At 65.9% G+C, this 57,671-nt stretch carries 43 protein-coding genes (1 of these 43 running past the window's edge); 30 read left to right on the top strand and 13 right to left on the bottom strand.

Annotation, left to right across the window (positions count from 1 at the left end):
- On the top strand, positions 1-2,060 hold the 3' portion of the coding sequence (locus tag AC1DTF_RS16120) for a helix-turn-helix transcriptional regulator (protein ID WP_477474786.1). It extends 721 nt beyond the left edge of the window; 2,060 of the gene's 2,781 nt are visible here — the last part of the coding sequence; its start codon lies beyond the left edge, outside the window; its stop codon occupies positions 2,058-2,060.
- A gap of 17 nt (positions 2,061-2,077) precedes the next feature.
- On the opposite strand, the gene AC1DTF_RS16115 is transcribed toward AC1DTF_RS16120, so the two are convergent.
- The 5 genes from AC1DTF_RS16115 to AC1DTF_RS16095 form a co-directional block, all read right to left on the bottom strand.
- Positions 2,078-4,021, bottom strand: coding sequence for a thiamine pyrophosphate-dependent enzyme (locus AC1DTF_RS16115; protein ID WP_477474785.1), 1,944 nt, complete (start codon positions 4,019-4,021; stop codon positions 2,078-2,080).
- Positions 4,018-5,634: a glutamate synthase-related protein gene (locus AC1DTF_RS16110; RefSeq protein WP_477474784.1), complete on the bottom strand. Its 1,617-nt coding sequence runs from the start codon at positions 5,632-5,634 to the stop codon at positions 4,018-4,020. Before AC1DTF_RS16110 ends, AC1DTF_RS16115 begins: the two co-directional genes overlap by 4 nt.
- Positions 5,635-5,700: 66 nt before the next feature.
- Positions 5,701-6,180, bottom strand: coding sequence for a nitroreductase family deazaflavin-dependent oxidoreductase (locus AC1DTF_RS16105; protein WP_057170914.1), 480 nt, complete (start codon positions 6,178-6,180; stop codon positions 5,701-5,703).
- A gap of 9 nt (positions 6,181-6,189) precedes the next feature.
- Positions 6,190-6,561: a DUF8021 domain-containing protein gene (locus tag AC1DTF_RS16100; RefSeq protein WP_057170915.1), complete on the bottom strand. Its 372-nt coding sequence runs from the start codon at positions 6,559-6,561 to the stop codon at positions 6,190-6,192.
- A gap of 54 nt (positions 6,562-6,615) precedes the next feature.
- Entirely contained in the window at positions 6,616-7,779 is a 1,164-nt protein-coding gene (locus AC1DTF_RS16095; protein ID WP_057170916.1) for a steroid 3-ketoacyl-CoA thiolase, read from the bottom strand.
- A 158-nt stretch (positions 7,780-7,937) separates the two neighbouring features.
- Here AC1DTF_RS16095 and AC1DTF_RS16090 point away from each other — a divergent pair, with 158 nt between their 5' ends.
- The 27 genes from AC1DTF_RS16090 to AC1DTF_RS15960 all read left to right on the top strand — a co-directional run bounded on the left by AC1DTF_RS16090 (position 7,938) and on the right by AC1DTF_RS15960 (position 42,189).
- Positions 7,938-9,191 carry a cytochrome P450 gene (locus AC1DTF_RS16090; RefSeq protein ID WP_057170917.1) on the top strand — a complete coding sequence of 418 codons (1,254 nt, stop codon included), beginning with the start codon at positions 7,938-7,940 and terminating at the stop codon, positions 9,189-9,191.
- 20 nt (positions 9,192-9,211) lie between these two features.
- Complete coding sequence (locus AC1DTF_RS16085; protein ID WP_477474783.1) at positions 9,212-10,210, top strand: acyl-CoA dehydrogenase family protein; 999 nt, start codon at positions 9,212-9,214, stop codon at positions 10,208-10,210.
- Positions 10,211-11,374, top strand: a complete 1,164-nt coding sequence (gene fadE29, locus AC1DTF_RS16080) for an acyl-CoA dehydrogenase FadE29 (protein WP_477474782.1) — start codon at positions 10,211-10,213, stop codon at positions 11,372-11,374. It abuts the gene before it with no gap.
- A 28-nt stretch (positions 11,375-11,402) separates the two neighbouring features.
- On the top strand, positions 11,403-12,401 hold the full coding sequence (locus AC1DTF_RS16075) for a bifunctional MaoC family dehydratase N-terminal/OB-fold nucleic acid binding domain-containing protein (RefSeq protein WP_477474781.1): 999 nt from the start codon (positions 11,403-11,405) through the stop codon (positions 12,399-12,401).
- Positions 12,402-12,403: 2 nt separating this feature from the next.
- Positions 12,404-12,790, top strand: a complete 387-nt coding sequence (locus tag AC1DTF_RS16070; RefSeq protein ID WP_235571758.1) for a MaoC family dehydratase — start codon at positions 12,404-12,406, stop codon at positions 12,788-12,790.
- The gene (locus tag AC1DTF_RS16065) at positions 12,787-13,947 is read left to right on the top strand and encodes a lipid-transfer protein (RefSeq protein WP_477474780.1); all 1,161 of its coding nucleotides are present in this window, start codon (positions 12,787-12,789) and stop codon (positions 13,945-13,947) included. The genes AC1DTF_RS16070 and AC1DTF_RS16065 overlap by 4 nt, the downstream gene beginning before the upstream one ends.
- 43 nt (positions 13,948-13,990) lie before the next feature.
- Positions 13,991-15,091, top strand: a complete 1,101-nt coding sequence (locus tag AC1DTF_RS16060) for a hypothetical protein (protein WP_477474779.1) — start codon at positions 13,991-13,993, stop codon at positions 15,089-15,091.
- A 6-nt stretch (positions 15,092-15,097) separates the two neighbouring features.
- Entirely contained in the window at positions 15,098-15,865 is a 768-nt protein-coding gene (locus AC1DTF_RS16055; protein WP_477474778.1) for a hypothetical protein, read from the top strand.
- Positions 15,866-16,533: 668 nt separating this feature from the next.
- Entirely contained in the window at positions 16,534-17,694 is a 1,161-nt protein-coding gene (locus AC1DTF_RS16050; RefSeq protein WP_477474777.1) for a glycosyltransferase family 4 protein, read from the top strand.
- 460 nt (positions 17,695-18,154) lie between these two features.
- Complete coding sequence (locus tag AC1DTF_RS16045) at positions 18,155-18,964, top strand: LuxR C-terminal-related transcriptional regulator (RefSeq protein ID WP_156409442.1); 810 nt, start codon at positions 18,155-18,157, stop codon at positions 18,962-18,964.
- A gap of 137 nt (positions 18,965-19,101) precedes the next feature.
- Positions 19,102-19,878 carry a LuxR C-terminal-related transcriptional regulator gene (locus AC1DTF_RS16040; RefSeq protein ID WP_082614536.1) on the top strand — a complete coding sequence of 259 codons (777 nt, stop codon included), beginning with the start codon at positions 19,102-19,104 and terminating at the stop codon, positions 19,876-19,878.
- A 204-nt stretch (positions 19,879-20,082) separates the two neighbouring features.
- Positions 20,083-21,870: a glutamine--fructose-6-phosphate transaminase (isomerizing) gene (gene glmS, locus AC1DTF_RS16035; RefSeq protein WP_477474776.1), complete on the top strand. Its 1,788-nt coding sequence runs from the start codon at positions 20,083-20,085 to the stop codon at positions 21,868-21,870.
- 134 nt (positions 21,871-22,004) lie between these two features.
- Complete coding sequence (locus AC1DTF_RS16030; RefSeq protein ID WP_477474775.1) at positions 22,005-23,486, top strand: AMP-binding protein; 1,482 nt, start codon at positions 22,005-22,007, stop codon at positions 23,484-23,486.
- The gene (locus AC1DTF_RS16025; RefSeq protein WP_057170927.1) at positions 23,483-23,704 is read left to right on the top strand and encodes an acyl carrier protein; all 222 of its coding nucleotides are present in this window, start codon (positions 23,483-23,485) and stop codon (positions 23,702-23,704) included. The genes AC1DTF_RS16030 and AC1DTF_RS16025 overlap by 4 nt, the downstream gene beginning before the upstream one ends.
- 11 nt (positions 23,705-23,715) lie before the next feature.
- On the top strand, positions 23,716-25,131 hold the full coding sequence (locus tag AC1DTF_RS16020) for a flavin monoamine oxidase family protein (RefSeq protein WP_477474774.1): 1,416 nt from the start codon (positions 23,716-23,718) through the stop codon (positions 25,129-25,131).
- A 9-nt stretch (positions 25,132-25,140) separates the two neighbouring features.
- Positions 25,141-26,127 (top strand): NAD-dependent epimerase/dehydratase family protein, encoded by a 987-nt coding sequence (locus AC1DTF_RS16015; RefSeq protein ID WP_477474773.1) that lies wholly within the window; start codon positions 25,141-25,143, stop codon positions 26,125-26,127.
- A 52-nt stretch (positions 26,128-26,179) separates the two neighbouring features.
- Entirely contained in the window at positions 26,180-27,610 is a 1,431-nt protein-coding gene (locus AC1DTF_RS16010) for a hypothetical protein (RefSeq protein WP_477474772.1), read from the top strand.
- The gene (locus tag AC1DTF_RS16005) at positions 27,607-29,118 is read left to right on the top strand and encodes an O-antigen ligase family protein (protein ID WP_477474771.1); all 1,512 of its coding nucleotides are present in this window, start codon (positions 27,607-27,609) and stop codon (positions 29,116-29,118) included. Before AC1DTF_RS16010 ends, AC1DTF_RS16005 begins: the two co-directional genes overlap by 4 nt.
- Positions 29,115-30,263: a glycosyltransferase gene (locus tag AC1DTF_RS16000; protein WP_477474770.1), complete on the top strand. Its 1,149-nt coding sequence runs from the start codon at positions 29,115-29,117 to the stop codon at positions 30,261-30,263. Before AC1DTF_RS16005 ends, AC1DTF_RS16000 begins: the two co-directional genes overlap by 4 nt.
- A gap of 6 nt (positions 30,264-30,269) precedes the next feature.
- Entirely contained in the window at positions 30,270-31,547 is a 1,278-nt protein-coding gene (locus AC1DTF_RS15995) for a glycosyltransferase family 4 protein (RefSeq protein ID WP_477474769.1), read from the top strand.
- Between the two features lie 8 nt (positions 31,548-31,555).
- Positions 31,556-33,766 (top strand): bi-domain-containing oxidoreductase, encoded by a 2,211-nt coding sequence (locus AC1DTF_RS15990; protein WP_477474768.1) that lies wholly within the window; start codon positions 31,556-31,558, stop codon positions 33,764-33,766.
- Positions 33,763-34,884, top strand: a complete 1,122-nt coding sequence (locus tag AC1DTF_RS15985) for a glycosyltransferase family 4 protein (RefSeq protein ID WP_477474767.1) — start codon at positions 33,763-33,765, stop codon at positions 34,882-34,884. Before AC1DTF_RS15990 ends, AC1DTF_RS15985 begins: the two co-directional genes overlap by 4 nt.
- 25 nt (positions 34,885-34,909) lie before the next feature.
- Positions 34,910-37,039: a heparinase II/III family protein gene (locus AC1DTF_RS15980; protein WP_477474766.1), complete on the top strand. Its 2,130-nt coding sequence runs from the start codon at positions 34,910-34,912 to the stop codon at positions 37,037-37,039.
- Positions 37,040-37,044: 5 nt separating this feature from the next.
- On the top strand, positions 37,045-38,382 hold the full coding sequence (locus AC1DTF_RS15975; RefSeq protein WP_477474765.1) for a nucleotide sugar dehydrogenase: 1,338 nt from the start codon (positions 37,045-37,047) through the stop codon (positions 38,380-38,382).
- Positions 38,383-38,385: 3 nt separating this feature from the next.
- On the top strand, positions 38,386-39,915 hold the full coding sequence (locus AC1DTF_RS15970) for an oligosaccharide flippase family protein (protein WP_477474764.1): 1,530 nt from the start codon (positions 38,386-38,388) through the stop codon (positions 39,913-39,915).
- Between the two features lie 10 nt (positions 39,916-39,925).
- Entirely contained in the window at positions 39,926-41,089 is a 1,164-nt protein-coding gene (locus AC1DTF_RS15965) for a glycosyltransferase family 4 protein (protein WP_477474763.1), read from the top strand.
- Positions 41,090-41,319: 230 nt separating this feature from the next.
- Positions 41,320-42,189 (top strand): polysaccharide deacetylase family protein, encoded by an 870-nt coding sequence (locus AC1DTF_RS15960; protein ID WP_477474789.1) that lies wholly within the window; start codon positions 41,320-41,322, stop codon positions 42,187-42,189.
- Here AC1DTF_RS15960 and AC1DTF_RS15955 read toward each other — a convergent pair.
- From AC1DTF_RS15955 to AC1DTF_RS15920, 8 genes are all read right to left on the bottom strand, one after another.
- Complete coding sequence (locus AC1DTF_RS15955) at positions 42,186-43,001, bottom strand: polysaccharide lyase family 20 protein (RefSeq protein WP_477474762.1); 816 nt, start codon at positions 42,999-43,001, stop codon at positions 42,186-42,188. The two genes, AC1DTF_RS15960 and AC1DTF_RS15955, sit on opposite strands and share 4 nt — an antisense overlap.
- Complete coding sequence (locus AC1DTF_RS15950) at positions 42,998-43,765, bottom strand: FkbM family methyltransferase (protein ID WP_477474761.1); 768 nt, start codon at positions 43,763-43,765, stop codon at positions 42,998-43,000. Before AC1DTF_RS15950 ends, AC1DTF_RS15955 begins: the two co-directional genes overlap by 4 nt.
- Complete coding sequence (locus AC1DTF_RS15945) at positions 43,752-45,017, bottom strand: GNAT family N-acetyltransferase (RefSeq protein ID WP_477474760.1); 1,266 nt, start codon at positions 45,015-45,017, stop codon at positions 43,752-43,754. The genes AC1DTF_RS15950 and AC1DTF_RS15945 overlap by 14 nt, the downstream gene beginning before the upstream one ends.
- Positions 45,002-45,835 carry a hypothetical protein gene (locus AC1DTF_RS15940; protein ID WP_477474759.1) on the bottom strand — a complete coding sequence of 278 codons (834 nt, stop codon included), beginning with the start codon at positions 45,833-45,835 and terminating at the stop codon, positions 45,002-45,004. The genes AC1DTF_RS15945 and AC1DTF_RS15940 overlap by 16 nt, the downstream gene beginning before the upstream one ends.
- Before the next feature lie 122 nt (positions 45,836-45,957).
- A complete protein-coding gene (locus AC1DTF_RS15935) occupies positions 45,958-47,415 on the bottom strand; it encodes a KamA family radical SAM protein (RefSeq protein ID WP_477474758.1) in 1,458 nt (485 codons plus the stop codon).
- Position 47,416: 1 nt separating this feature from the next.
- Positions 47,417-48,955, bottom strand: coding sequence for a sugar transferase (locus AC1DTF_RS15930; RefSeq protein WP_057170936.1), 1,539 nt, complete (start codon positions 48,953-48,955; stop codon positions 47,417-47,419).
- The gene (locus AC1DTF_RS15925) at positions 48,952-49,899 is read right to left on the bottom strand and encodes a UDP-glucuronic acid decarboxylase family protein (protein ID WP_477474757.1); all 948 of its coding nucleotides are present in this window, start codon (positions 49,897-49,899) and stop codon (positions 48,952-48,954) included. Before AC1DTF_RS15925 ends, AC1DTF_RS15930 begins: the two co-directional genes overlap by 4 nt.
- Before the next feature lie 46 nt (positions 49,900-49,945).
- On the bottom strand, positions 49,946-51,265 hold the full coding sequence (locus tag AC1DTF_RS15920) for a UDP-glucose dehydrogenase family protein (RefSeq protein WP_477474756.1): 1,320 nt from the start codon (positions 51,263-51,265) through the stop codon (positions 49,946-49,948).
- 618 nt (positions 51,266-51,883) lie between these two features.
- On the opposite strand from AC1DTF_RS15920, the gene AC1DTF_RS15915 reads away from it, so the two are divergent.
- The gene (locus AC1DTF_RS15915; RefSeq protein WP_477474755.1) at positions 51,884-56,218 is read left to right on the top strand and encodes a type I polyketide synthase; all 4,335 of its coding nucleotides are present in this window, start codon (positions 51,884-51,886) and stop codon (positions 56,216-56,218) included.
- A partial coding sequence (locus AC1DTF_RS15910) for a condensation domain-containing protein (protein WP_477474754.1) occupies positions 56,211-57,671 on the top strand: 1,461 nt, incomplete at its 3' end. The genes AC1DTF_RS15915 and AC1DTF_RS15910, both read left to right, overlap by 8 nt.

The following is a 57,671-nucleotide window of genomic DNA, read 5'->3' as shown; positions in this document are numbered from 1 at the left end:
TCCGGTACAACCGCATGGTGGATGGTGGTTTCGCCCACGCACTGTTCGCCACTCAACTCTCCGAACTCCCGGCCGATGCCGGTCGGCTGGTGCTGTTCGCGGCGACGGGCGCCGGCTACGAGGATGTCGACATCCTCACCGCCGCTGCGGGCTTCGCTGACGATTTCGCGCGGTGGGAACCGGCCATCGCGGCCGGACTGGTCACGGTAGGTGAGGACCGGCGGGTGCGGTTCAGTCACCCGTTGATCCGCAGCGTCGCCTACTCCGAGGGCGGTCACGAACAACGCCGTGCGGCGCACATTGCGCTCGCGGAGTCGTGGTCCCTGGATTTGTTCTGTCGAGCATGGCATCTGGCCGCCGCAGCGACAGGTGCGGACGAGGCGGTGGCCGCGATGCTGGAACAAGCTGCGAAAGAGTCTCGGCAGCGCGGCGGATATCTGGAGGTGGCTCGGGCACTGCAGCGGGCCGGGGAGTTGAGTGCAGACGGTGAGAACGCGGCCCGCCGGTACACGTTGGCCGCGGCGGCAGCGAACTTCGGTGGTGACCCGGCCTGGGCGCAGGCACTGAGCGCCGGCGCGGTGCAGAAATCGGCCGACCCGGAGATCATCGGGCAGGCGGCGCTGACCCGGGCATCCATTCTCGTCCAGGCTGCTCGCCCGGCGGAAGCGTACGACCTGGTCCGTGGCACTCTGGATGGGGCGGGACCGTCCGACACCCGGCTGCGGCTGAGCCTCATGTACGTCGCGGCCTCTGCCGCCTACTACTCCGGTGACCGCATCGAGCGGTCCCACCTACGCCGCTGGCTCGATGAGACCGCCGAGGACACCCTGTCCGCGTCGGTCTTCGAGATGGCGCTGCCGCTGGAGTCGGCTCCGCTGCAGCGCGCATATATCGCGATGTACGCCGACAGTGCCGCGAGTGAGCACAGCCGGCCTGCGTCGTGGGACCGGCGCTGGTTGCAGCCGATGTCGGCCGGGATCGAACCGTATCGCCGGCTGATCGTCGGTGAGATGGCCTATGTGACCGAGGACAGCGCACTGGCAGTTGTCGAACTCCGGCAGGCGGTCGAACAACTGAAGGTGACGGGCGGCCTGCGTGGTTTCACCTACGCCATGGCGGCCCTGGCATGGTCGCTACTTGACACCGGGCGCTGGTCCGAGCTTCGGGAGTTACTCGGCGACATCGAAACCCTATGCACCGTATATGATCTTGCTCTTCTGCACACCGAGAGCAATCTCGCGCGCGCCCAGCTGCTCGCCGTAACCGGAGACGCTGATGGCGCCGACGCGGCGCTCGATGACGCCACTCGCATCATGGCGGACAAGGGCGGCGCGGCGACCGCCGTGGCAAAGGCCCGGGCGAGCGGATGGAATGCCTTGGCCCAGGATGATTTCGATACGGCGTATCGGTCTTTTCGGCAGATGTTCGACACGGACGGTGAGCCCGTCCATTTCGTCGTATCGCACCGCGGTATCGCCGATCTGGCGTGGGCTGGGGTGCGCAGCGGGCAGACCGATGAGGTGCGGCGCCTGGTTGCGTCCATCGGCAGGCAGCTCGGATCCCGTCCGCCCCTGCGGCTGCGACTGTTGCGTCATCAGGCGCTTGCGCTGACGGCCTCGACGCATCTCGCCGAACGCCACCACCGGCTGGCGGTCGCCGACCCGGCGGGGGAGCAGTGGCCGATGGAACGTGCTCGCGCACATCTGCATTACGGGGAATGGCTGCGCCGGGACCGCCGTCCGGCACAGGCCCGGACGCACCTGGCGGCGGCACTGGCGGTGTTCGAGCGACTCGGTGCGGTTCCCTTCGAACGGTTCGCCCGCGCCGAACTACGTGCCGCCGGGGTCACCGACTCGGTACCGCGGACGGTCGAGGGCCTGGACTCCCTGACGGCCCAGGAACGTCAGATCGTCACCATGGCGGCCTCCGGCCTCACCAACCGTGAGATCGGGCTGCGCTTCAACCTCTCGCCGCGGACCGTTGCCTACCATCTCTACAAGGTGTATCCGAAGCTGGGGATCAGYCGCCGCMATCAGTTGCGCGACATCATCGACGGCTGACTCTCAGGTCGGCACACCTAGTGACTGGTCGGATCGGTGACGATCTCGACCAGCGCCGGCCCCGGGTGACGGAGCGCCTCGGCGATCGCAGGCCCCAGTTCGGCTGCATCGGTCACCCGGCGGCCGTACGCACCACAGTTGCGCGCGTAGACGGCGAAGTCCGGATTGTGCAAAGACGTCTGCCACACGGCGTATTCGGCGCCGCGCTGTTCTGCACTGATCTTCGCCAGCTCGCCGTTGTTGAGCAGGATGTGGGTGATGTTCATGCCGTACTTCACCGCGGTGGTGACCTCGGCGAGGTACTGACCGAACCCACCGTCGCCGGTGATGGCCACGATCGTACGGTCGGGTGCGGCGGCCCAGGCTCCCATGGCGGCGGGATAGCCGAAACCGATGGAGCCGAGATACCCCGACATCAGCACCGACTGTTCTTTCGTCTCGAAGTAGCGGCCGAAGGAGTACGCATGGTTGCCGACATCCACCGCCAGTACGGCGTTGTCCGGAACCTGGCGGGCAAGTTCTTCGAAGACGGTCGCCGCGGCCACTCGCCCGCCCGGCTGTTTGGTGGTGCGTCGGGTCTTCTCGGCTCGCCAGATCGACCACCGGGCAGCCACTTCGGGCCGTTGATCGACCAGGTCTGGATGTTCGTGCACGCCGTCGAGGATGGCCGCGGCGGTGACGCCGACGTCGCCGAGCACCGGAACCGACACCGGACGGAACCGGCCGAGCATCATCGGATCGGTGTCGACCTGAATGGTCGGCTTGTACGGCGAGATCCCACTGTGGTTGGAGAATGACGCACCGAATACCAGGATCAGATCGGCCTTGTTCATCATCCACGATGCCACCGGGGTACCGGAGCGGCCCAGTACTCCGCAGGCCAGCGGATGAGCGTCCGAGATCTGGCCCTTCGCCTTGAATGTGGTCAACACCGGTGCATGCAGGCGTTCGGCGAGCGAGATCACCGCGGGCATATCGAATTTCGCGCCGGCACCGACGATGACCAGCGGTCGGGTCGAGGAGGCGATCAGTTCGAGGGACTGCGCCAGCGCGGCCGCCGGCGGTACCACGCGCAGGTCCGGTATCCGGCCGTCGGGACCCGACGGTGCGCCGTCGGCGTTGGGGAGCACCTGGACCTCGTCGGGGAGTACGAGATGGCCGACTCCGCGTTCCAGGATGGCGTGTTTGAGCGCCATGGTCATCAGCTCGGCGTGGTCGGAACCGGCGCGCACCATGGCCGAGTAGACCGTGACATCGGCGAACGCCGCGAGGAGATCGATATCCTGGAATGCGCCCTTTCCTGCCACCGAGGAATCGACATTCCCCGAGATCGCGAGTACTGGGGCGCGGTCTGATCTGGCGTCGTACAGACCGGTGAGCAAATTGGTCGAGCCGGGCCCGGCGATACCGAAACACGCGGCGGGACGACCGGTGAGTTTGCCGTACGCCGCGGCGGCGAAGGCCGCTGCACCTTCGTGCCGGATACCGAAAAATCTTAGCTTCCCGGCAGATTCGGCACGGTGCATCGCGTCCGCGATACCGAGATTCGAGTGGCCGACCATGCCGAAGACCGTGTCCACACCCCAGTTGGACATCGTCTCGACCAGCACGTCGCTGACCGTCCTGGTGTGTTCGGCCGGCGTCGGCACCTTGACGTACACACCGTCGGTGCGCACCTCGACCGGGTAGGTGGGGACGTCGAAATCGGGACCACCCGCCGCCTCGCCGGTGAACGGGTCGAAGTCGAAACCGTGCCACGGGCAGCGGATCTTGTCGTTCTCCAGCGTGCCCTGCCCCAGCGGGCCGCCCTGATGCGGGCACCTGTTGTCGATGGCACCGTAGCGGCCGTGGAGCTTGGTCAGTGCCACCGTCTTGATCCCGGCCGGGCACACCGAGACCTCACCCTCGTCGAGGTCGTCGATGTCGACAGCTTTGTGCCAGTGGAATTCTGGATCGGTCACAGTGCGATGGCTCCTGCGTAGGGGACTCCGGTGAGGTAGGCGAAGTCGCGTTCGAAGGTGACGAGGTCGTCGAGCTCGAAGTCGGCGAGCCGTCGGTGCCCGCAGGCGCGGGCCAGCACGACCATCAGGTCGGCGGTGGCGCGCAAGAACCGGTCCAGGCGCTGGGCTGCCTGCTGCACGGGTAGGCGGGCGCGCAGGCGTGGATCCTGGGTGGCGATACCGACCGGGCAGGTGTTGGTGTTGCAGGCGCGCATCCCGACGCAGCCGATGGCCTGCAGTGCGACGTTGGACAGGCCGATCGCGTCGGCACCCAGCGCCAGCGCCTTGACCATGTCCGCCGGCGTGCGGATCCCCCCGGTGACGGCGAGGGTGACCCCGTGCGCTTCGCTGCGGTCGAGATGGCGCCGCGCCCGGGCCAGCGCCGGGATGGTCGGCACGGAGATGTTGTCGCGGAAAATTGTTGGTGCGGCACCTGTTCCGCCGCCGCGACCATCGAGGATGAGGTAGTCGACCCCGATCTCCAGCGCTGCGTCGATATCCTGCTCAATGCGCTGCGCGCTCATTTTGTAGCCGATCGGGATTCCGCCGGAGATCTCCCGCACCTGGGCTGCGAACTCGGCGAACTGACCGATCGACGTCCAGTCCGGGAAACGGGCGGGTGAGATGGCGGCGGTACCCGGTTCTAAACCGCGGACCTCGGCGATCTTGCCGACCACCTTGTTCCCGGGAAGGTGTCCGCCGGTTCCCGTCTTGGCGCCCTGTCCGCCCTTGAAATGGAAGGCCTGGACATCGCGTATCCGGTCGAGGCTCCACCCGAACCGGCCGGAGGCCAGTTCGTAGAAATACTTCGAGTTCTCCTGCTGCTCCTCGGGCAGCATGCCGCCCTCGCCGGAACAGATCCCGGTACCGGCCCGCTCGGCGCCCATGGCGAGTGCGGTCTTGGCCTCCTGCGAGAGCGCGCCGAAACTCATATCGCTGACGAACAGTGGAATGTCGAGCACCAGTGGCCGTTTGGCCGCCGGACCGATCACCGTCGTGGTGTCCACGGTTTCGTCGTCGAGCAGCGGCACCCGGGCGAGTTGAGCGGTGACGATCTGTATCGAGTCCCAAGACGGCAGTTGATCGCGGGGAACGCCCATCGCGGCCGCCGCGCCGTGGTGGCCGACCTTGCTCAGTCCGTGCTCCGCGAGGTCGTGGATCGCCGTGACGAACGGTTCCTCGGCGGTATCGGTGGGCTTGATCCACTTGCCCTGATAGCCGTCGTCGCCGTGGGTCTGCGGGTTGGCCCGCGCGAACTCGGACACTGCGTCGCGGTCGACAAAGACGTCGTCATCGGAAACCCACACGGGGAACTTCGTCAGCGCGACGGCTGGATTCACCGGGGAGACGCCGGTGTCGGCGTCGTAGCGCCAGCCGTGCACGCCGCAGACCACGAGGCCGTCCTGCAGCTGCCCGTCCGACATCAGGGCACCGCGGTGGCTGCACCTGCCGTACAACGCTGACACTGCGTCGCCGCGCCGAATCAGGATCAGGTCCACCCCCGCGGCCACCACCGGGTATGGCGAACCCTCCGGTAGCTCCGCGAACGATGTCAGTCTCAGCGCCGTCTGCACGCGCCGACTATCGCGCACCAACCGCGCATGCACATCAGTCAGATGACTGGTGGCATCGATACCGAGCTAAGCGGGGTCGCAGATGAGGATCGGGATCTTACGATCGGTGTAGGACCGGTAGTTCGCGAAGTCGGCGTACATCGCGTCGAGCTTGGGCCAGTACTGGTCGCGCTCGGCGTCGGTGGCCTCGCGCGCCACCAGCTCCAGTCGTTCCTTCTTGGTCTGGAACGTGATGGCGGGGTTGGCCTTCAGATTGAGGTACCACATGGGGTTGGTTGCCCGGCCGCCCTGCGAGGCGACCAGGACGATGCGCTTGCCCTCCTGCAGGAACAGCAGCGGACTGTCGCGCGGCTCCCCGGACTTGCGCCCGATGGTGGTCAGGATGCCGACCTCCGCGCCGCGCAGGAATTTGTTGCCGAACTTGCCGTTGGTCTTCTTGAAGATCCAGGTCTGCGCCCGCGACATCCACTTGATGGCGGTGCCGGTGGACGGCGCATTGAGCCGTTCGACCTGTTTGGGGTTCAGCGGCTTGGGTGTATCGGTCATGAGCAGAACCTATCGGCCGATGAACGGCTTCAGCGACGCACGGATGTGGTGGATCCGGGGATCGTCGACCGGGATCAGGAAGGTCTCGTCGACGTGCGAGCACACCCGTCGGCCGAACAGTCGCGGTGTGGTCAGTACATCGAACTCGGCCCGGATGTGGTCACCGTCGACGGTGAACTTCGGCGGCGTGGTCTGCTCGATCACCTTGAACTGCGGGCCGTTGTTCAGGCTGCGCCGCAGATGATCTCCCGAGCGTCCGGTCTTGAGGCCCATTTCGATGCGGATGCAGTCCGGCGCGAACGGGACCGCATCGGCCCGATGGGTGGACAGGGCGTCGATATAGGCCTGTGCGGCAGCGATGCGTTCGGCCTCGGTCGCCATCAGATCCGCTCGATGATGGTGCCCGTAGGCTCGCTGGGACGGGAGACGGGCATCTCAGATCCGCTCGATGATGGTGCCCGTGGACAGAGCGCCGCCGGCGCACATGGTGATCAGCGCGGTGCTCTTACCGGTGCGCTCCAGTTCGTGCAGAGCGGTGGTGATCAGCCGGGCGCCGGTGGAGCCGACGGGATGTCCGAGCGCGATGGCGCCGCCGTTGACGTTCACCTTGTCCATGTCGGCGCCGTGCACCTGCGCCCAGGACAGCACCACCGATGCGAACGCCTCGTTGATCTCGACCAGGTCGATGTCGCCGATCTTCATACCGGCCTTCTCCAGCACCTTGGCCGTCGACTGCACCGGTCCGTCGAGGTGGTAGTAGGTCTCGGACCCGACATTGGCCTGCGCGACGATCCGCGCTCGCGGGGTCAGGCCCAGCGCCTTGGCCTTGTCTTCGTCCATCCAGAGCACCGCGGCCGCGCCATCGGAGATCTGCGATGAGGTGCCGGCGGTATGGATGGCGCCCTCCATGACCGGCTTCAGCGCCGCCAGACCCTCGGCGGTGGTGTCGCGCAGGCCCTGGTCCCGGGTGACCAGCGCCCATTCGTCGGTGGGTCGCTTGTTCTCGTCGAGGACCGGTGCCGAGATCGGGGAGATCTCGCGGTCGAAGCGCCCCTCCTCCCAGGCCCGCTTGGCCTTGGCCTGCGAAGCCAGACCGAACGCGTCGAGGTCGGCGCGGGTGATACCGCGGCGCTTGGCGATGCGTTCGGCGGCCTCGAACTGGTTCGGCATGTCGATATCCCACGACGAGGCCCGGATGATGCTGCGATCGGGGCCGGCGTTCGCGCCCAGGCCCACCCGGCTCATCGCCTCGATACCGCAGGCGATACCGATGTCGATGGCACCGGTGGCGATCAGGCCGGCGATCAGATGGTTGGCCTGTTGGGCGCTGCCGCACTGGCAGTCGATGGTGGTGGCGCCGACATGCTCGGGCAGGCCCGCGGTCAGCCAGCCGACCCGGGTGATGTTGTTGGACTGCTCGCCGTACTGGGTGACGCAGCCGCCGATGAGCTGCTCGACGTCACCGGCATCAATACCGGCCTTCTCGACGACGGCCTTCTGGACCGCGCCCAGAAGTTCGGTGGCGTGTAGTCCGGACAGCCATCCATTGCGCTTGCCGATCGGGCTGCGGGTGGCTTCGACGATGACAGGATTACCCATGATGTCAGGCTAGAACACGTTTCATTAGTCTGACAAGCGACGATGCCCCCGTGCCTTTTATCTGCGGTGAAGGCATGTTTCAATGGTCCCCAAGTGGCACTAGAAGGAATTGTTCCCGACCCCGACATGTGCCCGGACTTTGCGCAAAGGAGATCTGCATGGCCAGCCCGAACCTGCCCGACGGCTTCGATCCGCTCGACGCGAGCCTGAACCTCGAACGGCTGCCGGTCGAGGAGCTGGCCGAGCTCCGCAAGACCGAACCCATCCACTGGGTGGACGTGCCGGGCGGAACCGGCGGCTTCGGTGACAAGGGCTACTGGATCGTCACCAAGCACGCCGACGTCAAGGAGGTGTCCAAGAACAGCGAGGTCTTCGGCAGCTCGCCGGACGGCGCCATCCCGGTCTGGCCGGAGGGAATGACCCGTGACGCGATCGACCTGCAGAAGGCCGTGCTGCTCAACATGGACGCCCCACAGCACACCCGGCTGCGCAAGATCATCTCCCGCGGCTTCACCCCGCGCGCCGTCGGCCGCATCGAGGAAGAGCTGCGCACCCGCGCCCGCAACATCGCCGAGTCTGCTGCGGCCGAGGGCGTCGGCGACTTCGTCGAGCAGGTCGCCAGCGAGCTGCCGCTGCAGGCCATCGCCGGACTACTCGGTGTGCCGCAGGAGGATCGGGACAAGCTGTTCCGCTGGTCCAACGAGATGACCGCCGGTGAAGATCCCGAGTACGCCGACGTGGATCCGGCGATGTCCTCCTTCGAGCTGATCACCTACGCGATGAAGATGGCCGAGGAGCGCTCCAAGAACCCGACCGAGGACATCGTCACGAAGCTGATCGAGGCCGATATCGACGGCGAGAAGCTCTCCGATGACGAGTTCGGGTTCTTCGTGATCATGCTGGCGGTGGCCGGCAACGAGACCACCCGTAACTCGACGACGCACGGCATGATCGCCTTCGCGCAGCACCCCGAGCAGTGGGAGCTGTACAAGAAGGAGCGACCGGGCACCACCGCCGACGAGATCGTCCGTTGGGCCACCCCGGTTTCGGCGTTCCAGCGCACCGCGCTGGAGGACACCGAACTGAATGGGGTGAAGATCAAGAAGGGTGAGCGCGTAGTGCTGTCGTACCGCTCGGCCAACTTCGACGACGAGGTGTTCGAGAACCCGCACGAGTTCAACATCCTTCGGGACCCGAACCCGCACGTCGGCTTCGGCGGCACCGGTGCGCACTTCTGCATCGGCGCCAACCTGGCCCGGATGACCATCAACCTGATCTTCAATGCGATCGCCGATGCGATGCCCGATCTCAAGCCCGTCGGCGATCCGGAGCGGCTGAAGTCCGGCTGGCTCAACGGCATCAAGCACTGGCAGGTCGACTACACCGGCGCCGGAACAGCCGTCTCCAACTAGAACACCAAGGAGCAGATCGGGTGGACTTCTCGCCGAACCCGGAGCAGCAGGCTGTCGCCGATGTGGTGACATCGGTGCTGGACCGGGAAAATAGTTGGGACGCACTGGTTTCCGGTGGAGTCGCCGCGCTCGCCGTGCCCGAGAGGCTCGGTGGTGACGGTTTGGGGCTGGCCGAGGTGGCGACAGCGCTGACCGAGATCGGCCGCCACGGCACGGTCGGTCAGGCACTGGCCACTCTCGGTCTCGGCCTGGTGCCGCTGCTGGATCTGGCTTCCGAGGCGCAGCAGGACCGCTACCTGGCCGGCGTGGCCGAGGGCGCGGTGCTGTCGGCGGCGCTCAACGAGCCGGGGACATCCCTGCCGGAGAGCCCGTCGGTCACGCTGGCCGAGGGCAAACTCAACGGCACCAAAATCGGTGTGCCCTATGCCGAGACGGCACAGTGGCTGGTGGTCACTGTGGTCGGCGCGGTGGTGGTGATCTCGCCACAGGCACCGGGTGTCACGCTGACCAAGACCCCGAGCTCCAACGGGTCCGACGAATACGTGGTGGTATTCGACGACGCCGAGGTCGATGGCGTGCTGGAGGGCGCGAGCGTCACCCGGGTGAACCAGCTGGCGCTGGCGGCCATCGGCGCCTTCGCCGCCGGGCYGGTCGCCGGTGCGTTGCGGCTCACCGCGGACTACGTGGCCACCCGCGAACAGTTCGGAAGGCCGCTGTCGACCTTCCAGACGGTCGCCGCCCAGCTGTCCGAGATCTACATCGCTTCGCGCACCATCTCTTTGGTGTCCACGTCGGTGGTGTGGCGGCTGACCGAGGGCCTGGATACCGATGATGATCTGGCGCTGCTCGGCTACTGGCTGACATCGCAGGCGCCGCCGGCGATGCGGCTGTGCCACCACCTGCACGGCGGTATGGGCATGGACATCACCTACCCCATGGACCGTTACTTCTCTTCGATAAAGGATCTGACCCGGTTGCTGGGCGGGCAAGCGTACCGACTCGATCTGGTGGGAGCGTAAATGTTCATCGAACTGACCTCGGAGCAGCGGTCACTGCAAGCTGAACTGCGCGAGTACTTCACGACTCTGATCACGCCCGAAGAGGCGGCCGCGATGGAGTCCGACCGGCACAACGAGGCCTACCGCACGGTGATCAAGCGGATGGGCTCGGACGGAAAACTCGGTGTCGGCTGGCCCAAGGAGTACGGCGGCCTCGGCTTCGGTCCGATCGAGCAGCAGATCTTCGTCAACGAGGCCAACCGGGCCGATGTACCACTGCCGATGGTGACGCTGCAGACCGTCGGGCCCACCCTGCAGGTGCACGGCACGGAGGCGCAGAAGAAGAAGTTCCTGCCCGGAATTCTGGCCGGCGAAGTGCATTTCGCGATCGGCTACTCCGAACCGGAGGCCGGCACCGACCTGGCTTCGTTGCGTACCAGCGCAATCCGCCACGGTGACGAGTACATCGTCAACGGGCAGAAGATGTGGACGACCGGCGCCCATGACGCCGATTACATCTGGCTGGCCTGCCGCACGGATCCGGAAGCCGCCAAGCACAAGGGCATCTCGATCCTGATCGTCGACACCAAGGATCCCGGCTATTCCTGGACGCCGATCATCCTGTCGGACGGCGCCCACCACACCAACGCCTCCTACTACAACGAGGTGCGGGTGCCCGCCGACATGCTGGTCGGCGAGGAGCACGGCGGCTGGAAGCTGATCACCACCCAGCTCAACCACGAGCGGGTCGGACTGGGACCGGCCGGCCGCATCGCCGGCATCTACGACGAGGTCTACGAGTGGGCGGCCAAGCCCGGCCCGGACGGCGTCACGCCGCTCGAGCAGGAGGGCGCTCGCCGGCTGCTCGGCCAGATCAAATCGATCTGGCGGGTCAACGAACTACTGAACTGGCAGGTCGCGGCCTCCGGTGAGACCATCGCCGTGGCCGACGCCGCGGCGACGAAAGTCTTTTCCACCGAACGGATTCAGGAAGTCGGCAGGCTCRCCGAAGAGGTCGTCGGCCGATACGGCAACCCCGCCGATCCGGAGACGGCCCGGCTGCTGGACTGGCTGGACAAGATGACCAAGCGCAATCTCGTCATCACCTTCGGCGGTGGTGTCAACGAGGTGATGCGCGAGATGATCGCGGCATCGGGTCTCAAGGTGCCGAGGGTCCCTCGGTGATGAGCGCTTGCGCGAAGAGCAGACGATCATGAGTGATCTGCAGGCGGGCATCGATGCCATCGTCGCTGCGGGAGGCGGTGAGCCCACCATCGCCCGGGATCCGGTGAATCACCCGATGATCCACCACTGGACCGATGCGATCGGTGACACCAACCCGATCTACGTCGACGAGGACGCGGCCAAGGCGGCCGGGCACGACGGCATCGTCGCGCCACCGGCCATGATCCAGGTCTGGACGATGATGGGCCTGGGGCGCACCCGCTCCGATGATGATCCACTGGCCCGGGCCATGAAGCTGTTCGACGACGCCGGCTACGTCGGCGTGGTCGCCACCAACTGCGATCAGACCTACCACCGCTACCTGAAGCCGGGTGAGCTCGTCGCGATGAGCGCCGAGATCACCGATGTGGTGGGTCCCAAGCAGACCGCGCTGGGCGAGGGCTACTTCATCAACCAGAAGATCCGCTGGCACGTCGGTGATGAAGAGGTCGCCGAGATGGACTGGCGGATCATGAAGTTCCTGCCCGCCGCCAACCAAGCCGCACAGGCTGGGGCCAGCGAAGCGACGGGTAATGTCCCGGCCGCCGAAACGGGTGCTTTGCCAGAGGATCTGGACCCCGACAAGTTGATGCGGCCGTCGTCCTCACGCGACACCAAGTTCTTCTGGGACGGCATCAACGCCCACGAGTTGCGTCTCCAGCGCCGTCCGGACGGCACGCTGCAGCATCCGCCGGTGCCCGCGGTCTGGGCCGACAAGGATGCGCCGGTCGACTATCTCGTCGCCTCCGGCAAGGGCACGGTGTTCAGCTATGTCGTGCATCATGCACCGAAGGTGCCCGGACGCACACTGCCGTTCGTGATCGCGCTCGTCGAACTCGAAGAGGGCGTCCGCATGCTCGGTGAGCTGCGCGGTATCGATCCTGCAGACGTGAAGATCGGATTGCCGGTGCACGCAACGTATCTCGATTTCCCGGATAGTGATGTCAGCCCGGCCTGGAGCCTGTACGCATGGGAGGTCACCGCGTGAGCGTGACCGTGGGCACCAAGCTGCCCGAACTCCAGATCTACGGTGACCCGACCTTCATCGTCTCGACCGCCATCGCGACCCGCGATTACCAGGACGTGCACCATGACCGCGACAAGGCGCAGGCCAAGGGTTCCAAGGACATCTTCGTCAACATCCTGACCGACACCGGTCTGGTGGGGCGCTATGTCACCGACTGGGCCGGCCCGGCCGCCGTCGTCACCTCGATCAAACTCCGCCTCGGTGTGCCGTGGTACGCCTACGACACCATCACCTTCACCGGTGAGGTCACCGCGGTCGACGGCGACCACGTGACGCTGAAAGTGGTGGGCGCCAACAGTCTCGGCAATCACGTGATCGCCACGTCCACTCTGACATTGGGGGACAAGTGACGCTCTCCGGCAAAGCCGCCATCGCCGGTATCGGCGCCACCGACTTCTCCAAGAACTCCGGACGCAGTGAACTGCGCCTGGCCGCCGAGGCGGTGCTGGACGCACTCGACGACGCGGGCCTGTCGCCGGCCGACGTCGACGGCCTGGTGACCTTCACCATGGACTCCAACCTGGAGACCGCCGTCGCGCGGTCGACCGGGATCGGGGACCTGAAGTTCTTCAGCCAGATCGGCTATGGCGGTGGCGCGGCGGCCGCGACGGTGCAGCAGGCCGCCCTTGCGGTGGCGTCCGGAGTGGCCGAGGTCGTGGTGGCCTACCGGGCGTTCAATGAGCGCTCGGAGTTCCGGTTCGGTCAGGTGATGAGCGGCCTGACCATCAACGCCGACTCCCGCGGCGTGGAGTACAGCTGGTCCTACCCGCACGGCCTGAGCACCCCGGCCGCCTCGGTCGCGATGATCGCGCAGCGCTACATGCATGAATACGGCGCCACCAGTGCCGATTTCGGCGCCGTGTCGGTCGCCGACCGCAAGCACGCCGCCAACAACCCGAAGGCGCATTTCTACGGCAAACCGATCACCATCGAGGATCACCAGAACTCGCGGTGGATCGCCGAGCCACTGCGGCTGCTGGACTGCTGCCAGGAGACCGACGGCGGGGTGGCCATCGTGGTCACCACTCCGGAGCGGGCCAAGGATCTCAAGCACCGACCGGCGATCATCGAGGCGGCCGCACAGGGCGCGGGCGCCGATCAATTCACCATGTACTCGTACTACCGCGATGAGCTCGGGCTGCCCGAGATGGGTCTGGTCGGCCGCCAGCTGTGGGAGCAGAGCGGCCTGTCGCCGGCCGATATCCAGACCGCGATCCTGTACGACCACTTCACCCCCTACACGCTCATCCAGCTCGAGGAGCTCGGCTTCTGCGGGAAGGGCGAGGCCAAGGACTTCATCGCCGGGGGCGCCATCGAACTCGGTGGGCGGCTGCCGATCAACACCCACGGCGGTCAGCTCGGTGAGGCCTATATCCACGGGATGAACGGCATCGCCGAGGGTGTGCGCCAGTTGCGCGGGACATCGGTCAATCAGGTCGACAATGTCGAGCATGTGCTGGTCACCGCGGGTACGGGCGTGCCGACCTCGGGTCTGATCCTCGGCTAAATAGTGTGCCGACCCCGGTCGGGGGCACGGTAATCTCGAGCCCATGGGGATCCAGCCCGATGTGAGCCCATACGGGGGGCAGACGGTGACCGGCCCGGGGTGGCCGAACGTCGATGAGAACGCGCTGGCCGCCGCGGCGGCGCAGTACGAGGCGCTTGCGGCCAAGATCAGCGGCACGGTGGTGCCGCAGCAACAGGGCCAGCTGATGAAACTCACCGACACCTGGGAGGGTGGCGGTTCGATGGCCGCCGCCGGTGAGGCCACCACCATCATCGGCGGGCACGAGGCCAACGCCGCTCAGGCCGCCGCGATCGCGGCCAAGCTGCGCACCATGGAGGCCGCCGTCATCCAGACCAAGACGATGGCGAACATCGTCGCGCAGGAAACCCAGGCAGAGTGCATGGCGATCCAGTCGATGCCGGTCAGCAACACCCAGGCGCTGGTGCAGAGCCGGATCATGCTGGGGCTCTCGCAGAACTCCGCCACCGTGACGGCCAATGCCGGCACGATGGCCAACAGCATCGGCGCCCCGGCGAGCACCCCCTCCACGGGAACGCCCCCGGTGGGGCCGCAGCAGGTCGCCGGCCAGGACCCGTCACAGGCGATGCAGATGATGGGTCAGCTGGCCGGGCTGGTCGGACAGATCCCGCAGATGCTCGGCCAGGCGATGGGCCAGGTGACCCAGGCCCCGCAGCAACTCGCGCAGACCCTCGGCCAACCGTTGCAACAGCTCACGTCGATGTTCGGTCAGGGCGGCGGCGGAGCGGGTCTGGGCGGGGTGTCGCCCTTCTCCGCGTTCTCGAACCACCCGCTGGCCGGTGGCGGTGGGGCAGGTGCCGGGGCGGGCATGGTGCGCGCGGCCGGCCTGCCCGGTGGCGGCGGTGGGTCCGCGCAGTCCCCGCTGATGGCGAGTCTGGTCGGTAACACCCTGCCGGTGTCGGTGGCCCCCGCGCCCGGAGCCGGTGCGGGAAGTGGCGCGATCGGCGGTATGGCACCGGTGGCCGCCGGCGGTGGCATGGGCGGCGGCATGGGTGGGCCGATGATGGGGCAGCGCGGGAGCAGCGGGGGCACGACAACCGGTCTGGCGCTGCCCGAGGCCCTGGAATACGACCTGGCCGAAGACGATGTCGACGAGGATTGGTGAGCAACTGTGTCGAGTCCACTTCGTAAACCCGAGGGCATCAGCTGGAGTGCGGCCTCGGTGGAGCTGCCGCCGATGCCGGTCATCCCGCCGGGTGCCGACGCGATGAGCATGACAATCTCGGCGGTGCTGCCGACGCTCGAAGCATCGATGACAGCCAACGTGACTTCGCTTGCGGCCAAGGAGAATACGTTCTCCGGCAAGGTCGGAGCGGCGCAGGCCGCCTACAACGTGGGCGACGAATCTGCCGGTCAGTCGGTGGGTCAGACCGGCGACATGCTGGGACAACTCACCGGTCAGCTGGGTCAGCTGGCGCAGATGCCGCAGCAGGCGGCCGGCAGCCTCGGCGGTGGCGGCCAGGGGGGTGGCGGTCAGGGCGGCGGCTTCGGCCAGCTGATGCAGCAGGCGATGCAGGCGGCGCAGGGCGCGGTCCAACAGGGCACCCAGGCCGCGCAGCAGGGGCAGCAGCAGGAACCAGGCGGGTCGGCAGGCGGTCCGCCCCCGGGCGTGCCCGGCGCGCCGACAGGCGAGCAGCGCGAGAACGAGCAGAACGCACGCGAGGACCAGCAGAACCAGCGCGAAGATCAGCAGGACGAGCGCCAGGCCGCCCAGGACACCCGCGATCAGCAGCAGGACCAGAGGCAGTCGCAGCTGGATTCGCGCGAGCACGCGGCGGCCGGCTCCTCGGCCGGCGGTTCCACCGGGGGGCCGGCACCCATCGCGCCGCACGGACCGTCGCGACCGACCGGCGGCGAGGACCTGTCCCGGCAGATGTAGTCGGCGTCACCGAATTCCTTTGCTGTCGAGGCCCGGGCCAGTGCTCGGCGTCTCCGCCTGGAAATCCAATACGCCTCTGCGCAAACATGATTGCCGATCCGTCGGTAGGTGTGCGCTGGTGCCGGTTCGACGCTGGTGAGCGCTGTTCAGCGCGCTTGGCGGTCTCTGGACCTCGCGACGCAGTTCTAGCGAACTCATGTGCATTCGCCATGGATGCGTGCGGCGGGTTGGTGAAAACCTTGCGAAGTTGCCGTCGAGTAAATTAACCTCTTAGCTGTCTTGCTACCCCAGTCCCTGGTAGCGCAGGTCTGAACACAGGTATTCGGGGATCTGAACGGTCCGGGCGGACTGCTGAGACTCCTGGTTCGACGTGCACCGCAGAATTCGCTCACATTCTGGTGAGCTATTGAGCGGGTTGCGGTCGACGGGCGTGAACGGGGCACGCGCACGTGAGAGGTTCTGAATCGTCGGCGCAGCGGTCGATCACTCTCGCCCGCCGGCGAAAATCGCACTCGCACAAAGCCATTCGAGGCCACGCTGGCCTGCCCCCCACGCCGGGAACTAGTTCCTCCGGTGGCGAGAATTGGATCCCCAGACCTATGTACCGGACCCCTCCACCGTCCGATAGTGAGTCTGTATCCGAATCGTGTGCAGTGAGAGGGGGCTCGATGAATTCAGCACTGGCGACCACGGTTCTGCGGATGGCGTTGTGGCACCCGGACCGGACCGAGCAGCACGTCGCCGGATGGACCTCGGCGTTCGACCTCCACCGGCGCCCCGGGCGTGAAGTCCATGTGAACGGAAACTGGCTGGCGCACAACAGATCATCGACCAGTCGGTACGCCGCGGAGATGGTCCGGGCGCTCGCATCGACAGGTCGGTTGCGGTTGGTTCTGCACGTTCCGGCCGATGCGGGTGACGCTGTTTCTGCATGGGCCGAGGAGAACCATGTCCAGATCCGGAGATCCAGGCTCACCGGTACCGCATTCGAGCAGATCCATCTCCCATCGGCCACCGCGGGCCGGATACTGCTGAACTTCGAGGGGACCGCGCCGATCTTCAAGCGCCGGCAGTTGGTGACCATGCACGACGCCGCTCCGTTTAGGCGGCCGTCCGGTTTCAGCAGAAGCTACCGACTGTTCCACTCGCTGGCCTATCGGTGGCTCGGCCGAACGRCCGACGGCCTGGTCACCGAGTCCGTGTACAGCGCGCATGAGCTGGCCGATGTGCTGAGGATCGATGTCGATCGTTTCATCGTGGCCGGGGGCGCCGCTGATTCACTGGACGGTGTGCATCCGATTCGGCCCGAACTGCCGGTGTGGGGGGACCATTACCTGGTGATCGGCACCGCAGCGCCGCACGAGAACATCGTTGCTGCGGCGACAGCGATGGCGAGATCCGGGCGCAGGGTGTTGGTCGTCGGGCTACGCAGTTCAGACTTGACGGCGGACTCCTCGGTGGTCTGTGCCGAACATGTGACGGATGCCGAGCTGGTGTGGCTGTACCGGCACTGTCCGGCATTCGTCCTGCCCGCTACCTACGCCGGCTTCGGACTCTCGGCTGTCGAGGCGCAGGCCATGGGCTGCCCGGTGGTGTGCGCGGATTCAGCTGCGCTGCCAGAGGTTTGCCGGGACACCGCGCTCTACTTCGATCCCGATGATCCCGACATGCTGACGGCGCAACTGGACCGGCTGGACTCGGAGATCGGTCTCGCCGAAGAGATGCGGTGCCGTGGATTGCTGAACGCGGGCCGCTATTCATGGATCGACTCGGCCCGCAAGATCATCGACTGGATGGAGAGAACGCAGCGCCCCGTGACACGTTGCTGACGATAGCCACGGTGTCCGAACGTCGCCAAGACTGCCGCGGAGTCGGACCGCCGTCCATTGTTTGTCCGATCAATTAATCATGTGCTTTTGTGCCGTGTGCTGCAGTTTTGGCGAAGATTCATTAATTCGCTGAAATCGCAACTCGGGTTGCATTCGACACGGCCGTAAATTAGCCTCAGCTTCAGCCGTGCAGCCCTAGACCCTGGTTGCAGTAGGTGTTCTATAGCGCTCAGTCCTTCGGGCGGTCTATGGTCGAGGCGAAGCGGCATTTTGCAGACAGCGCCACAAGTTGTCTAGCAATACTCTTCGCTACGTACTTTGACGTCCACGGGGACGCCGCGCTCGATCACCCGCCGGCCATGAGCGCCTCGGCGGGGGGCGTGCAGTTGCCACATTCATTACGCAGGGGGGCGAAGATGAAGGCATTTGGAGTGTTGGTTCGTGCATCGGGGTGGGTGCTGTGACCGTGGCCGAGGACGGCGGTGAAGCCTTCGCTGTTGCTTCCGCGGTTCAGCCCGATCAGTTCTGGTCCCCGGGTGTGGGTGAGGTGTACCGACGGCAGAGTCCCCTCACCCGCGTCGAACGACACTGGGAAGGTGTCGACGGTGTCGGCCAGCTTTATGGCGCAAGGGTTCTGATCATCGATGACTGCAAGCTGTACCGCGACTACCTCGTCGCCGTCGTCACCTCACAGGGAGCGGTGACGCCCGGGGTCGCATGGGACTGGCCCTCATTGGTTGCGGCGGTCGAAGCGATCACGCCGGCCGTCATTCTGGTCAACATGAGAACTCGTGACAGTGCGATGCTGCTACGACAGGCCATGCAGTTGAGCCCGAGTTCCCGCGTCGTCGTGCTGGGCGTGTCCGGGGACGACGAATCGGAGATCGTCGGGTGCGCAGAGGCCGGTGTGGCGGGCTATCACCTGCGCTCCGAGACCTTGGACGATCTGATCACCGCCATACACAAGGTTGCCGCGGGCGAATTTCTCTGTTCGCCGGCTGTTTCCGCGATCCTGCTGCACCGGATCTCATCGCTGGCCGCGCAACGCCAGCCGGCCGCCAAAGGTCTGGTCCTCACGACCCGTGAGGTTCAGATCCTGCGGATGCTCGAGGCGGGTCTTGCGAATCGGGAGATCGCCGACCAGCTATGTATCGCCGTGCACACCGTGAAGAACCATGTGCACAGCCTCCTGACCAAGCTCGGTGTCACCTCGCGTGCCCAGGCTGCCGCGCTGGCCCGCACCATCCTTCCCGCCGAGAGCCCCACGTAACCAGGACTGCGGGGATCTAGTGATCCAGTCCGAAATTCGCTCCATCGGTCCATGTACCAATCGCCGTGATGCCCCGATAGTGAAGGCATGTCATTCGGTGCAGCTCGCGTCCATCGACCAGCCGGGCCTGTAAGCGCGTGAACCCCGGCGTGATGGATGACGGGTGGTCGGCCGGCAATGGGCGGCCACCGCCCGAACTGCATTCGGTCGGGGCACCGCGCGACGAGTGGGCCACCGCCGATGATGTCGGTCTACTTCGCGACCTGCGGATCTTGATCCTCAACGACTGCGCCATGTTCCGTGACTACCTGGTTGCCGTACTCGCATCTTACGGCGCGGAGTCACCGGGGGTCGCCTGGGATCTGGTGTCGTTGATAGCCGCCTTCGAGACGACACAACCACGAATCATCCTGCTGGACAGTAGAACACGTGACAGTACGATGCTGCTACGGCAGGCGATGAAACTGAGTCCACACGTCCGACTGGTGGTCCTCGGCGTATCTGAAGAGGACGAAGCCGAGATAGTTTCGTATGCCGAGGCCGGCGTGGCGGGCTACCACCTGCGCAGCGAGTCGCTCGAGGACCTGCTTGTGTTGATACACAAGGTTGCTGCCGGCGGCTCCCTGTGTTCGCCGAGAGTGTCGGCAATTCTGCTCCGCAGACTGTCGGCACTGGCCTCACAGGGCCGTCCGGCGGCCAAGGAACTGGTCCTCACTTCGCGGGAGATTCAGATCCTACGGATGCTCGAGATGGGCCTCACCAATCGTGATATCGCCGAGCAGCTCCGAATTGCCGTTCATACCGTCAAGAACCACGTCCACAGCCTGCTGACCAAGCTCGGCGTGAGCACGCGCGCGCAGGCCGCGGCACGAGCTCGAGCCATCCTGCGACCCGAGGGGCCCCCAGGGAACTAGTCCTGGAACCGGGCGGAGGTTCAGTTCGAAAATCGCTCGGATGGTCCATGTACCAATGGCACTGGTTCGCCGATAGTGATGTGGTGCTTCGGAGTTTACTCAGGACTATTCGGGAGGGTCGCTGGTGTTCAACGTGACATTGCAGCCGGCTGAATCCGGATTTGCGCCAATAGCTTTCATCGCGCCACGTTTCGGGCAACGTTGATGTGCGGCATCATCGCGTGCCGGACAGACCGGCCGGCGGTCGACTACCTCCGGGTGGGGTTGCGGCGACTCGAGTACCGCGGATACGACTCCGTCGGGGTGGCGCTGCGGACGGCCTCCGGCGACATCGCCCGGCTGCGGACCACAGGGCGAATCGGCACGCTGGAGAATCTGCTCGACGGCTGGTCCGGTGCGAAGTTCGACGGGATGGGAATCGGGCACACGCGCTGGGCGACTCATGGTGCGGTGACCGAGGAGAACGCGCACCCACACGTCGATTGCACCGGTCAACTCAACCTGGTGCACAACGGAATCATCGTGAACGCGGACGACCTGCGGACCGAGCTCATTGCCGCCGGTCACCGGTTTGCGACCCGGGTCGACAGTGAGGTCCTCGTCCACCTGATCGAGGATGAGCGCCGACGCTGTGACGACATCCYGCAAGCAGTACAGAATGCGTTGACCAGGGCCCGCGGGTCGTGGGCGCTTGCGGTGCTGGAGCAGCGGTCAAGCCGGATCGTGGTCGCTTCCTGCGACTCTCCGTTGTTGTTGGCGCACACCAGTCATGGCGACTTCGCGGCCAGCGATATCACGGCGATCGCCGATTGGGCGGATGAGTTCCGTGTCCTGGGATCGGGCGACGTGGTCGAACTGACCAGCCGCGACAGGTGGCACCGTGGTGGTGTCAGCGTGGCGCCGCCTGCGCTGACCCGACACCAATGCCGCAGCAGTGATGTCGAACTGGGCAATTACCCCGATTTCATGGCCAAAGAGATCGATGAGCAGCCGGAAGCTGCGGCCCGCGTGATCGATCAACTCGCTGATGGGATCGCGACCGGCGAGGTATGGAATCGACTGGGACTGCCCCCTTTCGAGCGGCTGCGGGTGCTCGGCTGCGGGACCTCGCTGAACGCCGGGAACGTGATCGCCAATCTGGCGCGTGGGCTCGGCAGGATCCCGGTGACCGCCACCGTGGCGAGCGAGGCCACCGCCGATGTCCCGGAGCCTGCGCAGTTGTGCCTGGCGCTGAGCCAGTCCGGTGAAACCGCCGACGTCCTGCGGTCGGTGGACTCATCGATCCTGGGCGGTTCGACACTGCTTGCCCTCACCAACAATCCGTACTCCACGCTCGCACGGCAGGCCGACGCCGTGGTGGGATTTCCGGCCGGTCCAGAAATCGGAGTGGCCGCCACCAAGACGTTCATCTGCCAGATCATCGCCGGCTCAGCCGTGATGCTCTCCGCGCTGGTGGCGATGAAACGGTTGTCACCCGCGGTGGCCGCACGCCTGGCCGACGACCTGAAACGGCTACCGGATCAGCTCGCTGTCGCCGGTGCAGTGGCCAATTGCGCTGTACCGGCGATCACCGAAGAAGTCATCGCCGCTTCGGGTTTCATCTTCATCGCACGCGGTTCTGGCCTGCCCTACGCGGCCGAAGGAGCGTTGAAGCTCAAGGAGCTGACCTATCGGTGGGCCGAGCACTACCCGGCCGGCGAACTCAAGCATGGACCGCTGGCCCTGGTCGAACCGGGCACGCCCGTGGTCGTCGTCGACAACGGCGATCCCAAGCTGGCCGCCAACATCGCCGAGGTCGAGGTTCGCGGCGGCCGGGTGATCACCATCGGCTCCGCGGGGAGCACGATGCCGGTCGTGATGGGACCGGTAGCTCCCTGGGGGCCCATCGCGGCGACCATCCCGCTGCAGGTGCTGGCCCGGATGACGGCCCTCGCACTCGGTCGCGACGTCGACAAGCCCAGAAACCTTGCCAAATCGGTCACCGTCGAGTGACCGAGAACGACCAGCACACGGTGAGCATTCAGATGGGAGCACGAGCGATGAGCGATCTTGCGGCGCAAGCGAATGAACCGGGAGTCCTTCTCGAGCGAAACATGGTCTCCTTCGGTGCCTGTTCCGCTGACGACGTGCTGAACGACTTCGCTGCGATTGTGCGAGAACAGCCCAACCATGCCGCGCTCATGCACAACGGCGCCACGGTGAGCTATCGAGAGCTCGCGGAGCGCATCCGCCGTCAGGCATTGCACCTCAGAGTCTTCGGATTCGGTGTGGCGGCACCGTCGCCGTTGATCGGGACGATGGTGTCGCACGCACCTTCGGTCGTCGAGCAGCTGTTCGGCATACTGCAGGCCGGCGCCGCCTTCTGCCCGATCGACTCGGGACTTCCGGTCGCCAGACAGCAGCAGCTCGCCGAGGTCATGGGACTGGATCGCGTGTTCAGCTCGGGCAACGAGTCGCTGGTCGGTGACGAATTCGCCGGCGATGTTCAGGCGGCCTTGCCGCGGTGGCGGCCGGACGATCCGGCCTATGTGTTGTGCACCTCGGGATCGACAGGGCGGCCGAAGCCGGTGGTGGTGTCGCGCAATGCCCTTGCCGTGACCGTGCGCGCCTTGCGGGACCTCTTCGCGCTGACCCCGCACGACCGTGTGCTGCAGTTCGCCTCGCTGGGATGGGACACCTGCCTGGAGGAGATCCTGCCGGCACTGACTGCCGGCGCGACAGTGGTTTTCGACGATGCGGCCCATTCCCATTCGTTTCCGCGGTTCGTCCGCATGCTGGCCGATCGCGAAGTGACGGTGCTCGATCTGCCGACAGCGTTCTGGCATGAACTGGTGCTCTTTCTGCACGAGGAACATGTGGCACTGCCGGACAGTGTGCGCCTGGTGGTGATAGGCGGCGAACGGATCGATCGAACCAGGTTTTCCCAGTGGCGCGATCGGGGAACCGGGAACATCCGGCTGCTCAACACCTACGGATGCACCGAGACCACGATGATCACCCATGCGGTGCAGCTGAGCGGTCCCGGCATCGAATCAGCTGTCTCGGAAGTCGAGTCGGAGTTGCCGCTCGGGCGCGCGTTGCCGCATGTGCGCGACCATGTCACCGACGAGGGTGAGCTCCTCGTGTCGGGCCCGGCACTGGCCGACGGCTACCTCGGGCTACTGGAACGTACTGCGGCCGAATTCCCGGTGATCGACCACGGCGACGGACCGGCGCGCTGGTTCCGTACCGGAGACCTCGTCACCCGCGGTGAGGGCGGCCTGCTGTATCCGTGCGGGCGCGCCGATGAGCAGGTGAAGGTGCTCGGTGTGCGGGTGCATCCGGCTGAGGTGGAAACCCATCTGAGCGCGCACCCCGCCGTGCGGGGCGCCGTCGTGATCGGCGAACGATCTCTGGGCCGCACCACGTTGGCGGCATACGTCGTCCCGATCGGGGCGGTGACTCCGGGGGAGCTGAAACGTCATCTCCGCAGTCTCCTGCCCAGCCAATTCGTACCCAGCAAGCTGATATTCGTCCGTGAGCTGAGCTACACGTCCAGCGGGAAAATCGACCGGACGGCCACTCAGCGTGCCGCCGCCGACTACGACAGCAGAGGAGCTGGCCGATGAGCACCGGTCACATCGTGCAGATCTTCCGGCGGGTACTCGGGCCGGTGGAAGTGGCTCCGCACTCCGACTTCTTCGAGCTCGGTGGAGATTCGCTGCTGGCCACCCGGGTGCTCAGTGCGATCGCGCGCGACTTCGGCACGGAGTTGTCGTGGGATGACTTCATCGAGAATCCCTCGCCCGACGGGCTTTTCGCCAAGGTCACGGCCGCGGTGCGATGAACGGGGAAAGCATGCGTGTCGTGGTTGTCGGGGCCGGCCTTGCGGGGCTGACTGCGGCCGCCGACCTGGTGGCGGCGGGGGCCGATGTCACCGTGCTGGAGGCGGACGACCGGGTGGGAGGTCGGGTACGCGGCGTCGAGATCGCCGGCGGTGTCGCCGCCGACGGGGGTGCCGCCTATCTGGGTGTCCGGCACACCGAGTTGCTCGCGCTGATGCGGGAACAGGGTCTGAATGTGGTCTCCACCGGGATGACGGGCGACAGTACGTTCCTGCTGTCGGGTCGTCGGACGACCACTGCGAGCCGAGTGCCACCGCTGGACGCTGTGGCACTCGGCGACCTGTTCGACCGCCTTGAGGAGCTCGTCGCCGCGATCCGGCCGGACAAGCCGTGGCTGAGCCCGCAAGCGGGACAACTCGACCGGCTGACCGCCGCGCGCTGGCTTGCCGACGAGATCGAGCATCCGGATGCGAAGACCTTCTTCCCACTCTTCATCGGCGAGATGATGGCGGCCGATCCTGCCGCGATCTCCGTGCTCCACATGGCCTTCTATCTTCGCTCCGGCGGCGGCATCCGGTATCTGAACGCCTTCGAAGGCGGTGCCCAGCAATGGCGGATCGATGGCGGCGCGCACCTGCTGTGCCAGGCGCTGGCCGCACAGCTGGGTGACCGGGTTCGGTTGGGACAGAGCGTCTGTGCGATCGATCAGACGTCCGCCGAGGTCCACGTGCAGTGTGCACCGGGACCCGATGGCACACGACCGAGGTACCGGGCCGACCGGGTGGTCGTCGCCGTGCCGCCGGCGCTGGCGCAGCGCATCACCTTCCGGCCCGGTCTGCGCAGCCCTCGGGCCACGGCGTCCACCGGCCCCGGATGTGCGGTCAAGGTTCACCTGGGCTATCCGGCTCCGATCTGGCGCGAGCAGGGTCTGTCCGGATGGTCGGTGAGCTCACACGGGCCGCTGCTGTCCACCGTCGATGACTCTCCGTCCGATGAATCAGCCGGTGTGCTCACGGGGTTCGTCACCGGCTCGGAGGCGTCGACGTTCTCGGCGCTGTCGGCTCGCGAGCAACAGGATGCCGTTCTGACCCATGTGGGACGGCTCTTTCCGCAGCTGCCGCCGCCTGAGCGGTACTCGGTGACGGACTGGCTCACCGCGCGATACAGCCGAGGCTGCTACGCCGCTCTGTTCGGTCCCGGAGATTGGCTGCGCCTGGGGCCGACACTGATCACCCCACACGGCCGCGTCCACTGGGCAGGTACCGAAACCAGCATGGAGTTCTTCGGGCTGATGGAGGGCGCCATCCGGTCGGGCCGACGGGTCGCGACCGAGTTGATCCACCGAGCCACACCCGATGATGTCGGAGCCGACTCGCTTGTCTTCAGCCGTGCGGGTAGCGCACGCGTCAACCACAGTTCCGTCGAATAGGAGTAGATCATGCGATATCTGGTGACCGGCGCGTGCGGATTCATCGGTTCGACCCTGGTGGATCGTCTGCTGGCCGAAGGCAACGAGGTGATCGGGATCGACAATCTCGTCACCGGTGTCCCGGCCAACCTCGACCAGGCGCTGCGTTTCAACAGGATTCGGCCGGGAAAGTTCACTTTCTTGAAGGCCGATATCCAAGCGACCGAGCTGGTCGGCATCGTCGACGGCGCCAACCCCGATGTCGTCTGCCATCTTGCTGCACACGTTGACCTACGGGCATCGGTTTCCGATCCGCAATTCGACGCCCGGGCAAATGTGCTGGGCACGATCAACATTCTGGAGGCCACCCGGCGCGCGGGAGTTCGGCGCTTTGTCTATGCCGCGTCCGGGGGGTCGCGATATGGAGCGCCGACGAGCCTGCCGGTCGCCGAGACCGCCCCACTGAAGCCGCTGTCGCCGTATGCGGCCGCCAAGGTTGCCGGCGAAATGTACATCGGCGCGTATGCCGGCATGTACGGCATCGCGCCGATCTGTCTGGGACTGTCGAATGTATATGGGCCACGCCAGAATCCATTCGGCGAAGCCGGTGTGATCGCGGTCTTCGGGAGCAGAATGATCAGCGGCAAACCCGTCACCGTGTACGGCGACGGCACCGCCTCCCGTGATTACGTCTACGTCGACGATGTGGTGGACGCTTTTGTGCGGGCCGGTCGGGCCCCGTTGTCCACGGTAGGTACCTACAACATCGGCACGGGGCAACAGGCCACCGTCACCGAGGTGCACCGCGCCATCGCCGCTGTTCTCGATGGGGCGCCGGAGCCGTGCTTCGCTCCGGCCCGGACCGGTGAACTTCACGAGATCGCCCTGGATCCGACCAAGGCAAAAAGGGATCTCGGGTGGGAACCCGCTGTCGACCTCGTGGAGGGAATCGACCGTACCGTGCGTTGGCTGCGCGCGACCCTCGATCCTGAGCCGGCCCTTCTGCTGGATGCCTGAACGCAGTAATCGACGGTTTTGTTGCGTACTAGGAGGCGAATTGAATCCCATAGTGAGGCGCCGCCTCGAGCAGATTCGGCAACGGTGGTGGCTGGTTCTGCTGATTGTCGCTGCTGCCGTGCTGTCGGCCGTGCCGGCACTGCTCACCGCCAAACCGACGTACATCGGGACCTCGACCCTCATCCTGGCCTCACCGGGTCGTAACCCGGTAGACGACGCGACGATGGCCGTCGGGTACATCAGCCTTTTCAACGAACCCGAGATGATCACCCGATTGCGGGCGAACCGGAACATCCCAGAGGATGTCACCTTCATCGGTCGAACGGTGGCTGCGAGCCCAATTCTCGTGATCGAGGCGACCGCGTCAGATCCAGAGGTTGCCCAGCGAACAGCGGCCAATATGGCCGAGGCGTTTCGCGATGACATCAACGCGGTCCGGAAAAAGGGCAACGACAAGGCCATTCTCAATACCGAGAAGCAACTCGACGTGCTGCTCGACCAACCCGGACCCGACGGTCTGATCAATCCGATGGCGCCTGTCGTGCAGCAGAGGCTGGACAGCTTGCGGTCTGACTCGACGAATCAACTTCGGGATCTGCAGTTACAGGCCGGCGTCACCGCCATCACCCCGAACGCCCTGTTCGAGTTGGCGTTACGGTGTGTCGGCGGATTGCTGCTCGGTGTGCTTGCCGCCCTGGGGCTGGCGGCGATGTCCACCCGAATCGCCAACGCCGCAGATCTTTTGGACAAAACCCAGCTGGAACCGCTGGTCGAGGTCCCTGGCGGTGGTTCGATCGAGCTGAACCGATTGCGAGAGGACCGGCTGCGCACGCTCGCCAACTTCGTCACCCTCCAGGACCAGGCGAAGTCCAAGGTCATCGCGCTGACCGATTGCCGCGGCGCCCGCGGCGCCCGTGAGCTCGCCGAGGCACTGGCCAGATTGTCGGCACAACAGGGATATCGAACCGTCCTGGTGTACGCCGACAACGACGGATCGCAGCACGCTCAGGGCCTCGGTTTCAACGATGCGCTGGTCAATAGTGCGCTGGCCAACGGCTTGTTGAAGGACGGCGCAGTCGATTCGCTGCTGGTCATGGGTGCGGGTTCGGTGGTTGCCGACCGGTATTCGCTCGTCGGACGGGACAAGATCGTCGCGGTCCTCGATGAGCTGCGTGCAGGCGCCGACACCATCGTGGTCGCCGCGCCTTCGCTGGTCGAGACCATCGAGGCTCAATCAATCTGTGCCGCAGCTGACTTCACCATGGTCGTGGTCGGCAGCCATTCGTCACGGGCTGGCGATGTGGCAGCCGCGGTCGATGTGCTCGCCGATGCGCGCGCAGTGCTCCTCGGCGCGGTGCTGATCGACGGTAGACGGCCGCCCCGTCCGCGGGGAGTCCTGCGTCGGCGGTGGGCGACTGTGAACGGTTTTGAGCACCGGGTGAACGCGGACCGGGGCGAGCTCACCTTTGGGCAGTCCGAATGACGATGGTGACCGCGCCGGTCGGCGCCACTGCCGGCGCCGTGCGGGTGCGAGCTTGGTTGCCTTTCGCTGCCATCGCTCTGGTGATGCCTGCGGTGCTGCTGGGCGGCGCGAAATCCGGCTACCTGCTGGTGCTCGGTGCGGCTGCGGCTGCGGTGGGGGTGTGCATTCTGGTCAGCCCGGTGTTCGGCACCGTGCTGCTGCTCGTCACGATGTTCCTGCGGCTGCCTATTCGCGCCCAGGCGGCACTGCCGGTCGAGTTGTTCCTGGTGGTTTTTGCCGGGACCGTCGTTGCGGCCGTGCTATGGCTGGACCGGACGCGCGAACGCGTGCGCGGTACCGGGCCCATCGAGTGGGCGATGGCCGCATACGTGACCTGCAACGTCTACTCGATGCTCGCCCCACATCAATACGGCACGGGTGACCCGCTTCTGGGCACCGACCTGCCGATCCCGAGGTTCATCYTCGTCGGGACGTTGATTCCGTTCGCGATGTACCTTGTGGGGCGCTACGCCTTCGACCGGGTAGCGACGGTGCGTGCCCTGCTCTGGGTGATCCTGGGTCTGGCGTCCTATTCGGCCGCGGTCAGCATCATGCCGGCCGTCGGGCTGGCGGGTCAGGTCTGGCCCCGCTACATCGTCACCGATGTCCGCCCGAGCTGGGCCGGTCGCGCCGTGGGGATCTTCAACCAGCCTGTAGGCAACGGGATGGTCCTGGTCCTGGGCTTCGCCATCGCCATGGTGCTGTTGCACCGGCGCAACGATCCGACGTGGCAGCGGGCCGCGGCGCTGGTGGTTGCGGTTGCCAGTGGCTGCGGTCTGTATCTGACCCATACCCGGGCGGTCTGGCTCGCCGGCGTCGTGGTGCTCGTCATCGGCGCCATCCTCGCCAAGGGATGCCGCCGGGGGTACATCGCGATACTCCTGGTGCTGGGCGCCACGGTCGTCGTCAACTGGGCGGCATTCACCAGCGCGGACCGGGCGGCCGGCGGAGTGGGCTCCGATGCGGAGGTCGAGTCACGGCTCAACGACATGCAGACTGCGCTGTGGGCGTTCACGCAGCGACCCATCGACGGCTGGGGAGTGGGCCGCTTTCAGTCGGTCAACACGATTCATCATCAGCAGTGGGCTGCCGATGTGCCCTGGGCGAGCGGCTTCGGCGAGGTCTCTCATCAGAACGAGCTGGCGATCCTGGCCGAGTTGGGCGTGATCGGGCTCGCGGCGTGGGTCTGCGTACTGGCGTTCATCGCTTACCGCCTGTGGAATGCCTACCGGACACTGCCGGACCAGGACCTGTGTGGCAGGCCGCTCATGCTGATGGCGATGATGGCCATCGCTGTACTGGTCTGTGCCGGTTTGACGGTCGACCTCCGGTACTTCGACTTCCCCACGGCTGTCATCTTTCTGCTCGCCGGGGTGGCCGTAGGGTGGTCCGATCGTGGCAGACATCTGCCGGACGCCGGGCATGACGGCCGCGCCGCGAGATTGTCCTACGGCGAGGTGACGCGATGAGCGGGCGGCCGATCCGGCTGCTGTTCGTGGTCCCGGATCTGATGGTCGGCGGTGCCGAGCGCCATGTGACCACCTTGTTGCCGCGGATGGATCCAGAACGGTTCGTGCCTTCGGTCATATGCATCGGCGAGCAAGGCGGGCTCTTCCCCGACCTGCTGGCCGAGGGAATCGAGGCCCGGGCACTGAATCTGGGCGGAAAGCACCAAGCCGCCCGGGCCCTGTTCGAGCTCATCGCAGCCGTCCGGGAGCAGCGGCCGGATGTCGTGGTGGTCCGCGGTTACAACGCAGAAACGCTGGGTCGCATCGCGGCCCGGGTCGCCGGTGTGCCGCACACGGTGATGTGGGTGCACAACATCGCCGATCCCACGCCTCGAAGCGCTCTGCGCGCCAACCTCGACCGCGCGTTGAATCACTGGACGAGTGCCTATTTCGGCGTCGCTGAGGCGCAGCGGGCCTACATGGTGGACGAACTCGGCTATCCCGACGACAAGATCCGCATCATCCTCAACGGGGTGGACCCGACATTGTTCGGTACCAACATCGCCCCTGAGGCGAAATCCGAATTCGGCTGGGATGACGGCGATCCGGTTGTCGGCATCGTCGCCGAGCTCAGCCCGGTGAAGGACCACGTCACCTTTCTGCACGCGGCGCGCCTGGTGGTCGACCAGATACCCCGGGCACGGTTCCTCGTCATCGGGGACGGGGTGTGCCGTTCCGAGCTGGAGGCGTTGTCGGCGGAGCTGGACATCACCGCGAACGTCCGTTTCACCGGTGTGCGTCGTGACGTCGCCCGGCTGTTCGGCGCGATGGATGTCTTCACGCTGAGTTCGCTGTCCGAGTGCTTTTCGATCGCACTGCTGGAAGCAATGGCGTGCGCCAAACCGGCGGTCTGCACCGCGGTCGGCGGAACCGCCGAGATCATCGACGCGGGGGAGACCGGCTATCTGGTGCCGCCGAAAGCTCCGCGGGAGCTCGCGATCCGCCTGATCGAGTTGCTGTCCGACCCGCACACCGCGCACCGGATGGGACGCGCCGGACGCAATCGCGTCCTCACCGAGTTCAGCCTTGACCGCAGCGTCGAGGAGGCCCAACAGGCCTTCGAAGGCGTCCTCGCGAACCGGCATCTTTCGATCGAACGGGGCTGAGAAGCCATGCGGCACATATTGATACTGGTCGAGAACCTCTCGGTGCCGTTCGACCGTCGGGTATGGCAGGAGGCCCGGGCGCTGACCGACGCTGGTTTCAAGGTCACCGTCATCTGCCCGGTCGGCACCGGTCAGGACACCGAGCAGGAGACGGTGATCGAGGATGTCCGGATCCTGCGCTACCCGCTGCGCGCGGCCACCGGCGGCCCGAGCGGGTATCTGAGCGAGTACACGCTCGCGCTGTTCCACACGCTGCGCCTCGCGATCAAGGTCCGCCGCGAGGGCCCCGTGGACATCGTGCATGCGTGCAACCCTCCGGACCTGTTGTTCCTCATCGCTCTGGCGCTGCGCCCGGGCGGCACCCGGTTCGTCTTCGACCATCACGACCTGGGGCCCGAGATGTTCCTCTCCAGGTTCCCCAAAGGGGGACGAATCCTGTACTGGCTCACGCGATTCGTCGAACGAATCACCTTCGCCACCGCGGACGCGGTGATCTCGACGAACGAGAGTTACCGCCGCATCGCGATCGAGCGCGGCAAAGTCGCCGCCGAGCGGGTGACCGTGGTGCGCACCGCACCCGACCTGAGCCGATTCCTGCAGCGGGAACCCGATGACAGCCTGCGTCGTGGCAAGCACTATCTGCTCGCATATCTGGGCGTGATGGGCCCCTCGGACGGGGTCGACTACGCGGTGCGGGCGATTGCGTACCTGCGCGATGTGGTCGGGCGCGACGATTTTCACTGCATCTTCATGGGCGCGGGCGACTCACACGACGAAGTGGCCGCCCTCAGCGCGCGTCTCGGGCTCGCCGACATCGTGGAATTCCCTGGGCGGGTGTCCGATGAGTTCGCGCAGCGATGTCTTTCCACGGCCGATGTGTGCCTGGCCCCCGACCCGCGCAATCCGCTGAACGACGTGTCGACGATGAACAAGGTGGTCGAGTACATGGCGATGGYCCGGCCGATCGTGTCCTTCGATCTCGTCGAGGCGCGGGTGTCGGCTGCCGATGCTGCGGTGTACGTCGAGCCCAACGACGAACTCAAGTTCGCGCAGGCCATCGACGCTCTGCTCGGTGACCCCGAGCGACGCCGGCGGATGGGCGAGTGCGGCTATCGCAGGGTGGCCCGTGAACTGTCCTGGGAGGTGTCCCGGCGTGCCCTGGTCCGGTTCTACGAACAGCTGCTCGGCCGGGGTGTCTCCAGGCAACTGCCGGCGGTTGCGACCGAAACAGAGTCCATTCGAAGCGATTTGACCAACCGTCCGCACCATTCGGAGGCGAAATGAAGCAGGCCGTGCAGAACTTGAAAACCGGCGAGGTCTCGGTGCGGGAGGTGCCCCCGCCGAAGCTGAACCGGGGCGGCGCACTGGTGGCGACGCTGTCCTCGCTGATCAGCGCGGGCACCGAGCGCAACAAGATCGAACTCGGTGAGAAGAGCATGCTCGGAAAGGCCAGGGCGCGGCCGGAATTGGCCAGGCAGGTCGTCGAAAAGGCCCGTCAGGACGGTGTGAAGGAGACTTACCGCACCGTCATGCAGCGGCTGGAAGCGCCCAACCTGCTGGGTTACAGCGCTGCCGGCCGGGTGCTGGCCGTCGCGCCCGATGTGCCCGGCATCGAGGTCGGCGATCTCGTCGCCTGTTCGGGAGCGGGCTATGCGAATCATGCCGAGGTCAACTTCATCCCCAAACATCTGCTCGCCAAGGTGCCCGAAGGGGTCAGTGCGGACGAGGCGGCCTACGGAACCCTGGGTTGTATCGCGATGCACGGGGTGCGGCAGGCCGAGATCGGACTGGGGGACCGTGTGCTCGTGGTGGGTCTGGGGCTGGTGGGCCTCATCGCCGCCCAACTGGCCAGGGCCGCGGGTGCGCGCGTGTTCGGTACCGATCTCGATCCCGCCGCGTGTCTGCTGGCGGAGAGCGTCGGCGTCGAGCGGGCCGCGCCGCGGGCGTCCATCGAGGCCGTCATCGGCGACATCACCGGTGGCGTCGGTGTCGACGCGGTGGTGATCTGCGCGGCCGCCCACTCCAACGATCCCATCGAGCTCGCCGCACGACTCGTCCGCAACCGCGGGCGGGTGGTGCTGGTGGGTACCGTCGGGCTGACGTTGCCCCGAGATCCGTTCTATATGAAAGAGATCGAACTGCGGTACTCGCGCTCCTACGGCCCGGGACGCTACGACCCCGGATACGAGGAACACGGACACGATTACCCCATCGGATACGTCCGCTGGACCGAGCAGCGCAACTTGGGGGAGTTCCTGCGCCTGGTCCACGACGGGCGGGTGGACGTCGGGACACTGACCACGCATCGCCTGCCGGTGGACGACGCCGCCGACGCCTACGCATTGATATCCGGCAGGTCGCCCGATGCGGCACGACCGATCGGCGTGCTGCTGCAGTACCCGGACGGGCAGGCCGCGGCCGCCCGCAGCCAGATCGCGGTGAAGCCGCGCACCCGGCTGCCGGCCGAGCGGGTGGGGTTGGGGWTGGTGGGGGCGGGGAACTTCGCGACCCGCGTCCTGCTCCCGGCCCTGATGGACACCGGCAAGGTGCAGCCCGTCGGGATCACCACCTCCAGCGGCACCACCGCGGGTCAGGTGGCCCAGACCTACGGATTCGGGCATTCGACGGGCGACGCCGACGCGCTGATCAATGCCCACGGTGTCGATGCGGTCGTGATCGCCACCCGCCACGATTCGCATGCGGGACTCGCCGCGCAGGCTCTGCGCGCCGGAAAGGCCACCTTCTGCGAGAAGCCGCTCGCCACCACATGGGAGGACCTCGAGCAGGTCGCGTCGGCATGGACCGAGAGCGGCGCGCCACTTCTGGTGGGGTTCAACCGCCGGTTCTCGCCACTGAGCACGAAGCTGAAAGAGGCGCTGCCGCGTGGCGTGCCGAGGGTCATGATCGCCCGCTGCAACGCCGGTCAGATGCCGCCGGACCACTGGATGCGCGATTCCATCTTCGGCGGCGGGCGGATCGTCGGCGAACTCTGCCACTTCCTCGACCTGGCCTGCTCGATGGCCGAGGGCCGCCCGCTGCGGGTGTCCGCGGAGGCCATCGGTTCGCCGGACTCCGCCGAGCTGGCAGACACGATCGTGGTGCAGGTCGCGTTCTCCTGCGGCTCCATCGCCAGCCTGCAGTATCTGGGCAACGGCGATCCGAGTATCCCCAAGGAGCGCATCGAGGTCTATTGCGGCGGTGTGGTCGGCATCATCGACGACTTCTTCGCCTTGGAAATCGGGCACGCCGGGAAGCGGAAACGCTCGCGAGGACGCCGCCAGGAGAAGGGGCACCGCGAGGAGATGCGGCTGTTCGTCGACCTCGCCACCGGCGCGGGCGACATGGAAGCTGTTGCCGAGGACGCTTTCTGGTCCAGCGCACTCACCCTGCAGGTGCCCTGGGCGCTGGCCCAGGGCAGGGCCGTGCTGGTCGACCTGCCCAAGGCGCTCGGCGGGCGCGGGGCAGACGCCGGGCTGGCCGGAGCCGAGGAACAGCCGGGATGAGCGCGCGCAGCCGGCTCACGGTCGCCCTGGTGGGGCCCTTCCCCCCGCCGTACGGCGGCATGGGTGTCTACTTCTCCGCCGTCGAGGCGGGCGTGCGGCAGCAGGGCATGGTGCCGTTGCGCGTCCCGGTCCCGTATGCCGCGGTGGGCGGTTGGTGGCGCGACCTGGGCAGGGTGGTGGCCTTCGCGCGCGCCGCCCTGACGGTGCTGCGCACCAGACCCGATGTGGTGCACTGTGTGACGGGCAGCCAGCCGAACCTGATCGGCAACATCCTGCCGCTGCTGGCCGCCGGGATGGCGCGCAGGCCGAGCGCACTGTCGATCGCCGGTGGTGAGTTTCCGGCCGCGGTCACCGCGTACCGCGGTGCCCGCAGACGGCTGGTCCAGTTCATCCTCACCCGGCCGCAGCTGCTCATCGCGTGTACCGACGAGATCGCCGAGGCGCTCCTGTCGGTCGGCGTGCCGCAGTCACGCATCGTCGTTCTGTCAAATGCGTTGCCGCTCAATTTGGATCCGCGCGCCGATCAGGTGCTCCCGCCCGAGGTCGCCGACTTCGCCGACACCCATGCACCGTTGATCGCCTCCATCAGTGGCTGGTACGAGCTCTACGGAAGCCAGGATCTCGTGGCGGCCGTGCGTGAGCTCCGCGCGACGAACCCCGAACTGGGCCTCGTGCTGATGGTCAAGGCCGGCGGTGACGCCGCATTCCGCGCCGGACTGCTGGAACGTGTCTCCCGCGACGGCCTGGCCGACGCGGTCATGGTGCGCGAGGACGAACAGGCGGTGTTCCCGATCCTGCGCAGGGTGGATGCCTTCGTGCGGACCCCGCACCATGAGGGTGACGCGATCTCGGTGCGCGAGGCATTGGCCGTCGGAACACCCGTGGTGGCCAGCGATGTCGGATTCCGGCCGAGCGGAGTCGTCCGCTACCGCCCCGCCGATCCGGGAGATCTCGCGGCCAGGCTCGCCGAGACCATCGCCCGCCGGGCCGCCGGAGTTGCGATGAACGATCGCGACCCCGCTGAAGGAGAACGAAACCTGGAGTTCCTGCTTTCGTCCTACCGGCGCCTGGCCGGCGTGGGCGTAGCCGACCGGGAGGCCCAAGATGCCCGAACTTAGCTGGTATGCCGGTCGGGCAGCCGCCATGTCACCGCGTGAGATGGTCTGGCGGGCCAAGAAAATGGGCGAGACGCTCATCCGTCGCGACGTGTGGCTGGAGCCGATCGATTCCCGGATGCTGCGGCGCCCCGCCGCCGACTGGGACGAAATGCGGCAGCGCTTCGCCGACGGCAAGGGGCGACCGGTGCTGCTCGATCAGGAGCGGGCCCGCCGGATCGCGGCGGAGCACCCGGCGATCGTGCGCGCGGTCCTCGGCGATGCCGATCGGTGCATCGCCGGCGAACGTGCCTATTTCGGATACCCGAGTGTGAACATCGGTCGGTTCATCGACTGGAGTTACGACCCGATCACCGATTTCCGTTGGCCCGAAGCCACCAGTGGCAGGATCGACCACCAAGAGGCGGTCAGCGACCCGAAATGGATCTGGGAACTCAACCGCCTGCAGCATCTACCGGTGCTGGCCCAGGCATGGCTGTTTACCGGTGAATCACACTATGCAGAAACCGCTTTCGAACATCTTGACTCCTGGCTGGACCAGAACCCGGCGGCCACCGCGACCATGTGGCGCAGCCCGTTCGAGGTGGGGCTGCGGGCGATCTCGGTCGCCGTTGCGCTGCAGGGACTCCGCAATTCCCCCGCGATGACCACGCAGCGTTACCGCCGGGCGGCTCGGATGCTCGATGCGAGCGCCCGTCACTGCTGGCACAACCGATCCCGGTTCAGTTCGGCCAACAACCACCTGGTCGGCGAGCTCACCGGGCTGGTGACCGTACACCTGTTGTTCCCGGAGCTGGCCGCACCCGCGGCGCTGAAAAGGCGTGCCATCACTGCGCTGGGTGCCGCCGCGGATCAGCTGATCCTGCCCGATGGGGCCGGCGCCGAGCAGTCGATCTCCTATCAGATATTCACCGCGGAGTTGTTCGCGATCTTGGTGGCATTGTGGCGTCTGTGCGGCGAGCAGGTACCGGCTCGCATCGCTGCCGCACTCGAGCGCAGCACCCGGTATCTGGTCTCACTGGTCGGCTCACACGACCCGGATCCGCGGTACGGGGACGACGATGACGGCTTCGCGCTGAGACTGGGCGCCGAGCCGAAGCGCACGGTCCGTGCCCATTTCGGCATCGTGGCCGCGACGACCGGACACGAGAGCGCGGCGCGGTACGGCGAGATGACGCCGGCCGCCGCCTGGGTCGCAGCTGCGCTGGGCACACCGCTGCGTGCGATCGGTGCCGGAACGGGTCTGGACGGCGCCGACTCGAGCATGTACRCACCGAGCGGCGGACTGGTGGTGCTGCGACCGGGCCGCAACCGGTTGACCATGGACGTCGGTCCACTCGGTTACCTCTCGACCGCGGCCCACGGTCACGCCGACGCGCTGGCGGTGACGCTCAGCGACCGGGACGGAGAGATCATCGTGGACCCGGGGACCGGCAGCTACTGCATGAATCCGGACTGGCGAACAGTGCACCGCGGCACCCGCGCGCATCCGACCGTGTGTGTCGACGACGTCAACCAGTCGGTGATCGGTGGTCCGTTCTACTGGCGGCGGCACGCCACCACCACCGTGCGCTCGGTCGATCTCGAACGGGGTGTCGTCGACGCCGAGCACGATGGCTACCGCAGACTCGATGACCCTGTGACGCACCGGCGTTGGCTGATCGCCCCGCCCGGCGATACGACCGTGATCGTGGTCGATCTGCTGGATGGGAAGCGGACACACGGCATCGCGGTGTCCTGGCCCGTGCATCCTGCGCTGGACTGGCTTCCCACCCAGGACGGTCACATGGTCTCCCGAGACGGTGTTCCGGTTCTGCAGCTGTGCTATGCCGCAACGACGCCGGTGGAAACCGGCCAAGTTCGGGGCGACACCGATTCCGGCCTGGGCTGGTGGTCGGATCGACTGGAGGGCAGGGTGCCCGCATGGCTGCTCACCGCGCGCACCGGGGCCGGCCTGCCGGTGGCGCTGCTGTCGCTCCTGCACACCGTCGACTGCGGTTTGATCGCCCTGCCCGAAATCACCCGTAGCGGTGAGGTACTGGCCGTCAGCTGGTCCCAGGACGGCATCCGGCGCGCACTGACGATCGACACCAGTCGATCCGGGGCCGTGGCGACCGTGTCCTGTCCGTCGATCGTTTCGTCAGCACGAGGGTGGTGAGCAGTATGAATGCACAGCAATCGTCAGCTGTCAGTGTTTTCGGTCTCGGCTATGTGGGTTGCGTGAGTGCGGCATGTCTGGCCTCCCGCGGTCACCGTGTCATCGGCGTGGACGTGAATCCGGCCAAGCTGGACGGGCTGCGCCACGGCAGGTCACCGATCGTCGAGAGCGAGATCGGTGAGCTCACCGCCGAGGTCGTTGCTGCAGGCCGTCTCACGGTGTCCGCGGACGCGCACGCCGCGGTCCTCGCGTCCGACATCTCGCTGATCTGCGTCGGCACACCATCGACCAGCGGTGGCGGCTTGACCACCCGGTATCTCGAAGAGGTCACCTCCGAGATCGGTCTGGCGATCCGGGAGAAGAACCGGCACCATGTGGTCGTTTATCGCAGCACCATGGTGCCGGGTACCTGCGAGACGCTCCTGATACCGCTGCTGGAACGGGTTTCGGGCAAGCGCGCGGGGATCGATTTCGGCGTATGTGTCAATCCCGAGTTCCTGCGCGAGGGAACCAGCGTGCGGGACTTCTTCGCACCCCCGAAAACAGTGGTGGGAGCGACAGATCCGGCGAGCGGTGACAAGGTCATCGGCATCTATGACGGCCTTCCCGGTCCGGTCTTCCGGGTGCCCATCAGGGTCGCGGAGATGACGAAGTACATCGACAACAGCTTCCACGCCCTCAAGATCGGCTTCGCCAACGAGGTCGGCGCCCTGTGCGCCGCGCTGGGCTTGGATTCGCATGCCGTCATGGACATCTTTGTGGCCGACACCAAACTCAACATCAGCCCGGCCTATCTGCGGCCGGGATTCGCCTTCGGTGGCTCGTGCCTGCCCAAGGATCTGCGGGCGCTCACCCACACCGCGCGGCGTAACGACGTCGACCTGCCCTTGCTGTCGAACCTGTTGGTGTCCAACGAGGTTCATCTGCGGCGGGCCCTCGATATGGTTGTCGCCCACGGGCGGCGCAAGGTGGGGATCTTCGGCATGTCGTTCAAGCCGGGAACCGATGACTTGCGTGAGAGCCCGATGGTAGAACTTGCAGAGCGCCTCATCGGAAAGGGATTCGACGTCAAGATCCACGACGCCAATGTCGTGCTGTCGAGGCTTCTCGGCGCGAACCGGGCCTATATCGACGAGCGGCTGCCTCATGTGGGCGACCTACTGACCGACGATATCGACACCGTGCTCGAGCACGGCGAAGTTCTGATCATCGGATCGTCGGCACCCGAGGTTGTCGAGGCGGTGTCACGCGCCGGCGCGCAGCGACTGATCATCGACCTGGTGCGACTGCCCGACGCCGCGCAACTGCGCGGAACGCCGACCTATCAGGGCATCGGCTGGTAGCTCATGTCCGTCTCGTCGGAAAGTCAGGGCATCGCGCAAGACGGGCTCAGCGGGGTGCTCAAACGCGGAGTGGGGTACTCCGTGATCGGAGTGGCCGCCTCCCAGGTCGTGGTCATCGTTCAGACGATCGTGCTGGGCCGGTTACTCGGTCCGGTGGAGGTGGGTGTCTTCACGGCAGGCACGGTGCTGATGGGTTTCCTGCTGGTGTTCTCGCAGGGCACGCTGGCCCAGGCACTGATCAAGCGCGAGGGCGACATCGAGGACGCGGCCAACACGGTGCTGGCCGCCAACGCTGCGACCGGTCTGCTGTTCGGAATCGGAGTGCTGGCTTCCGCGCCCCTCATCGGGCACCTGTTTCACGACCCCCGGGTCGGCCACATCGCGGCTGCAACGTCGGGTCTGGTGCTGCTCTATTTGTGTCTGAGCGTGCCAGAGGCACTCATGCAGCGCACATTTCAATTCAAGCAACGAATGATCATCCAGCCCGCGGCAAAGATTGCGTTCGCCGGCGTTTCGACGGTGTTCGCATTCCTGGGATTCGGCGCGTGGTCCATGGTCTACGGTTCCTACGCGTCGATCACCGTCCTGCTGGTGCTGAGCTGGTGGATGGCGAGGTGGCGTCCGTTCCGCGGTCACATCTCGTTCCGGCTCTGGCGCGAGATGGCGACCTTCTCGCTGCCCCTACTCCTGGACAACGTCGCACACAGCATCCGGGAGACGTTCCAGCAGGTGCTCCTCGGCCGTCGGCTCGGGACCGGTGACCTGGGCCAGTACCGCTACGGCTACCAGATGGCGGGCATACCGGCGGCAGCCATCGTCGATGTGTTCGGGTACCTGTTGTTTCCCGCGTTCGCGAAGCTCTCCACCGACCGCGACCGGTTCAGGGGCGCGTTCCTGCGCGCTCTGGGCTGGACCTGGTTTGTTGCCCTACCGATCGGAGCTCTGTTGGTGGTGCTCGGCGAGCCGGTCGCGGTGCTGCTTTTCGGCGACGAATGGCGGCCGGCCGGTTCGGCGGCCATGGCGATGGCGGGAGTTGCGGTGGGGGCCGCGCTCAACGCACTCGGCGTGACGGTGATCAAGGGCGGCGGCCGGGTGTCCCTGGTCAACTGGTTGAGTGTGCTCGGTCTGGTTGTGCATCTGCCGCTTATCGTGCTGCTCTTACCCTTTGGCCTCATCGGAGTGGGTATCGGGCTGTCGGTCACCTATCTGCTCGGCGGCTGCGCAAGTATCCTGATCGCCCGCTCGGTGGTCGATGTGCCGTTACGCGATATCGTGACGAGCCTGGCTCCGATCACGTTTTCGGCAGTGGTGGCCTTCGTCGTGGCGTTTCCCACCGAGCACCTCGCCCTCAGATCCGATCAGCACTTCGAGCCGATAGGCCTCACCTTGGTGATGGTCGATTGTGTGGTCTTCGCGTTGGTGTATCTCGGCGCACTGCGTCTCGTGTCGCCGAGCAGATTTCGTTCGGTCCGAGGCTTCGCAGAACGTACCGCGGTCAAGTTGATGGTCCCGCTCAGCGGCGGGCGAAAGTGAGGGTCTCGATATGGGGATGAAGATAATGATGATCGGTACCTACCCACTGGAGCCGGGGGTGGTCGTCGGCGGCGTCGAGTCGGCGATGAGTGTCCTGGTGCCGGCCTTGGCGGAGCGGGCCGACGTCGACAGCGTCACCGTGCTGCGCTTCCATCACGGCGAGGCCTCGACCGCGTACCGACGCGAATCTCCGAAGGTCGAAATCCACTATGTGCGAGGGCAGTACAGGTGGCGGATGCTCACCGGGGGGTTCCTGGACMTGCGCAAGGCGCGGGAGCTGTGCGCGACATTGAACCCCGATGTGGTGCACGGCCAGGGAATCGGCCTGAACAGCGATATCGCAGCACGCTGCAGCCCGAACTGCGTGGTGACCGTGCACGGCATCAGCTATGTCGAGGCCCACTTCTATGACGGGCCGGGCCTTCGTACGACCCTGCGGGCCAAGTTGTTGGAGTACGTGGCCCGCAGGGTTCTGCATCGCGCCAAGGTGGTCATCTCGATCTCGAAGTACGATGCCGGGGAACTCGACGGGCACACCCGGGGAACGCGGGTCAGCATCGCGAACGCGACCGCAGCGGAGTTCTTCGAGCTCGCGTCATCTGCGCCCACCGCACCGCGCCTTCTGTTTGCCGGCGGACTCGTGCCCCTCAAGAACCCACTGGGCGTGGTGAATGCCTTCGCCAAGGTGCACCGAAGTGTTCCCGATGCCCGCCTGGTGCTGGTCGGCCCGGAACTGGATGCGGTCTACGCGAAAACCGTTCGAGATCGGGTCTCGGCTCTGGGCCTCGACGATCACGTCGAGTTCGCCGGCTTCGTGGACAACGAACGGATGCGGCACGAAATCGCCATTGCGCGAGCCATCGTCGTGTTCTCCCGCCAGGAGAACGCGCCCACCATCATCGCGCAAGCGATGGCGGCAGCAAAGCCCGTCGTAGCCGCCAGGGTTGGCGGGGTACCGGAGATGGTGGACGACGGTGAGTCCGGACTGCTGGTCGAATCCGAAGACGAAGATGGGCTGGCCGACTGTCTGACAAGAATTTTGGACGATCAGCCGCTATCTCTGCGGATGGGCCGGCGCGGGCATGACATTGCGTTGGACCGCTTCACGCCCGAGGCAGTCGCCGAGATGACTGTCGATGCATATCGGACTGCCCTGATGAGGAGCTATGTGTGATGACGGACGCAACACCCGGTCGAGCGCGTCGTGCGCAGGCCAAGTTGATGGCGGCCCGCATTCTCTGTGCGGCAGGTGTGCCGGCACTCGCGCGTTGGCGGAACTCGCAGCGACTGGCGATACTCATGTTCCACGGGGTGGAGGGTGAGCCGCTGTCGCCCCCCTGCGACTACGTGAATGACGCAGACACCCTGCGGCGCGAGCTGAGATACCTGCGTAGGCACTTCACTGTGCTCCCGTTGCAGGAGGCGCTGGAGCGACTCCGCGACGGCACACTACCCCGCCGCGCGGCGACGCTGACCTTCGACGACGGGACGCGCAACCTCGCGATCCATGCGGCGCCGGTCCTGCGGGACCTCGAACTGCCCGCCGCGGTCTTCCTCGCGACCGGGCCGATGGGAACAACGGAAGCACTGTGGCCCGATCGCCTGTGGATAGCCTTCTCGGGAACGACCGTGCCCGAGATCGACCTCACAGCACTCGGTTTCGGCGTGCGTTCGATTCGGGACCCCGATGACCGCGACCACACGCGGAACATGGTCGTCCAGCACTTCAAGCAGCTCCCGGATGCGGAGCGTGTCGCACGGGTCGACCAGCTGGTCGCCGCACTCGGGGCAGATTGCGACGCGGGCGGCGGACCATTCGAGATGCTGTCCTGGGATGAAGCCCGCATTCTCGCCGGCGACGGCCGGGTGTCGCTCTACCCGCACACCGTCACACACCCGATACTCGCACGCTGCTCCGATGAGAAGGTCGAGTTCGAGATCTCCGAGTCGTGTCGGACCGTGGCGCGCGAGACGGGCTTCGCGCCGACGATTTTCGCCTATCCGAACGGCGGCGAAAGTGACTTTGATCAGCGCGCGAAGGCGGTATTGCAGCGCAATGGCATTCCCTGGGCGCTTTCGACGACCCACGGCTTCGCCGACCGCCACTCGGATCCGCTTGCGCTGCCGCGACTGGCGGTCGGGCCCGACCCATCGTTGGCGCTGTTCCGGTTGAAGATATCCGGATTCAACCTGCGATGGGTTCACCTTTTCGCCGACAGGGTGCTACGGCGGGAAGGCGTCGAAGCGACCAGCGAGGTCGGCGCCTGCGGCTAAAGGGACAGTGCGCTACCGGCGGCGCGAAAACCGGTGTGGTAAACGATATCGGTGGAAGACGTGGGCTCCCGGTACACGCCTTCCTTGTAGTACACCTCGGTCGTACCGGGAATCAGGGTCCGAACGAAGTACGTATCGTCGCCATTGGCAAGAGTTTGCTGTATCCCGTTGAGCCACAGCCGGACCCATCCGCGATCATCCGACGATGACCAATGGATCGCCATCATCACGTCATGCCACCGCCCGACGTCCAACGGCGTGTCGAAAATCGACAACTGCCCGAGATATTCGTTCGGTGCGGACTGTTTCTCTATGGTCAGCGACCAGTACCCGTTCTTCATGCTTGTGGTCCAACTGACCGGTGGGCTGCCGCCGGCATAGGCGTGCCACTGATTGGTGACCGCCCATCCGAGATCCGCATGATTCGTCGGGTACGAAGGATCGAACCTGGTTGAGAATCGATACCACCTGGTCTGTCCTTCGACACCACCGGACACGGTGCCGCCCTGCACTTCTGAGCGCTCACCGCCTCCAAACGGGGGCACGTCGCCCGGGCGGACCTCGTAGCGGGCGACCTGCCCCTTGTCGGGGTCCTGCACGACCCGTGCGGAATACGTGGGCACGTAGTCGCTCGCACTGTCGTTGTACCCCCTGGCCTGTACGGTGGGCCACTGGGCGAAGTTTCCGGTGGAGTAGTCGCCGACGAACAGCGGCGCCGCGGACACGTTCGGGGCGAGTGACAGYGCAATGGCGACGGCCGTCGTGATCGGGGCGACTGCGCGTGAAACGCGCACGAAGTGCCTGCGGGTCATGAGGGAAGAAAAAGGAAATTGTTCACGTACCCGTGAGGCATGGCGTGCGGTACGAATTCGTCCGTCAGATAGCTCAATTGGTCTCGCTCCAAATCGAAATCCGCGATCGGATGCGTACCGTCCTCATCGAGGAAGAAACAGTCATAGCCCACCTCCACCAGCCGCCCGATCAGGTCCATCATCGGGGTTGCACGGTGCCGTTGCTCTATCTCGATGGCCAGCACCGGGCGGTGGTGCTCGATGGTCCGCCGGCCGCCGTCGACGACCTCGTCCTCGTGGCCTTCGACGTCGCACTTCACGAAACTCAGCGGCTGTTCATCGCGCTGCATCACACTGTCGAGTCTGCGCTTCTGCACCTGAACCGGGACGGAATCGTCATCAATGCCGGCGCGGAGACTGGCCAGGGCATCGATGGCCATCCGGTGGTATCGGGGAACCCGCAGAGTTGCCTCGCCGTCACTGTCGGACAGCGCCACCGGATGTACGCTGATATTGGGTCTGCTCATCGACAGTGCGGTCAGGCGCTCGACGTTCCCGGGATACGGTTCGAACGAATGGACGCGGCCATCCGGTCCGACCTGCCGAGACATCATCCAGGTATAGACACCACGGTTGGCTCCGATGTCGAGAACCGATTGACCGGGCCGCACGAACCTGCGTACGACATCACGGAGCCGGTCGCGCTGCAACTGCAGTTTGAGTCCGCGCAATTTCACACTCAGCCGTGGATCTATCGTATCGACGCGTCGTTCAAGGAGATTCATGTCTGGCGCCTCCGGCCGGTTGTGGTTTGGGGGACGAGCTGCTGCTGGTCACCACTTCGTAGCGAGACGTGGCCGCCCGTGACCCGCCCAGCGCCCTCCGCTCGACGCGAAAGCGGAGGCGAGGCTTCTGGATGACCGTCCACGTGAGCGTCTCGGTGTGATTGCCGAAGCTGCGCTTCAGCCGGTTCTCACCGGCCATGAAGTCATAGGTTTCGGCGCCTTCCTGCCACGCTCGTTTGATGGCGAGCGCGTGAGCGACGACACCGGGCCGCTCGTGTGCCTCCGGCTGGATGAACCCGCTCTGGTAGGCGTATACGCGATTGCCGCGCCGGAAGTTGTAGAGGACACCGAGCGTACGGTCGCCGCTGCGAAGGCGTAGCAGCTGGACGGCTCCTTCGGCGAACGCACGCTCGATGAGGCGTTCATGGAAGTGTTCGAAGAACGGGTGGACAAAAGCGTGTGGCAGGTTGCGCCGCTCCCACCACGGGACGTGGAGTTCTTTGAGAGTCCGGAAAAAGGCGAGCGCCTCGGTTTCGTCGGCTGCCGCTTCGAGGGTGACCGGTTCCAGCTTGCGCATCGCGCGCCGTAGCTGCGACCGGGCGTTGGCGCTGAGAATGGCGGTGATGTCACCTTGACTGGCCGACAGGGGCCGCAGGTCCACCGCGAAGGAGAGCTCCGGGGCCTCCTCCCGGACCAGTCCCAGCGCCTCCACCAGGGAAACCGGCGGGGGCGCCGAGATCCCGGGGAAGCTGATCTCATCGACTTCCTTGGTGGCGCAGAAGGCCTGCATCAGCCCCTCCCAACCGACCTCCGGGTCGGCCAGCAATCCGTTGTGTTCGAGGAAGATGCAGTCCAGTCGTGGATCTCCGGTGGCATTGAGGATCCAGCGGCGTGCTCTGACTATCCGGTGCCGGCGTATCTGGGCGTCTCCGAGTACAGCCAGCGCCACCGTCCGTCCATCCGCCGTCCCCCGTAGCAGGTGCGGTCGTGCGTCCGCAGGGACCGTTTCGAGCAGGGTGCCGATCCAGTTCCAGGTCAGGAAGAACGACGGTGATGCCTGCATTTCGAGTCGGCGCCATTCCCGCTCAAGTTCGTCGAGCGCACCGATGGGCTCGATGTTGAAGACGACGTCGCTCTGCCCCGTCCTGCGGATGCTGCACTGCAGAATTCTGAGCGGTTGCTCGCCGGGCGCCGTTGTCCGTTCCGGGCTCGACCCTTGCGGGTATGTTCCCCGGCTCACCAGGGCACACATGTCAGCTCGCTGTACAGGTAGTCGATCTGCTCGGGGGCCAGGCTGGTACTGAGGTACAGCTTTGGCCAGCCGTCGTACTTGACTGACAGATGAGGCTTGTAGTCCACCAATCGCAGCTCGGCCAGCGTCGCCACGAGTCGGTACCGGAGCAGCAGATGACGGGCCAGCGGGAACAGCGAACGATGGAACAAACCGGGATTGCTGACATGCAGGATCTGCGCCACCGGCTTCCTCCCGTACGTCGCCTCCCGCCAGATGACGTAGCAGTAGTCCTCGTCGCGGATCAGCACGAGGTGGCGAGCCGCCATCGCCTTCGCGTGGTCGCCATAGAGCGCCAGTTGGGCTCCGGTGAGCGTGCGGCCGATGACAACGGGGTCGGCGCTCACCTTCGTCTGCCCCGGAAGAGCCGGCCAGGGCACGTGCGGAATGACCGCCGCGGTCGTGTCGAGGGCACGGAATCCCAACCAGGCGAGGATCTCCTGTGATCCGGTGTCGGGTGTCAGGACGGTGAAGCTGTAACCCTCCTGGCCCAGCAGTGCCTTGAGCAGGGATATGCTCCACGACCGATAGTCCGGCAGCACGCACCACGATCCCATGTTGCAAAACCGCTCCGACCGTCCGCTCATCAGACGTTCCGAATAGAGCGCCAACAACGCACCGACGACACGCTGTCCGTCGCGCAGCATGAATCCGTGATTGGGTGCTGCCACATTCCATGACATCGGCGCGCATGCCTCGGCCCAGGGCACCTGGTCGTTGAGATTCGCATGCAGGAAGTCGGCGACCTCCGAAAGGTCCTCGGCCGCGATCGGTTTCATTTCGACAGCGCCTCGAACCCCTTTGGCCAGCAGCGCCGCCGGCCGACTCACATCTCCGTGGATCTCGTCCATACCTGGCTGGTTCTCCTCTCCGACTGTTAGGGCTGGATGTGCGCGCGCGGTCAGGCGGGAAGATCGATCTCGTGGTGCCCGCTGGCCACGCTGGTTGCCGGTTCCCCGTCGGGTCCCGGCGCGGGTGCATCGCAGTTGGCACGCCACCATGCCTGCCCGGATGCCGGCAGGCTGCCGATCGGATCGTAGAACGGGTAGACGCGGCTCAAAGCGTCGGCATCGGATTGATCCAGCCCGGTGCGGTAGTTCTTGTTCCAATACGAAATGCCGAGTTCGCGATCGTATTTCACCATCTGATGCACCCAGCGCTTGCCCACAAAGGGCACGTCGCACACGAGCCGGGGAGTGGCGAACCCCGGCAGGTAGCCCATGATCGCCAGTTGCAGCTGCTGGGCCTCGCCCAACGAGGTGCGCCAGTGCTCCGCGTGCGGGATCATGTCGCAGAGGTAGAAGTAGTACGGCACGATGTTGGCTTCGCCCTGCAGGGCGAAGCACAGATCGAGCAGGTCGTCGGCGGTGGCGTTCACGCCCCGCATCAGCACGCCCTGGTTGCGAACGTCCCGTAGGCCGGCGTCGATCAGAGCCCGCGCCGCCGTCGCGACCAGAGGCGTCACCGACTGCACGTGGTTGATGTGGGTGTGCAGCGCCAGGTTCACTCCACGCGCCGCCGCCGTCCGCGCGAGACGATTGATCCCGTCGACGACCTTGGGCTGCAGCCAGTGTTGCGGGAGGGCGGCCAGCGCCTTGGTGGCCAGCCGGATGTCGCGGATGGTGTCGATCTCCAGGAGCTGCGCGATGAACGCCTCCAGGCGCGGCCAGGGGACATTGGCGAGATCCCCACCGGACACCACGACGTCACGCACGGTGGGTGTGACCCGCAGATAGGTGAGCATGCGGTCCTGCCGGTCGGCCGACAGAAGGGGCAGGGTGGACTTGGTGACCGCCGGCGTGGACTTGCCGACCAGATCCATGCGGGTGCAATGCCCGCAGTACTGCGGGCAGGTGGACACCAGTTCGGCGAGTACCTTGGTCGGGTACCTGTGGGTCAGCCCCTCCACCACCCACATATCAGCCTCGTGCAGCGAGTCACGTTCGGCGTAGGGGTGTGAGACCCATTCCGGATCGCGGTCGCTGAGCACCGGCAGCATGTAACGCCGGATGGGATCGGYATAGAAGGCCTCGGTGATACTCCGGCGTTCCGGCCCGCAGTGCGGAGCCATGGTGTTGAGCATCTGCGGAGGCAACAACATCTGCATGGTGGCGCGCTGCTGCTGGTCGGCGATCAGGTCGGCATAGAAACGATCGTCGAGCAGATGCCCCATCACAGCCCGGAGTTGCGCGATGTTCTTGACCGAATGTGCGCGCTGCCATTGCGGATCCTGCCACTGTGCCTCGGTGACCGCAGCCCAGCCCGGGTAACGACGCCAGTCCGGTTCGGCCAGCTCCTTGCGGGTGTAGACATACGGCTGATCGGTTGCGGCGGTGAAGTGCGCTGTTTCGCTGGACATTTCAGTACGCCCCGCCATGCCGGAACACCGCGCGCAGGGTCTTGGTGATGATCAGGAGATCGCCGGCCATCGACCAGTTGTCGACGTAGGAGAGATCAAGGCGGATCGCGTCCTCCCACGCCAGATCGGATCGGCCGCTGACCTGCCAGAGCCCCGTGATGCCAGGCTTGACCAGCAGTCGGCGCAGAGAATCACTGTCGTCCTCCTCGTCCTGAATCCAGAAGAGGGGCCGCGGTCCGACCACGCTCATGTCGCGGCGCAGGACGTTGATGAACTGTGGCAACTCATCGATGCTGAACCGTCTGAGTATTCGCCCGACCGGCGTCACCCGCGGATCATTCTTGATCTTGAAAAGCTGCCCGTCGCACTCGTTGCTTCCCATCAGGTTGACGAGCTTCTTGTCGGCGTCCTGCACCATCGTCCGCAGCTTCAGCATGCGAAATGATTTACCGGCGAATCCGATTCGTTCCGACGAATAGAAGACAGGTCCGGGACTGGTCACCTTGATGGCGGCCGCGGCGATCAGCAGGACCGGCAGCGCGGCGGTCAGCGCGGCGGCGGCAAAGCAGAGATCGAAGGCCCTCTTCTGGAAGCGTTCGGCACCCCGATACTGCGGCTTCTCGATGTGCAGCAGCGGGAGGCCGGCGACGGGCAGCATGGTCAGCCGGGAACCCGCGACATCCGTCACTCCCGGGGAAACCAGGAGCTCGACGCCGAGGGGCTCCAGCTTCCAGATGAGCTTGCGAATCTGCTGAACTCCGAGATGCTCGGTGCCGACGACCGCCAGTGTGTCCGCGCCGTACGAGCGGATCAGTGTCTCCAAGGTGGCCAGATCACAGCTGCCGCCGCCGACGATGGGTATCTGTTCGCCACGGACCAGCAAGTGCTGGTCGGGGAATGCCCGGCTGCCCGGAATGCAGGCACCCACGAAACGGAATCCGTCCGCCGGGCGCCGGGTGAGTTCGTTGGCCAGGTTGGTGACCGCCTCGGTGTTCCCGACCGCGAACACGGTGTTCTGGTAGCTGCCATCGGTTCGCTTGCGCGCCACGTACCGCCGCGCCAGCCACCTGCTCAGCACCAATCCGAAAATGCCCGCCGGGAGTGCCACCGCGAGGTAACCGCGGGCGATCTCGAGGTGGAAGATGTACTCGGTCATCGCGATGGCCCCGAATGTCCAGATGGACGCCTCGACGGCGCGCCGGTACTCCTCGAGACCCCTGCCGATGATCCGTGTGCACCTGGCTCGGAATCCAGCCAGCAGCGACAACCAGATGATGACGGTCAGGACTGAACACGCAGTGGCATAGCGATTCTCGTGTCCGGTGACGAAGGGCGGCAGGCCGAAGCGGACGTACTGCGCGAATGCCACTGCAACGCATACCACGATGGCATCGGTGATGCGCAGATTGGCGGCGTAACGCTGTTGCCAGCGCGGACGCGTGAGATCCGTGGCCGGCGACCGCTCGGCGTCGAGATCCGCGCCCTGCCTGCCGTTGATGACCTCGACGCGCTCATCGGCGGTGCTTCCCGGCATACTCATGATGCGCGGATCTCCTGCATCGTGGCCATGTGCCACTCGATGGTGCGGGCGAGCCCATCCTGCAGCTCCACCTGAGGGTTCCAGCCGAGCAGTTCGCGCGCCCGGGTGATGTCGGGCTTGCGGCGCGTCGGGTCGTCTTCGGGTAATGGGTGCCGCTCGATCGTGGATGACGAACCGATGAGTTCGCAGACCAGCTCAGCGATCTGGCTCACGGTGAGCTCGGCCGGGTTGCCGAGGTTGATCGGCCCCTGCAGATCCGAGTCGAGCATCGCCACCAGGCCGCGGACCAGGTCGTCCACGTAGCACAGGCTCCGGGTCTGGGTACCGTCTCCGAAGACGGTCAACGGTGCGCATCGCAGTGCCTGGTCGATGAAGTTGGTCACGACCCGTCCGTCGTCGGGGCGCATCCCCGGGCCATAGGTGTTGAAGATACGCACGATTCCGGTGTTCACCCCGCATGCGGTGCGGTAGGCGGTGGTCAACGATTCCGCGTAGCGCTTCGCCTCGTCGTAGACACTGCGCGGGCCGAGTGGATTGACATTGCCCCAGTAGTCCTCGGACTGCGGATGCACCAGCGGGTCACCGTAAACCTCGCTGGTCGACGCCAGCACGAAGCGTGCCGATTGTGCCAGGGCGAAGTCGAGCGCGTTCCGGGTGCCTTCCGAGCCGGTACGCAGGGTGAAGATCGGCCGCTCCAGGTAAGCCGGTGGTGAGGCCGGGCTGGCCAGGTGCACGACCCCATCGACGTCGTCGATGATGGAGATCGGTTCCAGCACAGTGCCTTCGATGAAGGTGAACAAGGGTGAGGTGAAGAGGTGTTCGAGGTTCGTGCGGCGCCCGGTCGACAGATCGTCGATGCAGTACACGGTGTCCCCACGCCCGATCAGTACGGTGCACAGGTTCGATCCGAGGAACCCGGCTCCTCCAGTGACGAGAATCCTCATGAGTGTTGTCCTCTGCTGTCCGGATGGGTCCGATCATGGAAAGTCGTCATTGGCAGCCCAGACCGCGATAGGTCCAGCCCGCTGCGCGCCAGGTCTCGGGATCGAGGCAGTTACGCGCGTCGATGATGCATCGGGATCTGGTGACAGCGGCGAGTTCCTGTGGCTGGAGCCGGCGGAACTCTTCCCACTCGGTGAGCACGAGCACGGCGTCGGCCTCCATGCAGGCCTCGACGGCCGAGAACGCAAAGTTGAGTGCCGGGAACGACTTCCGGGAATTGTCCATCGCCTTGGGGTCGTACACGGTGACATCCGCGCCCTCCGAACGGATCTGGTCGGCAACGGCCAGTGCGGGTGAATCGCGGATGTCGTCGGTGTTCGGTTTGAATGCCGAGCCCAGAATTCCGACCCGTGCCCCGGCCAGCGATCCGCACTCCTCCCGGGCCATGGCGACGACCCGGGTACGGCGCCGGATGTTGATGTTGTCGATCTCGCGCAGAAAATTGAGGGATTCGCCTACGCCCAGTTCGGTGGCGCGGGAGATGAACGCGCGGATGTCCTTCGACAGGCACCCGCCGCCAAATCCGAGCCCGGCGTTGAGGAAGCGACGTCCGATGCGATCGTCGTACCCGATCACATCGGCGAGCGATGTGATGTCAGCCGACGCCGCCTCAYACACTTCGGCAATCGCGTTGATGAACGAGATCTTCGTGGCGAGGAACGCGTTGGCCGCGACCTTCGCCAGTTCGGCGGTTTCGAGATTTGTCACCAGGAACGGGATGCCCTCCTGCAGAAGTGGGGCATACAGCTCCCTGATGGTCTCCTCCGACCGGAGATCGTGGCGATCCTCCAGGCCCAACACGATCCGGTCCGGATGCAGGGTGTCGTTGATCGCGAACCCCTCCCTGAGGAATTCCGGATTCCAGGTCAGCCTCACATCGTCACCGGCAGGAGCGGTCCGGCGCACACGGTCGGCCAGCCGCTGGGCTGTTCCGACGGGCACCGTCGACTTGCCGACGATGAGCGCGGGCCGGTTCAGGTGGCGGCACAGGGAGTCGATCGCCGCGTCGACATAGGACAGGTCGGCACCCGCGTCCCGCTTGTTCTGCGGAGTACCGACGGTGATGAAATGGATATCAGCGAATTCTGCTGCCTCGGCGAGTGATTCGGTGAATCCGAGTCGGCCTGAAGCCATACCTTCTTGAACGAGGGCGTCCAGTCCCGGCTCGAAGAACGGCAGCGCGCCGGATCGGAGCCTGGCCACCTTGTCCGGATCGATATCGGCGGTCAGCACGCTGTGCCCGAGTTGTGCCAGGCATGCGGCATGTGTCGTCCCCAGGTACCCGGCTCCGATTACGGCGACCTTCACGTCAGATCCCCCATTCAGGCCGCGGCTCGGACACCGGTACGGATTCCGAACAGTGAGGCGGCCGATCAATGTCAGCAGGCTGGCTGCACGAACGCCCGTGACGAGCACCATGTCGAGTCATTCCGTGAAGCACATGCTCACTATTGTTTGCTGGCCGCCGGCAGTACATGGACCATAGGAACGATATTTCCGATGAATCGATGCCCAGTCCCTGGATTAACCTGCGCAGCCTTCGTGTTCTCCGCCGTCGTGCGCGTGGCGGCCTCCGGTGCAGGTTGTGCAGACGTTTTCTGGGCTGGTGTGACGCTTTAAGCGCAGTTGCGCGCTGGTTCGAGGGTCCAGAGCCGGCCCATCCCGGTGGTCTTGAGGAACTAGACCCAGTGGTAATCGAGAACTAGCCCTCGATTCACCGGTGGGTGTTGCGGGACCTTGCGCGAACCGCGATGTCGGCGAAAACGCCTATACGCGTTCCTGTTCCGCGATCAAGCCACTAGCGAAACTCGCCGCTTCCTCGTACTCTTCGGGACAGAAGAGACTTCTCATCGATCTTCGACCCGTGTGCAGGCCATGCCAATTAGTCGGCACACCAACATAACCGGACGTGGGGGCGGCCATCCGATGTACTCCGACGCTTACGACCCGCTCGACGGCATTGCGATCATCGGCATGGCCGGACGCTTTCCGGACTCGCCGAACGTCTCCGCGCTGTGGCAGAACCTGCTCGCCCGCCGCGAATGCATCACTCACTTCGGTTCCGATGATCTGGAACGCCCTCGGGGCGAAGACGCGGAGGCGCAGACGCGCCCGAACTACGTGCGTGCGCGGGGTGTATTGGGCGGCGTCGACGAATTCGACGAGGAGTTCTTCGGCTTCACGCCGAAGGAGGCCGCGATCGTCGATCCGCAGCAACGGCTGTTCCTGCAGGCCGCCTGGGAGGCGATCGAGCAGGCCGGCCACGACGCCCAACGGTTCAGCGGTCCTATCGGTGTCTTCGCCGGCGCCACGACCAGCAGCTATTACCTGCAGAATCTGCTGTCGCGCAACGATATAACCGATCCGCTCGGCCCGATCATGGTCATGCTGGGCAACTCGAACGACTACGTCGCGACGCGGGTGTCCTACAAGTTCGACCTCAAGGGACCCGCCCTGAACATCCAGAACGCCTGCTCGACCTCATTGGTCGCGGTGTGCACCGCGGTGCAGAGCCTGCAGACCTATCAGTGCGATATGGCGCTCGCGGGTGGGGTGTCGATCATGCTGCCGCAGCGGCGGGGTTATCTGCATGAGGAAGGCTCGATCCTGGCCGCGGACGGCCACTGCCGACCGTTCGATCGCGATGCAGCCGGCACGGTGTCCAGTAACGGACTCGGCGTCGTGGTGCTCCGCCGGCTACGCGACGCGATCGAGGACGGCGACACCATCTATGCGGTCGTGAAGGGATCGGCGCTCAACAACGACGGAAACGCCAAAGTCGGCTTCACCGCGCCGAGCGTCGACGGACATGCCCGGGTGATCTCCATGGCCCAGATGCTCGGCGGTATCGATCCAGCGACGATCTCCTACGTCGAAGCCCACGGCACCGGCACGGCGCTCGGCGACCCGATCGAGATCGCCGGGCTGACCCAGGCGTTCCGCGCGGGGGGAGCCGAAGAGAACGGTTTCTGCGCGATCGGTTCGGTCAAGTCGAACATCGGTCACCTGGATGTCGCCGCCGGTGTCGCGGGACTGATCAAGACAACCCTCGCGCTACACCACCGGGTACTGCCCGCGAGCATCAACTTCGAATCACCGAATCCGAAGCTCGGCATCGAGAGCACGCCGTTCTTCGTCAATGCCGATGAACGCCGCTGGCCCGAGGGGCCGACGCCACGTCGCGCCGGCGTCAGCTCGTTCGGCCTCGGTGGGACCAACGCGCACGTCGTGCTCGAAGAAGCGCCCGGCGCGCAACCGGTGCCACCGGCTTCCCGCCCCGCGCAACTGGTGGTGTTGTCGGCACGCGATGCGCAGGCCCTCGACCGGGCCGCACAGAATCTCAAGGACCACCTCGAACAGGACACGGGCGCCGATCTCGCCGACACCGCGTACACCCTGCAGGTCGGGCGGCGGCGCTTCGGCCACCGGCGCGCAATGGTGTGCCGCGACCGCGACGATGCGATCGCCCTACTGAACTCCGCCGATCCGCGGCGTGTGCACGACGTCAGCGGACACGCCGAGGCATCGGGTGGGGTCGCGTTCATGTTCCCGGGTCAGGGTTCGCAGTACGTCGACATGGGCCGTGGGCTCTACGAGTCGGAGCCGCTGTTCACAGAGACGATGGACGGGTGCGCGCGGGTATTGCGGTCGGAGACCGGAGTCGATCTGCTCGGGGTGCTGTACCCGCCTGACTCGGATCGCGGCGGCGCACACGCGCAGCTGAGCCAGACCGCCATCACGCAGCCGGCGCTCTTCGCGGTCGAATACGCGCTGGCGCAGGTATGGATGTCCTGGGGTGTGCAGCCCACCGCGATGATCGGTCACAGCATCGGTGAACTCGTCGCCGCCTGCATCGGCGGCACCTTCTCGCGCGACGAGGCACTGCTGCTGGTGGCTGCCCGCGCGCGCCTGATGGGCAGCATGCCGGCAGGAGCGATGCTGGGTGTGCGTGCACCCGCGGATCTGGTCAGCGCCGAGCTGACTCCCGATGTGGCGATCGCGGCGTTCAACGGACCCAGACACACCGTGGTCTCGGGCCCGCATGACGCCATCGCCGCCTTCGAGGCGAGGCTGGCCGCGATCGGTGTCGCACACCGGCGTCTGCACACCTCACATGCGTACCACTCGCCGATGATGGAGCCCGCGGTGCAGCCGTTCGCCGACCTCGTCGCCGGGATATCCCGCACGGCACCGACATTGCGCTGGATCTCCAGCCTCACCGGCCGGCCGATCACCGATGACCAAGCGTGCGATCCCCACTACTGGGCACGGCAGTTGCGCGAACCGGTGCAGTTCGCGAGCGGAGTGGGCGCGCTCGTCGATCCGCGAATCGCGCTCCTCGAGGTCGGTCCGGGCCAGACGCTCACGATGTTGGCTCGCCAGCATGAGCGACGACTGCCCGAACAGCTGATCACCACATCGCTGTCTCCCGGTCAGGACTGGGAGTCGGACACCGAATGCCTGCTTGCGGCCGCGGGGCGGCTCTGGTCACGTGATGTGGACATCGACTGGCAGCGTCTGCACGGAGGGCCGCGTCGGCGCGTACCGCTGCCCACCTACCCCTTCCGGCGCCGTCGGCACTGGGTCGACCCGAGCCCGGACAGCGAACCGGCCCAGGTCGTCGCGCAGCGCAGCCCGGCACCGAATCCGACTGCACCCCTGATGGTCCCGTCTGACCCCGGGAATCGGGCGACCACCCTGCTGGCCCATCTGCACACGGTGTTCGTAGAGCTCTCCGGGGTCGACCGGTCGGATCTGAGGCCGGGAGCGAGCTTCCTGCAGATGGGCTTCGACTCGCTGTTTCTCACCCAGGCCGCCAACGCATTACAGAAGCAGTTCGCGACGAAGATCACCGTCCGCACGCTGGTCGAGGAGGCGCCGACGTTCGACCTGCTGGTCGAGCACATCCTGCCGGTGTTGTCCGATGACGCGGCAGAACTCACCGCCGCGMCCGTCACACCAGCCCCGGTCCCGGCACCGGTACGCGCGCCGGCGGTGGGGATGACCGATCAACAACAGCACCGAATGGCGGCGCTGATCGAACGACACCATTGGCAGGAGACGGCCGGTCCGGCCATCCCCGTGCATTCCTCGGGTGCGTACCTGCAGGATGCCGGCGGGCGGGATCACATCGACCTCACCAACGGCGGCGGTGCGATCCTCTTCGGCCACAACCCGCCCTTCATCCGCGGGGTCATCGAGCGCCAGTACGAATCCTGTGGCGACGGGGGACCGGCGAGGGCATCGGCGACCGAGGTCGCGGAGCTCGTGTGCGGGATGGTCGGAATGCAGCGTGCTGCGTGCTGCCACAACGAATCCGAGGCCATTGCGGCCGCCGTCCGGCTGGCGCGGTCGCGGTCGGGGCGCGAGGCGATCGTGACGTTCACCGGCGCCGACCACGGAGCGGCTGCCGGGTTGAGCGGTGACACGGTCATCCTCGAGTACGGCGGCGCGGAGACGCTCGACACGATCCGGTCGTTGAACGGGCAGCTCGCGGCGGTCCTGGTCGAGTCGGTACCGGGGCGCAGTGGCGGGCTTGTGTCACGGGAGTTCCTGAGCGGCCTGCGCGAGGTGACCGAGGAAACCGGCTCCGCACTGATCCTCGATGAGATCCTTTCGGGATTTCGCACCCATCCGGGCGGCACCCAGGCGCTGCTGGGGGTGCGCGCCGATATCGCCGTCTACGGCGGCGCGGTCGGCGCCGGCCTGCCGATCGGGATCGTCGCGGGCAGCGCGAGATACCTTGACGATTCGTCTTCCGGTGGCTCTCCACTGGCCTTGGCGGCGGCACGTGCGGTACTGCAACGACTGCACGAGGACGGCCCCGCACTGCAGCGCGAACTGAACCAGCGCACCACGGCTTTCGTCGATCGGCTGAGAAGCGTCATCGCCGAACTCGGTGCGCCGGTGGTTATCCGGCACTTCTCGTCATGGTTCGACGTATCGTTTCCGGCCGAACTGCCACTCGCACCGCTGTACCACGCCCTGATGCGGGCGCGCGGTGTGCACACCCGGGAAGGCCGGCCCGGATTCCTGACGCTCGCGCACAGCGATGCCGATCTCGACGGCATCGTCGCGGCATTCGGGGAGAGCCTCATGGAGATGCGGGCCGCCGGTCTCCTGCCCGAGCGTGCCGCGAAACCGCGCAAGGGCCGCGATGCCCGCGGCAGGGAAGCGTGGTTCGTGCCCGATCCGGACCGTCCGGGCAAATATCTGCAGGTGGTTGGTCCCAGTGTCGGGGAGGAGATGACGCATGAATGAGGTGCTGGATCGCTACGAGCTGTCACCGATGCAGGAGAGCATGCTGTTTCAGGCTCTGAGTGCACCCGGAGATGGCGCCAATATCGAGCATGTCGTCATCACGGTGAGCGAGGAACTCGATGTCGCGCTGTTCGAACAGGCCATGGGGCAGGTGATGCAGCGACATTCGGTCATGCGCACCCGCTTCCGCTGGGTGGATGTGGGGGAGCCGTGCCAGGAAGTGCTGGCGCATGCGCCGCTTGTCGCCACCACCGCCGACTGGCGGGATATGACGCCCGAGGCGGCCGACCAGCGCTTCGACGCACACGTGCGTGCCGACTGCCGCCAGGATTTCGACATGTCGCGGGCGCCCATGATGCGGCTGTTCATCGCCCGGCTGCCCGCGGGGAAAACCCGAATTCTGTGGACGTTTCACCACGCGTTGCTCGACGGGCGCTCCTACATCGTGTTGTACGAATGGTTCGCGTTCTACGAGGCTGCGCAGCGTGGGGAGTCGCTGTCATTGCCGCCTGCGCGCCCGTACCGTGACTACATCGAATGGCGTCGATCGATTGATTCCGTTGCCGCCCAGAATTTCTGGCGACACCGGCTGGGTGACTTCTGCACATCGACACCGTTCGGGATCGACGCAGCACGTCCCGTCGAGGACAGCGTCGCACCTGCGGGCACCTGTGAGCAGCGCCTGCCGAAGGCCCTGACCGATCAGCTACGCGCGGCGGCACACCGGGCGGAAGTCTCGATGAGCACGATGTTGCAGGCCGCCTGGTCGGTCTTGCTGCACCGCTACTCCGGGGAGACCGACATCGTGTTCGGCGTGACCCGCGCGGGCCGCATCACCGGCTTCGATGACGCCGACCGGATCACCGGCCTGTTCATCAACACCCTCCCGATGCGGGTGGGCATCGATGACAACGCGGAGATCACCCCGTGGCTACGCTCGCTGCGTGCTCAGCAGAGCGCACTGCGCCCCCATGAACAAACCCCACTGGCCACCGTGCAGGCCTGCTCCGGGGTCGCGCGTGGCGCGCCGCTGTTCGAGAGCGTGATCGTCTATGACCACCACACCCTCGACATGCAGATCCGGATGCCCGGACGGCATTTCGAGTATCGGGGGCAGACCAGCTTCCCCCTTGCGCTGATGGCCTACGGGGATGACGGCACCGGCGCGATGCTGCTGCGACTGGACTACTCGGCACAGCGTTTCTCCGGCGTGGCGATCGAGCGCATGCTCGGCCACCTGATTCATCTGCTGGCGCAGTTCGCCGACGAGGACATCACGCTCCTGAATGAACTCGATCCGCTGAGTGCTGCTGAGCGGGTGGTGTTGGTGGGTGATGGTGGGGTTCCGGTGGTGGTGACTCGTGATGTGACGTTGCATGGGGGTTTTGCGCGTCAGGTGGCGGTGCGTCCGGATGCGGTGGCGGTGTGTGCTGATGGTGTGGGTGGTCGGGTG

This window comes from Mycobacterium sp. P4_H6, from assembly GCF_056400845.1.
The sequence above is the reverse complement of the archived record's forward strand: the minus strand, read 5'-3'. Positions and strand labels throughout refer to the sequence as shown.

Excerpts from the sequence above, each read along its gene's own strand:
- AC1DTF_RS15945 (WP_477474760.1), bottom strand. The coding sequence starts at position 45,017 with ATGTGTGCCCTGGTGAGCCGGGGAACATACCCGCAAGGGTCGAGCCCG.
- AC1DTF_RS16075 (WP_477474781.1), top strand. The coding sequence starts at position 11,403 with ATGAGTGATCTGCAGGCGGGCATCGATGCCATCGTCGCTGCGGGAGGC.
- AC1DTF_RS16020 (WP_477474774.1), top strand. The coding sequence starts at position 23,716 with ATGCGTGTCGTGGTTGTCGGGGCCGGCCTTGCGGGGCTGACTGCGGCC.
- AC1DTF_RS15930 (WP_057170936.1), bottom strand. The coding sequence starts at position 48,955 with ATGAGTATGCCGGGAAGCACCGCCGATGAGCGCGTCGAGGTCATCAAC.
- AC1DTF_RS16015 (WP_477474773.1), top strand. The coding sequence starts at position 25,141 with ATGCGATATCTGGTGACCGGCGCGTGCGGATTCATCGGTTCGACCCTG.
- AC1DTF_RS16105 (WP_057170914.1), bottom strand. The coding sequence starts at position 6,180 with ATGACCGATACACCCAAGCCGCTGAACCCCAAACAGGTCGAACGGCTC.
- AC1DTF_RS16100 (WP_057170915.1), bottom strand. The coding sequence starts at position 6,561 with ATGGCGACCGAGGCCGAACGCATCGCTGCCGCACAGGCCTATATCGAC.
- AC1DTF_RS16025 (WP_057170927.1), top strand. The coding sequence starts at position 23,483 with ATGAGCACCGGTCACATCGTGCAGATCTTCCGGCGGGTACTCGGGCCG.
- AC1DTF_RS15975 (WP_477474765.1), top strand. The coding sequence starts at position 37,045 with ATGAATGCACAGCAATCGTCAGCTGTCAGTGTTTTCGGTCTCGGCTAT.
- AC1DTF_RS15985 (WP_477474767.1), top strand. The coding sequence starts at position 33,763 with ATGAGCGCGCGCAGCCGGCTCACGGTCGCCCTGGTGGGGCCCTTCCCC.
- AC1DTF_RS16090 (WP_057170917.1), top strand. The coding sequence starts at position 7,938 with ATGGCCAGCCCGAACCTGCCCGACGGCTTCGATCCGCTCGACGCGAGC.
- AC1DTF_RS16000 (WP_477474770.1), top strand. The coding sequence starts at position 29,115 with ATGAGCGGGCGGCCGATCCGGCTGCTGTTCGTGGTCCCGGATCTGATG.
- AC1DTF_RS15950 (WP_477474761.1), bottom strand. The coding sequence starts at position 43,765 with ATGAATCTCCTTGAACGACGCGTCGATACGATAGATCCACGGCTGAGT.
- AC1DTF_RS16095 (WP_057170916.1), bottom strand. The coding sequence starts at position 7,779 with ATGGGTAATCCTGTCATCGTCGAAGCCACCCGCAGCCCGATCGGCAAG.
- AC1DTF_RS15970 (WP_477474764.1), top strand. The coding sequence starts at position 38,386 with ATGTCCGTCTCGTCGGAAAGTCAGGGCATCGCGCAAGACGGGCTCAGC.
- AC1DTF_RS15940 (WP_477474759.1), bottom strand. The coding sequence starts at position 45,835 with ATGAAACCGATCGCGGCCGAGGACCTTTCGGAGGTCGCCGACTTCCTG.
- AC1DTF_RS16060 (WP_477474779.1), top strand. The coding sequence starts at position 13,991 with ATGGGGATCCAGCCCGATGTGAGCCCATACGGGGGGCAGACGGTGACC.
- AC1DTF_RS15925 (WP_477474757.1), bottom strand. The coding sequence starts at position 49,899 with ATGAGGATTCTCGTCACTGGAGGAGCCGGGTTCCTCGGATCGAACCTG.